This window comes from Streptomyces sp. NPDC002156, from assembly GCF_053593675.1.
In genome coordinates, this window is sequence record NZ_JBSFDA010000073.1 from 1 (window position 1) to 49,941 (window position 49,941).

Genomic DNA, 49,941 nt, shown 5'->3' on the forward strand with positions numbered 1-49,941 from the left:
GGGTTTTCGCCCCCGCCGCCCCTACCCGTCCCATCCTTCTGGGGGCTGTGCCCCCAGACCCCCCCTTTCGGCCTGAACGGCCTCGTCCTCAAACGCCGGACGGGCTGAAATGACTACTGCGCCGGGAGTTTGCGGAAGTCCCAGGAGACGATTTTTTCCGGGGTCAGGCGGATCCAGGCGTGTCTGCCGTCGTGGGGCATTTCGTCCAGGCGGAAGTTCTTGCGGGCGAACAGGGTCTCCGGGACGTCCAGTTCGGCGCGCAGTTCTCCCGTGCGGGGGGACTCGCCGACGAACTCGACGGCGCCGGACAGTTCGACGCCGCGCAGTTCGTCGTACTCCTCGCCCGTGTCGACGACGATCGCGACCCGTGGGTCGCGGCACAGGTCGGTCCAACGCTTGCTGCGGACCACCGAGTACAGCCACATCGAGGTGCCGTCCCAGGCGAACCACAGCGTGCTCACATGCGGAGCGCCCTCCGCCGAGATGGTGGCGACCCGGCAGGTGCGCTGGGTCGTCAGGAACTCGTCCAGCTCGCCCGGCGTCATCATGATCTTCCGGCCTCGGCGCTGAGTGACGGTCATGCGATCCCCCCTCTTGTTCTCCCACGTCGTGTCAGAGGTGATCCTCTGACATCACGTCAGAAAAGAAAATGGGTCGTCTTCCGCCCGGACGTGACGAGCGTTACTCTCCAGCGCCATGCCGTCGTTCGAACAGCTCAGCGAACTCCTCGACCCCGCCACCACGGTCCTGCTCACCGTCGAGTGCCAGCAGGGCGTCGTCGGTCCGGACAGCGCCCTGCCCGAACTCGCCGCGGAGGCGCGATCATCGGGGGCGCTGGGCCGGGTGGCCCGGCTGGTCGCCGCGGCGCACGACACCGGCGTCCAGGTCATCCACGCGATCGCCGAGCGTCGGCCGGACGGGCGCGGTGCGAACCGCAACGCCCGGCTGTTCCGCGCCGCCGAACGGCTTCCCGTCCAGCAGCTCTCCGGCACCACCGCGGTGCGTCTCGCGCCGCCGATCGAGGTCGCCGACGAGGACTTCGTCGTACGGCGGCTGCACGGCCTGTCGCCGATCCAGGGCACCGACGTCGACGCGCTGCTGCGCAACCTGGGCTGCCGCACGCTGATCGTGACCGGGGTCTCGGCCAACGTCGCGATTCCCAACGCCGTGTTCGACGCCGTGAACCGCGGATACACGGTCGTCGTGCCCAGGGACGCCATCGCGGGGGTGCCCTCCGACTACACCCCCGCGATGATCCGCAACACCCTCGCGCTGGTCGCCACGGTCGCTACCACCGACGAGGTGCTGGCCTGTCTCAGGGGGAGGGTCAGGCGAGTGTGATCGAGTCCCCGGAGACGGTGATTTCCTCGGCTGCCAGGGCCTCGGTCGCGGGGCCCTTCTTCACGCTGCCGTCCGTGACCGAGAACTCGCTGTTGTGGCACGGACAGGTGATGACGCCGTTGGCGACCCCCGTCACCGCACAGCCCGCGTGCGTGCACTTGGAGGAGAAGGCCTTGTAGGTGCCCGCCGTCGGCTGAGTGATCACCACACCCTGGTCCTTGAAGATTTTGCCACCGCCCTCCGGGATGTCGGTGGTTTTCGCGACGGCGGTGCCGGCGGCGGCTCCCTGTTCGGTGGCGGAGTCGGACGAGTCGTCCTCCGACCCGCACGCGGTCAGCGCGACGGCGAGCCCCGCCGCGCCGGCCGCCGCCATGACCGTACGACGGGCCGGTCCCGATAGGGGCTGAAGCGAGGCGCTGCTCATGCTGGCGTTTCCTTCCGAAGGCGTTTTCAGGATCTGTGCGGAGATACGAACCCCGTGTGCGCGCCGTTCAGGCGCGCGGACATCCGGCCGTGAACGCCCCAGTAACCTGGGGCGATGCTCAAGGAAGTCATCGCGACCCGCTACATCACGCCCCTGCGTGAGGGCGGTTCGCTGCCGGGACTCGTCGAGGCCGACGATCTCGGGACGTATGTGCTCAAGTTCAGGGGTGCGGGGCAGGGGCGTAAGACGCTCGTCGCCGAGGTTGTCTGTGGTGAGTTGGCCCGGCGGTTGGGGCTGCGGGTGCCGGGGCTGGTTGCCGTCGAGCTCGATCCGGTGCTGGGGCTCGGTGAACCCGACGAGCAGGTGCAGGGGCTGCTCCGGGGGAGCGGTGGCACCAATCTCGGCATGGACTTCCTGTCGGGGGCTCTCGGGTTCGATCCGCTCGCCTTCGGGGTGGGCGCCGAGGAGGCCGGGCGGGTGGTGTGGTTCGACGCGCTCGTCAACAACGTCGATCGGTCCTGGCGCAACCCGAACCTGCTGATGTGGCATGGCCAGTTGTGGCTCATCGACCATGGCGCCACGATGATCTGGCATCACCACTGGCCCGGCGCCCGGGTCTCCGCCGCCAAGCCGTACGACGTCTCCGAGCACGCCCTCGCCCGGTTCGGCCCGGACATCGCCTCGGCCGCCGCCGAACTGGCGCCGCTGGTCACCGAGGAACTGCTCGCCGAGGTGACCGCCGAGATCCCCGACGCCTGGCTCGCGGACGAACCCGGGTTCGAGTCGCCGGACGCGCTCCGAAGGGCCTACGCGGAGCCGCTCCTCGCGCGCGCGGCCGTCATCCACGAGCGGATCACCCATGGGGGGACCGCGTGAGCGAGCGGGACGTCTTCGAGTACGCGCTGCTGCGGGTCGTACCGCGGATCGAGCGCGGCGAGTGTTTCAACGCGGGTGTGCTGGTGTATTGCCGCGCCAAGTCCTTCGTCGCCGCGCGGACACATCTGGACGAGGGCAAGCTGCGGGCGCTGGACCCGGCGGCCGACGTCGACGGTGTGCGGGCCGCGCTGCGTGCCGTCGAAGGGGTCTGTACGGGCGGGGTGGCCGCCGGTCAGGCGGCGCAGGACGATGCCGGACGGCGCTTCCGCTGGCTGATCGCGCCGCGCTCCACGGTCGTACAGCCGGGGCCCGTGCACACAGGGCTCACCGCCGATCCACGGGCCGAGGCGGAGCGACTGCTCGACCTGCTGGTCAGGTGATGACGAGCAACGACAGGTAATGGCTCACACCGGCCTGACATGCCGTTGACACGGAGTGTCAGGACTTCTAGCGTCACATGCACCGAAGGTACTAAGCGGTCGCTCACCTGAGGGCGTACCGTGGGCCGCAGGCTTTTCAAGGGCGAGGAGAACCAGCAATGTCCACCACTGAGCAGCGGGTCGCCGTGGTCACGGGCGGTGCGCGTGGCATCGGCGCCGCGACCGCCGTACGACTGGCGGCGGAGGGCCGCGCCGTCGCGGTGATCGACCTCGACGAGGCCGCCTGCAAGGACACCGTGGAGAAGATCACCGCTGCCGGTAGCAGGGCGATCGCCGTCGGCTGCGACGTCTCCGACGAGGCCCAGGTCGCGGCCGCGGTCACGCGCATCGCCGAGGAACTGGGCGGACCCACGATCCTCGTCAACAACGCGGGCGTCCTGCGCGACAACCTGCTCTTCAAGATGAGCGTGTCCGACTGGGACACGGTCATGAACGTGCATCTGCGCGGCGCCTTCCTGATGTCGAGGGCATGTCAGAAGTACATGGTGGACGCCAAGTTCGGGCGGATCGTCAACCTGTCCTCGTCGTCCGCCCAGGGCAACCGCGGCCAGGTCAACTACGCCGCCGCCAAGGCCGGTCTCCAGGGCTTCACCAAGACCCTCGCCCTCGAACTCGGCAAGTTCGGCGTCACCGCGAACGCCGTCGCCCCCGGCTTCATCGCCACCGACATGACGGCCGCCACCGCCGAGCGCGTCGGCATGGGCTTCGAGGACTTCAAGGCCGCCGCCGCGACCCAGATCCCCGTCCAGCGCGTGGGCAACCCCGACGACATCTCCAACGCGATCGCCTTCTTCACGGGCGAGGCCGCCGGATTCGTCTCCGGCCAGGTGCTGTACGTCGCCGGCGGACCGCTCGACTAGGGCCGGGGGAAACGAACATGAGCACTGTGGAACTCTCGGGCAAGGTCGCCCTCATCACCGGCGCCAGCCGGGGCATCGGCTACGGCATCGCCGAGGCGCTCCTCGCGCGCGGTGACCGGGTCTGCATCACCGGACGCAACGAGGACGCCCTCAAGGAGGCCGTCGAGGCACTCGGTGCCGACCGGGTCATTGGCGTGGCCGGCAAGGCCCACGACGAGGCCCACCAGGCCGTCGCCGTCGAGCGCACCATCGAGGCGTTCGGGCGGATCGACCACCTCGTCAACAACGCCGGTACGAACCCGGTGTTCGGGCCGATCGCCGACCTCGACCTCAATGTGGCGCGCAAGGTCTTCGAGACCAACGTCGTCTCGGCGCTTGGCTTCGCTCAGAAGACCTGGCACGCCTGGCAGAAGGACAACGGCGGCGCGATCGTCAACATCACGTCCGTGGCCGGTCTCTCGGCCTCGCCGTTCATCGGCGCGTACGGCATCAGCAAGGCCGCGATGGACAACCTGACGCGGCAACTGGCGCACGAGTACGCGCCGCGGGTGCGGGTCAACTCGATCGCGCCGGCCGTCGTGAAGACGAAGTTCGCGCAGGCGCTGTACGAGGGCCGCGAGGAGGAGGCGGCCGCCGCCTACCCGCTCGGCCGGCTCGGCGTACCCTCGGACATCGGCGGCGCCGCCGCGTTCCTGACCTCGTCGCAGGCCGACTGGATCACCGGCCAGACCCTCGTGGTCGACGGCGGCATCTTCCTCAAGGCCGGAAACAGCTGACGTGAACGACTGACGTAACCGGATCGGTACGAAGTGGGGCGGGCGCTCGTCAGGAGACGGGCGCCCGCTCCGGTTCCCGGTTCATCCGGGCTCGGACGGGTGTTCGCCCCGCCGTCGATTTTTACGTCTGCTTTGCCATTTACCGGAAGATGAGCGGCCAAAAGTCCCTATGTCGACCGACGCAAACTTATGCGCCCCGGCTGACAGAAAAAGCTTCTGTGTCGACGTGCGAGGTCACGCGGTCCGAGGACGGCACTGTCCGATACGCGCTGATCAAGTGGCCTACCAGGAAGCTGGACCACCTACAGGGGCACTGCGGTATGGTCTGCCGACCGTTGGCTTGGTATGGCAGATCGAGGAGCGTGCACGTGTTCAACCGGAACCGGGGCCTGCGGCAGGTTGCGGCAGCCGCGTCCATATCCATGGTCGCCGGATGCGGAGTCTTCTCCTCCGACTCCTCCGGCGACGGGAAGCCCATCGTGGTGGGGACGACCAGTGAGCCCAGCACACTGGATCCGGCGGCGTCCTGGGACAACTCGTGGGAGCTGTTCCGCAACGTCCACCAGACGCTGCTCAACTTCGACACCGGCGGGTCCGAGCCCAAGCCCGACGCCGCCAAGAGCTGCGAGTTCACCGACAGTTCGAGCACGGTGTACAGCTGCGAGCTGCGCGAGGGCCTGACGTTCTCGGACGGGCACAAGCTGGACGCGAAGGCGGTCAAGTACTCGATCGACCGCATCAAGACGATCAACGTCAACGGTGGCCCGGCCGGTCTGCTGACCAGCCTCGACCGGATCGAGGTGAAGGGTGACCGCGGGCTCGTCTTCCATCTGAACCAGGCCGACGCGACCTTCCCCTTCGTGCTCTCCACGCCCGCCATGTCGATCGTGGACCCCGAGGACTACCCCGCGAAGTCGCTCCGCGAGGACGGCAAGGTCAGCGGCTCCGGGCCGTACACGCTGGAGTCCTACGACGAGGGCGACAAGGCCGTACTCGTCAGGAACGACAGCTACAAGGGCATCGCGGACCCCAAGAACGACGCCGTCACCATCCAGTACTTCCAGCAGTCGTCCGAGATAGCCGACGCGCTGCGGGAGAAGAAGATCGACGTCATCTACCGCGGTCTCGCCGCCGGGGACATCGTCGACATCCAGGACAACGAGAAGGAGGAGGGGCTCCAGCTCGTCGAGAACGCCACCACCGAGATCAGCTACCTGGTGTTCAACCCCAAGGACCCGTGGTCCAACAAGCTCTCGGTGCGCAGGGCCATCGCCCAGGTCGTCGACCGCCCGGCGCTCGCCCACAACATCTACAAGGACACCGTCGAGCCGCTGTACTCGATGATCCCCAAGGGTCTGGTCGGCCACACCACGGGCTTCTTCGACGACTTCGGCACGCCCAGTGCCGCCAAGGCCAAGCAGATCCTCGTCGACGACGGCATCACCGAGCGGGTCCCGCTCACCCTCTGGTACACGAGCGACCGCTACGGCTCCCAGACCAAGCCGGCCTTCGAGGAACTGAAGCGCCAGCTGGAGGCCTCCGGCCTGTTCACCGTGACGCTCCAGAGCCGCCCGTGGAAGACCTACGTGGACGGCTACCAGAAGGGCGAGTACCCGGTGTTCGGGCGCGGCTGGTTCCCCGACTTCCCCGACGCCGACAACTTCATCGCTCCCTTCGTGGGCGAGCAGAACGCGCTCGGTACGCCGTACACGTCACCCGAGATCACCGGCCAGCTGCTCCCGGCGTCCCGCAAGGAGAGCGACCGCGGGGCCGTGGGCGAGGAGTTCGAGGAAGCCCAGCAGATCCTCCTCGACGACGCCCGGCTGCTGCCGCTGTGGCAGGGCAAGCAGCATGTGGCGGCGAACGAGGAGATCGGCGGCGCCGAGGTGTCCATCGACCCGGCGACGATGATGGTGATGTGGGAGCTGTACTGGAAGACCAGCTGGTAGCGGAGCCGACGGTTCGAGTACGGCGGACTTCGGGGCCCGTTGTCAGTGGGCGCCGGTAGGTTCTTCGGTGAGTGGAACACACCGCACATCGGAGGAAGTTCACGTGACCGACATCGCCATGCTGCCCGAGTCCTGGCGCGGCGTCCTGGGTGACGAGCTGCAGCAGCCCTACTTCAAGGAGCTGACCGAGTTCGTCGAGGAGGAGCGGGCACGCGGTCCTGTCTTTCCTCCGCGCGACGAGGTGTTCGCCGCGCTCGAAGCGACGCCGTACGACAAGGTGAAGGTCCTGATCCTCGGTCAGGACCCCTACCACGGCGAGGGGCAGGGCCACGGCCTGTGCTTCTCCGTCCGGCCCGGTGTGAAGACCCCGCCCTCGCTCCGCAACATCTACAAGGAGATGAAGGAGGAGCTGGGCACGCCCGTCCCCGACAACGGCTATCTGATGCCGTGGGCCGAGCAGGGCGTGCTGCTGCTCAACGCGGTGCTCACGGTCCGCTCCGGCGAGGCCAACTCGCACAAGGGGAAGGGCTGGGAGAAGTTCACGGACGCGGTGATCCGGTCCGTGGCCGACCGTCCCGACCCGGCGGTCTTCGTCCTGTGGGGCAACTACGCGCAGAAGAAGCTCCCGCTGATCGACGAGGAGCGGCACGTGGTGGTGAAGGGGGCGCACCCGTCGCCGCTCTCGGCGAAGAAGTTCTTCGGCTCGCGTCCGTTCACCCAGATCAATGAGGCGGTCGCCGGCCAGGGGCACGAGCCGATCGACTGGACGATTCCCGACCTGGGCTGATCCGGAAGGGGTGCGGCGGGTCGCCGGGCCGGTGCCTACCGGCCCGCCTGACCGGGATTGTCAGTGCCTGCCGTTAGCGTCGCCAGGGACAGTGGGCAGCGGACAGGGTGGAGGGTGCGGTGACGGAGCGCCAGGAACAGGTGGTGCCGGACGCCATGATGACCCGGATCGGGCAGGCCGTCATGTTGCATCACGGCGGTGACCGCGAGGAGGCCAGGGGGCGCTTCCTGGGGCTGTGGGCGGAGATCGGCGAGGACGGCGACCCGCTGCACCGCTGCACCCTGGCGCACTACATGGCCGACACCCAGGACGACCCCTCGGACGAACTGGCGTGGGACCTACGGGCGTTGTCGGCGGCCGAGGAACTGTCGGACGAGCGGGTCGCGGAGGTCGTCCAGCACGAGGGGGCGCTCGCGGTGCGCGCCCTGTACCCCTCACTGCATCTGAACCTCGCCGCCGACTATGTGAAGCTGGACCGCCCCGAGGCCGCCCGCACCCACCTCCGCCGGGCCCGCGGCGCGGCCGACGCCCTGGGCGACGACAGCTACGGCGACGGGGTCAGGGCGGCCATCGGGCGGCTGGAGCTACGGCTGGGGGAGGGGGGCTCCTCCGGAGGGGCGGACGGGAGACCGGGGGGCGGTTCGGGCGGGGACTCGTGGGGGCCGCCGCGACAGCGGCCCTAGGCGCCCCGGCGCATCCCCGCCCTGAGGCGCCCTCAGTACATCCCCTGCCTGGGCGGACCCCGGCACCTTCCTGCCCTTGGGGCCCGGACGCCTCAACGCCCGTACGCGTCCTTGCAGATGACCGTCTGGGGGCTGTCCTTGCCCCAGCCGCCGTACTTCCTGCCGAGGGCGCACACGTCGGTGTTCTCGCGTACCGGGCGGGACACGTCGGGGAGTTCGACGCGGGGCTGCGTGTGGCGGCGCTCCGGCTTCGGTGGGCGCTGCTTCGGCTTGGTCCGGCGGGGCGGGGGTACCGGAGCGGCGGCCGGTGCGGGCGGAGGCGCCGCGGCGGCCGGACGGTGCGGCTCTTCCGGGGCCCGCGGCGCCTGTACAGCCTGCGTGGGCGTGCTGTCGGGGCCGATCAGTTCCAGTGCCTCCCGGGCGGGCGCCTGCACGATCTGCGGTTCGGCCAGGACGGCCGGGCGGGGCACCGACGGCTGGGACGGCGCCGGGGGCGGGCCGGGAGCGATCGGGTGCTGGACCGTGACGCAGCCGGAGAGAGCCGTGACAGCCACGGTGACAAGGAGCGTTGCGGTGGTCGTCGTTCGATGCACCCGCGCAACTCTGCTGTGTCCGGCCCGATTCGGAACCCGTGGACCAGCGGAGGATGCCCCACACGGGTGATCTCCGGCCCCGTACGGAGGGTGCGGAGCGGCCCCGGCTGACGTCCGTCACCATCCCGGGGCGCGCCCGCCGCAGGCCGGACTCAGTCGCCGGTCGCTCCGTCGAGCCGTTCGCGGATCAGGTCGGCGTGGCCGTTGTGGCGGGCGTACTCCTCGATCATGTGGGTGTAGAGCCAGCGCAGGTTGAACGGCTCGCCGGTGTGCCGGCTCTTGCCACGGGTCAGCTCGTCCAGGCCGAAGTCCGCGGCGTTGCGCCGGGCGATCTCGATCTCGGCCTGCCAGGTGTCGTACGCCTCCTGCCAGCTGTCCGCCTCGGTGAGATGGAACTCGCCGTCCCGATCTTCCTCGGTGTAGTAGATCGGCCCCGCGTCGTCGCTCACCAGCACCCTGCGGAACCAGCTCCGCTCCACCTCCGCCATGTGCCGCACCAGACCCATGAGGGACAGTTCGGAAGGCTCCACCGAGGCGGTTCTGAGCTGGGCGTCGGTCAGGCCCTCGCACTTCCATGCCAGCGTCTGCCGGTGGTAATCCAGCCAGCCCTCCAGCATGGTGCGTTCGTCGGCGGTCAGGGCGGGTTCGCTGCGCTGCGGCTGTTTCGTCATGCAGGCATGGTCGCCCACGGAGACCGCCCCCACCATGCGTTTTCCGGCGCCCGTATGCTTCCGGCAGGACCCCGGCAGGCAACCGCTGAAGGAGACCCCGTGAAGGTCGGCTGCATCGGACTCGGCGACATCGCGCAGAAGGCGTATCTGCCGGTGCTCGGCAGCCGCCCCGACGTCGAACTGCACCTCCAGACCCGCACACCGGAAACGCTCACCCGGGTCGCCGACAGCCTCCACCTCCCCCAGGAGCGGCGCCACACCGACCTGGACGCCCTCCTCGCCCAGGGCCTCGACGCCGCCTTCGTGCACGCGCCCACCGTCGTGCACCCGGAGATCGTGACCAGGCTGCTGGAGGCGGGCGTACCGACGTACGTCGACAAGCCGCTCGCGTACGAACTCGCCGAGTCGGAGCGGCTGGTGGGGCTGGCGGAGGAACGCGGGGTCTCGCTCGCCGTCGGGTTCAACCGGCGCTTCGCGCCCGGGTACACGCAGTGCGCCGACCATCCGCGCGAGCTGATCCTGATGCAGAAGAACCGCATCGGGCTGCCCGAGGAACCCCGCGCGATGATCCTCGACGACTTCATCCATGTCGTGGACACACTGCGGTTCCTGGTGCCGGGCCCGGTCGACGACGTCACCGTGCGCGCCCGCACCGAGGGCGGACTGCTGCACCACGTGGTGCTCCAGCTCGCCGGGGACGGGTTCACCGCGCTCGGGGTGATGAACCGGCTCAGCGGCTCGGCCGAGGAGATCCTCGAGGTGTCCGGGCAGGACACCAAGCGTCAGGTGGTCAACCTCGCCGAGGTGATCGACCACAAGGGCCAGCCGACGGTACGGCGGCGCGGCGACTGGGTGCCGGTGGCGCGACAGCGCGGCATCGAACAGGCGGTGCTCGCCTTCCTCGACGCCGTGCGCGCGGGCAAGGTGCTCAGCGCCCGGGACGCACTGGCGACCCATGAACTGTGCGAGCGGGTGGTACGAGCGGTGCGGGAACGGATCGACGCCGCCTGACCCCGCGTCCGCCCTCGACACAGCCCAGGACCAGCAGGACGAGCACGGCCCCGTACACCGGCCACGCGCCGAAGCGGACGTACGGCGTGACACCCCGGGCCAGCGGTACGTCGTACACCGCCGCGGTGCTCTCGTCGGTGCCGAGCCAGGAGCCGACGCGCTCGCCGCTCGGCCCGTAGACGGCGGAGACGCCGGTCAGCGTGGCGTGCACCATGGGCCGGCCGGTCTCGGCGGCGCGCAGGGCCGCGATCGAGGCGTGCTGCTCGGGGGCCCAGCTGGACTGGAACGAGGAGGTCGACGACTGGGCGATCAGTACGTCGGCGCCGTCCCTGGCGAGGTTGCGGCTCATGTCCGGGAACGCGGACTCGAAGCAGACCATGGGCCCGACGCGCAGCCCGTCCCCGACGTCCATCACGACCTGCTCCGTGCCGCGCCTGCGGTCCTCGCCCGCCGCCTTGCCGACGGAGGTGGCCCAGCCCAGCAGCGAACGCGCCGGAATGTACTCACCGAAGGGCACGAGCCGCATCTTGTCGTACCGGTCACCGGTGGGGCCGTCGGGACCGACGAGCACCGAACTCTTGTAGATGCCGGGCTGGTCGGAGCGCCTGGCATCCACGTTGACGAGGATGTCGGTGCCGGTCGTGCGCGAGAGGGAGGCAAGCCGTCTCGCCAGGTCGGGCCGGTCGGCGAGGTCGTAGCCGACGCTGCTCTCGCCCCAGACGATCAGATCCACGTCCTGACCGGCCAGTCGGCGGGTGAGCGCCTCCTCACGTGCGAACCGCTTCTCGGCGCTGCCGGACCCGTCGACGATCCCCGGCTGGACGACGGCGATCCGCACCCCGCCGTCCGCTTCCGGACGCGGTGACCACACCCAGGCGGCGGAGGTCACGGCGGCGGTGGCGACGAGCCCGGCCACCGCCGGAACCCGGGACTCGCGCACCGCGACCAGGACGGCGACCGCGATGTTCACGGCGACCACGAGGAAGCTGAGCAGCCATACCCCGCCGACCGAGGCCAGCCGCAGCGCGGGCGCGACCTGCCACTGGCTGGATCCGATCATGCCCCAGGGCCCGCCCAGCCCCTGCCACGAGCGGACCAGCTCGACCATGAGCCACCCCGAGGGCAGCACGACGAGCGCGGCGGCGATCCGCCCGGCCGGGGGCCGGCCCGCCAGGAACCGGCGTACGAGGACACCCCAGGGCGCCCACAGCGCGCCCAGCAGCGCCGCGATGACGAGCGTGAACACATGCAGGCTCGGCAGCAGCCAGTGATGCACGGCCAGCATGAACCCGAGTCCGCCGAACCAGCCGTCGTAGGCGGCCCGTTTGCCGGTCGGCGCGGACCGGACGAGCAGGATCCAGGGCACGAGCGCGACGTACGCGAACCACCACAGGGCCGGCGCGGGGAAGGCGAACATCGGCAGCGCACCGGCCAGCGCGGCGGCGACGGAACGGCGCCACGGGGAGGCGATCCAGTGGCCGGGCAGTTTCATACGGCGCCTCCTACCAGTCGGTTCCCCGGACAACTACCCAGTCGGTTACCCAGCCGGTGGGTCCAGTGTGCGCGGTGGAGACGATCTCGGGCCAGCAGGACTCCGGCCAGGGACGGCGGATTCCTCGTATTGGCGTACGGGAGGTCGCCCGGGGGAGGCGAACGAGGCCGGTCGGTCAGCGCTTCGGCGTGCGACGCCACTTCTCCTGGACGACCACCTCGCGCAGCCGCCAGCCGTCCCGCGTACGGACCAGCCCGAAGGCGTACCGGCCGCCGCAGACGAAGTCGGGGGCGGTGGAGCCGTTCTCGCCGTCGCGGTCGGCGAGGCGCATGGGGTTGATGTAGTCGGCCTGGACGCGGGCGGTGTCGCCGGTGTCCTGCTCCAGGAGGTCGAAGCCGACCCGGCGGTTGACGATCAGATGCTGCCGCATCGGAAACAGTTCCATGCTCTGCGCGAGCCACCCGGCGACCTGCCGGGCCTCGCCCTCGATACCGCCGGCCGAGCGGTAGTCCGCCCGCCCGTCCGGCGCGAACAGTCCCACGTACGCCTCCCAGTCGCCGTCGTCCACCGCCACCGCGTACTCGGTGACGAGTCCGTCCAGGGAGAGCCGGTCCATCACGGTCGCTAGCTCCACACGCTGCGTCATCGGCTCAGTGTTGGGCACGGGGAGGGCGGAGCCAAGACCATCGCGGATATTCGGTGGCCGACGGGCGTGTCCGCCTCCGAAGCTGGTCACGTGAATGATCAGACAGTCGAACTTTCCGATGAGTGGGGATCCGCCGCCTCCGACGAACAGGAACCCAGGTTCCGTGTACGCGCCCGTCATACGGCGTCCACGGTGACCGTCTATCAGGCCTACCGCCCGGAGATCGGGCTCGCGGCGGCGCGGGACGGCCGGTTTCCGGCGGCGTGGAAGCGGGACCGGATGACGTGGATCAAGCCGTCCTTCACCTGGACGATGTATCGCTGCGGCTGGGGCTCGAAGGAAGGTCAGGAGACCGTGCTGGCCGTCGAGATCAGTCGGGAGGGGTTTGTCTGGGCGTTGCGGAACGCGTGCCTTTCGCATTACGTCCCCGGTCTGCACGGGGACCAGGCCGCCTGGAAGCGGCAGCTGAGGCGGGCCTCGGCGCGGGTGCAGTGGGACCCTGAGCGGGATCTCCGGCTCAACCCGCTGCCGTACCGGTCCTTGCAGCTGGGGCTTTCGGGGGAGGCGGCGGCGCGGTACGCCGACGAGTGGATCGTCGGGATCGAGGATGTGACGGCACTCGCCGCCGAAATCCATGGGCTCGTGCGAGCGGGGCAACTGGACCTCGCGGCCGGGCTGTTGCCGGTGGAGCGGCCCTACCCCCTCGACGAGGACGTGCTCGTGCATCTGCGACCGTAGATCCATCGCTCATTGCGGAAGAAGGAGGTACGTCCTTGAGTGGGGCGCTGGTCACCGTGGTCACCGGTGGGAGTCGGGGGATTGGTGCCGCCACCTGTCTGCGGCTCGCGGCGGACGGGCATGATGTCGCCGTGGGGTACGTGCGGGACGCCCGGGCCGCCGAGTCGGTTGCCGAGGGGGTGCGGGCGGCGGGTGTGCGCTGTGTGACCGTCGCGGTGGACACCTCCGTCGAGGCTGATGTGGAGCGGCTGTTCGACACGGTGGAGGAGCGGCTCGGACCGGTCTCGGGGCTTGTGAACAACGCCGGTGTGACCGGCCCGCTCGGCAGGCTCGCCGACGCTGATTCCGCCGATCTTCGGCGCGTGGTGGAGGTCAACCTGCTTGGCACGCTGCTGTGTTCGCGGCGGGCCGCGCGGTCCATGACGGCGCGGGGGACCGGCGTCATCGTGAATGTGTCCTCGGCGGCGGCCACCCTCGGTGCCCCCGGCGAGTACGTCCACTACGCGGCGACCAAGGCGGCCGTCGACGCGCTGACCGTGGGTCTGGCCAAGGAACTCGGTCCGGACGGCATCCGTGTCAACGCGGTGGCCCCGGGCGTCATCGACACCGAGATCCACGCGGCGATGGGCGACCCGGACCGGGCCAAACGCGCGGCCGCGGCGATTCCGCTCCGCCGGGCGGGGCTGGCCGAGGAAGTCGCGGCCGCCATCGCCTGGTTGATGTCGCCGGATGCCTCGTACGCGACGGGTGCGGTGCTGCGGGTGTCGGGCGGGCGGTGACGCCGCGTGAGGAGAGCGGGTGATGACTCAGCGTCACCGCCGGGCGGTGTGCGAGCTTGTCGTGCAGGGCGTCGACGGGCGTCCCGCCCTGCAGGCGTACGTCCCGGCGGTCATGCCGCCTCGATGACCTCGCCGCGTATCGCCGCGGCCCACCTGACCACCAACAGCTCGTACTCCTCCCGCTCTTGGGCCGAGAGGGAACCGCCCGCGCGGAGCCAGAGCGCACGGATCTGCTCGTTCAACGCGGCAGCGGACCGCACGGAACCAGGGGTCAGGGAGTCGGGGGACATGCGCACCAGCGTAGGGGCAAGGACTGACACTGCGCTACCGGGTGGCTACTGGATCGGTATGTGGTTGGTCACGGTCTCCGGAGTCGTACGGATCGTACGGACTCAGCCCGACGACTCCGCCGCGTGCGGGCTCAGCGCGCCCGTCGCCACCAGGGCGATGATCACGATGCCGAGCGCGATGCGGTAGTACACGAACGGCATGAACGACTTCGTTGAAATAAACTTCATAAACCATGCAATTACGGCATATCCGACCGCGAACGCGATCACCGTCGCGAACGCCGTCGGGCCCCAGGAGACATGGCCGCCCTCCGACGCGTCCTTGAGCTCGAAGACGCCCGAGGCGAGCACGGCCGGCATGGCCAGCAGGAAGGAGTAACGGGCCGCCGCCTCACGGGAGTAGCCCATGAACAGGCCGCCACTGATGGTCGCGCCGGACCGGGAGACACCGGGGACCAGGGCCATCGCCTGGCACAGGCCGTAGATCAGGCCGTCCCGGACGTTCAGGTCCTGGAGCCCCTTGCGCTCCTTGGCCGCCCGGTGCTTTCCGCCGGTCTCGTCGCGTGCCGCGAGCCGGTCGGCGACGCCGATGACGATGCCCATCACGATCAGCATCGTCGCCGTGATCCGCAGGTCGCGGAAGGGGCCCTCGATCTGGTCCTTGAGGGTCACCCCGAGGACGCCGATCGGAATCGAGCCGACGATCACCAGCCAGCCCATCTGCGCGTCGTGGTCGCTGCGCATCGCCTTGTTGGTGAGCGAGCGGAACCACGCCGAAAGGATCCGCCCCACGTCCTTGCGGAAGTAGATCAGCACCGCCGCTTCCGTGCCCAGCTGGGTGATCGCGGTGAAGGCGGCACCCGGGTCCTCCCAGCCGGAGAACGCGGCCGTCAGGCGCAGATGCGCGCTGGAGGAGACGGGGAGGAACTCGGTCAGCCCCTGGACGAGTCCGAGGATGAGGGATTCAAACCAAGACATGAAGTTACGTGGTCCAAGCGCTGATCGTGGAAGGGCCGACGGACACACCGGGCCGCCGTGCGCCAAGCGAAGGCGGGCGGAGATCAAGTGTGTTGGGGGCAGCCTAGCGGCCCCCGGTGACAGGCCGAGCACAGGGGGCGGGGTCAAGGGTCGGTAAAGGGTGCGGTTCGCCCGGTCGACCGCTCCGCACCATCCACCCCGTGGACACCCCCGTCGTGGTGTTGACCGACCGCTCGGACGGAACATACGTTGCCAACGATGGGAAAGCGCTTGCTGCCCCCGGCGGGTCCGGAGTCGTCACGCGTTGGCCCGCGTCAGTCACCGCGTCCGATGGAGTGCTGAACACGACCATGGCCACACCCGCAACCAGCCCCGACACCACACCCACCCCACATGGGTCCCCCGCTCCGCTCCCGCCCCTCACCGGCCGTCGTATCTGGGCCGCGATCGTCGGGGTGGGTGCCATCGGTCGCGGGTCGCATCTGACGGCGCTCGCCGAGCTGGCCGGCGAGGGCGAGACCGAGGTCGTCGCGGCGGTCGACATCAACGCCGACGCGGTGAAGGCGTTCTGCGCGGAGAGCGGGATTCCGCACGCCTACACCGACCTGGAGCAGATGCTCCGGGAACAGCGCCCCGACCTGGTGACCATCTGTACGCCGCCCACCCTGCACCGCGAGCAGACGGTGGCCGCGCTGCGCGCCGGGGCCTGGGTGTGGTGCGAGAAGCCGCCGGTGCCGACGCTCGCCGACTTCGACGCCATCGAGGCGGAGGAGGGGCTCGGGGGCGGCCCGTACGCCTCGATCGTCTTCCAGCACCGCTTCGGGTCCGCCTCCACCCATGTACGGCGGCTGCTCGCCGAGGGGGCCCTGGGCCGGCCACTCGTGGCGCACTGCCAGACCACCTGGTACCGCGACACCGCCTACTACGCCGTGCCCTGGCGCGGGCGCTGGGCGACGGAGGGCGGCGGGCCCGCCATGGGCCATGGCATTCATCAGATGGATCTGCTGCTTGATCTGCTCGGGCCCTGGAGCGAGGTGCGCGGGATGGCCGGGCGGCTCGTGCACGACGTCGAGACCGAGGACGTCTCCACCGCGCTCGTCCGGTTCGCGAACGGCGCGCTGGCGACCGTCGTCAACAGCGTGCTCAGCCCCGACGAGGTCAGCCGTATCCGGATCGACTGCGAGCGCGCCACCGTCGAACTCACTCATCTGTACGGGCACTCCAACGCCAACTGGACCATCACCCCGGCGCCGGACGTGCCGGAGGCGGAGGTGGCCGCCTGGCGCGACTTCGGGCCGGACGTGCCGAGTTCGCACACCGCGCAGCTGCGTGAACTGGTCGCGAGCATGCGCGCCGGTGAACGGCCGCGCAGCAGCGGCACGGACGGGCGGACCAGCCTGGAACTGATCACCGCGCTCTACAAGTCCGCGTTCACGGACACGACCGTCAAGGCCGGGGACATCGGCCCGGGCGACCCCTACTACTCAGCGCTGCACGGCGGGGCACCCGGCTGGGCGCCCGCCGAATCCGTCAAGGTGTCCGGATCCGCTACCGAGGAGGCGTCCGCGTGACCACGTCCACCGACCTGCGCATCGTCCACGCGCACGGCGACCGCATCACCGTGACCGAGCCCGTCACCGGGGTCGAGCTGTTCAGCTATGTGTACGGAGCCGAGGCGGCCTGGGAGGCGCCGAAGCCGTATCTGCACCCGGTGCGGACGCTCGCCGGAAACGTTGTCACCGACTACCGGCCCAACGACCACCGCTGGCACAAAGGCCTCCAGCTGACGGCCTCGCACCTCTCGGGGTCGAACCTGTGGGGCGGCAACTCCTATGTGCACGGCGAGGGTTATCTCGCGCTTCCCGAGCGCGTCGGCTCGATGGCGCACGTCGCCTTCGACGAGATCGCCTCGGACGCGGGCCGGGTCGTCATCGCGGAGCGGCTCACCTGGCACCCGTACAGCGGGGAGCTGTGGGCGGAGGAGGAGCGGCGGGTCGAGGTGCACGACGTCGATCCGGCCGCCGGTTCCTGGGCGCTGACCTGGACGAGCGCGATCACCAACCGGCGCGACGAATCGCTGCTCTTCGGCAGCCCCACCACCGCCGGGCGCGAGGCCGCGGGCTACACCGGCCTGTTCTGGCGCGGCCCGCGCGCCTTCCGGGACGGGCATATCCTCGGCCCCGACTCCGAGGGGCCCGAGCTGATGGGCGAGCAGGCGCCGTGGCTGGCGTACTCCGGCGAGTTCGACGGCGCCGACGGACACGCCACGCTGGTCTTCGCACACGCGCCCGAGAACGACCACCTGGGAGCCGAGGGCGCCCACCCCGCCCACTGGTTCGTGCGGAACGAGCCGTTCGCCGCAGTCGCCCCCTCCTGGGCCTTCTACGACGAACTGGAACTGGCGCCCGGCGACACCCTCACCCGCCGCTACCGGGTCGTCGTCGCCGACGGGGAGTGGGAACGGGAGGGCGTCGCCAAGTACCTGGAGGAGCACCCGTGGTGAGCCCGGGGCCGGACGGAACCGGTGGAACGGCCTTCGCCGGGCTGCCGGGCGGCGTCGCCGTCTCGCATCTCTCCGTCTACGACTGGCCGGCCGTCGACGGTGTCTGCGGCGGAACTCCCCATATGCATCTGACCTGTTCGGAGGCGTACGTCGTCACGGGCGGGCGGGGCGCGGTGCAGACGCTCACGACGTCCGGGTACGAGGTGACGCCGCTCGCGCCCGGTACGGTCGCCTGGTTCACGCCGGGCACCATCCACCGGCTGGTCAACGAGGACGAACTGCGCATCACCGTCCTCATGCAGAACAGCGGGCTGCCCGAGGCGGGCGACGCGGTGCTCACGCTGCCGCCGAAGTACCTCACCGACCCGGAGACCTACGCCGCCGCGACCGTGATCCCGGCCGACGCGCCCGTCGCCGAGCAGGAGCGGGTCGCCCGGGCCCGGCGCGACCTCGCCCTTGAGGGATACCGGGCGCTGAGGGACGCGAAGGGGCCGGAAGCGCTGGCCGCCTTCCACGAGGCCGCCGCCGCTCTCGTACGCCCTCGGCTCGCCGACTGGCGCGAACGCTGGCGGCGCGGTGCGGAGGCGGCGGCCGGTGCGACCGGAGATCAGCTGGACCGTCTGGAACGGGGCGACACGTCCCACCTGACCGATGCCGTCGTACGGGCCGAACAGCCTTCGGCGCACGGCAAGTTCGGGATGTGCGGGCGCCTGGACGTGTACGACGTGTACGACGTGTACAAGGGCGCCTCTTAGCGGCGGCTTGTGGAGGGGTGCTCAGTGCCCGCGCAGATGATGCCGCTTGCGCCAGGCCACCACGGTGCCCAACACGGCCGGTACGGCGATGAAGGCCATCGCGATCAGGAAGGCGGGGGAGGTCGGCGACGAGGCACGGGCGCCCGCGACGACGTACGCGGCGGTGTTCGGGATCGACCCGAGGGCCGTCGCGATCAGGAACGGCAGCCAGCCCATGCGGGAGACGGCCGCGCAGTAGTTGGCGGCCCAGAAGGGCACCCCGGGGAACAGTCGCGCCGCCATCATCGAGCGGAAGCCGTGCCGGCTGAGCTGGCCGTCCGCCGCCCGGAGCCAGCGGGCGCGCAGCAGCGGGCGCAGCGCGTCCTGGCCGAGGAGGCGGCCCAGACCGAAGGCGGCACCGGCGCCCAGCACCGTGCCCGCGAGCGCGGTGGCGAGGCCCACCTGGGAACCGAACAGCGCGCCCGCCGCGAGATTCAGCAGCGGGCGTGGCACGAACGCCACGGTGCACAGTCCGTACGCCGCTCCGAAGACGACCGCCGCCGCGGCACCGCCGACCTGGGGCGGCCAGCCGTCGGCGAGCAGCCGCTGCGGCTCGAAGAGCAGGACGCACGACGCCGCGGCGCCGAGCAGCGCCACCAGGAGCGACAGCCGTGACCACGGCGAGAGCAGTGCTCTCGTGCAGCGCGCGGCGAGACCACTCGGTGGGGTGACGATGATGACGGCCGGGGAGAGCTCCGTGGCGATGGCCGGGGGAGTGGCCGTGGCGGTGCCCCCAGAGCGGGTGGTGGCATCGAGCATTCGGCGACACTAACCGACGTGTATGTGTGATCGCCGTATGGTTCGTCTCAACGGGGGAACAACGAGGGGAACTCCCGGCGCGCCGAGTGACACGTGCGCCCACACCCTGCGGGAACGCCACTCCGGTGACATGCGCCACTGGTTCGCGGAGAACCGGCAGAAAACCATTCGACGTGCGGTGACGCGTCGGCGATGATCGGTCTCATGTTCCGGTACGCCTTCCTCCTCGCAGCATCCGCGGTCGCGGATGCCCCGAAGGCTGCCGTCCCGATCATCGTGGCCACCGTCGACGGCGCCCGAAGCTGACCCTTCCCGGATCGTCCGGCGGACCCCGCAGGGGGAGGGTCGGCGAACCTCCCCGGGGTCCCCGTTCCGGCCGCGTTCTCCGCGCCCGGGGCCATCACTGAAGTACCGCAGGCAAAGGCTTCGAGGTACCGCCATGTCCAAGACGGCATACGTCCGCACGAAACCGCATCTCAACATCGGCACGATGGGCCACGTCGACCACGGCAAGACCACCCTGACCGCCGCCATCACCAAGGTGCTCGCCGAGCGCGGCTCCGGCACGTTCGTCCCGTTCGACCGGATCGACCGCGCTCCGGAGGAGGCCGCGCGGGGCATCACCATCAACATCGCGCACGTCGAGTACGAGACCGACACCCGCCACTACGCGCACGTCGACATGCCGGGTCACGCCGACTACGTCAAGAACATGGTCACCGGGGCCGCGCAGCTCGACGGGGCGATCCTCGTCGTCTCCGCGCTCGACGGGATCATGCCGCAGACCGCCGAGCACGTCCTGCTGGCCCGGCAGGTGGGCGTCGACCACATCGTCGTCGCCCTCAACAAGGCCGACGCGGGCGACGAGGAGCTGACCGACCTGGTCGAGCTGGAGGTACGTGACCTGCTCACCGCGCAGGGGTACGGCGGCGACGCGGTACCCGTCGTACGGGTGTCGGGGCTGAAGGCCCTTGAGGGGGACCCTCGTTGGACTGCCTCGATCGACGCGCTGCTCGACGCGGTGGACACGTATGTGCCCATTCCCGAGCGGTATCTGGACGCGCCGTTCCTGTTGCCCGTCGAGAACGTGCTCACCATCACGGGTCGGGGGACGGTGGTCACGGGTGCGGTCGAGCGGGGCACGGTTCGGGTGGGCGACCGGGTCGAAGTGCTCGGCGCGGGGCTGGAGAGCGTGGTGACGGGGCTGGAGACGTTCGGCAAGCCCATGGAGGAGGCGCAGGCCGGGGACAGTGTGGCGCTGCTGTTGCGTGGGGTGCCGCGCGACGCGGTTCGTCGGGGGCATGTGGTTGCGGCGCCCGGCAGTGTGGTGCCTCGACGGCGGTTCTCCGCGCAGGTGTATGTGCTGTCCACGCGGGAGGGTGGGCGTTCTACGCCCGTCTCGACCGGGTATCGGCCGCAGTTCTATATCCGTACGGCGGATGTCGTGGGGGATGTGGACCTTGGTTCTGTGGGTGTCGCTCGGCCTGGGGAGACGGTTGCTGTGACCGTTGAGCTGGGGCGGGAGGTGCCTTTGGAGGCGGGGCTCGGGTTTGCCATTCGTGAGGGTGGGCGGACTGTGGGGGCGGGGACTGTGACTGCCGTCGAGTGAGGGTGGTTGTTTGGGTGCGTGGGGGACTGCGGGTCCGCTGTGGCTGGTCGCGCAGTTCCCCGCGCCCCTTTGGGGCGCGCTTCAGCCAGGCACAATGATGATGTGACCGAGTCCATTCCTGTTGCCCGTGCCGTCGATCATGGGTTCGCCAAGCTCATGCCCGACGTCGATCGCGCGCGGGCCTGGTTGCTCACCGTCGATGGGGCTCCTCAGTCGTATGTCGATCTTGATGAGCCGACGTATTTGGAGTTCGAGTACGCGCGGCGGCTCGGGCATGTGCTGGACACCCTCGCGGAGGCGGGGCGGGCGTTGGACGTGGTGCATCTCGGTGGGGGTGCGTTGACGTTGCCCCGGTATGTGGCCGCCTCTCGGCCGGGGTCCCGGCAGGATGTCGTCGAGGCCGATCGGGGGCTGCTCGATCTGGTTGTGGAGCATCTGCCGCTGCCTGTCGGCTCGGGGATCGTCCTGCACGCGGACGATGCCCGGGCCTGGCTCGAAAGTGCCCCCGACGACTCCGCCGATGTGCTTGTCGCCGATGTGTTCGGCGGTTCGCGGGTTCCGGCGCATCTGACCTCCCTCGCGTACGCCGACCAGGCCGAGCGGGTGCTGCGCGGGGATGGTGTCTATCTTGCCAATCTGGCCGATGGTGCGCCCTTCGCCTTTCTGCGGTCCCAACTTGCCACGTTTTCGGTGGTGTTCGAGGAGTTGGCGCTGATCGCCGAGCCGGGTGTCCTGCGGGGGCGGCGGTTCGGGAACGCGGTGCTCGTCGCCGCGCATCGGCCTCTCGACGCGGCTGCCCTGGCCCGGCGCGTCGCCTCCGACGCCTTTCCGGCCCGGCTCGAACACGGGCCCGCGCTGAGGGAGTTCATCGGGGGCGCCGCGCCCGTGCGGGACGAGGACGCGGTGCCGTCGCCGGAGCCGCCGGAGGGGGCCTTCGGTATCGGCTGACGGTCGGTGGGCGGGGGCGGTGGGCGGATCAGCCGCCGGTGTTCTCCAACTCGCCCTTCACCGGGGCCTCTTGGGTCGTGTCCCGGGTGGCCTTCGACGTACGCCGGGTGAGGTTCCGTACGTCCGGTACGCACAGGGCTGCCGCCGTCACCACCACGACCAGGACCGCGCAGCCCCACAGGGACGCCGTACGGCCGAAGGTGTGTTCCGCCGGGCCAGCCAGGGCCATGGCGAGGGGGAGCATCGCGACCGAGCCGAACCAGTCGTACGCGGCGACACGGGAGAGTTTGTCCTCGGGGATCTCCTGGTGCAGCGCGGTCATCCAGCTCACGCCGAACACCTCCTCCGTCAGGCCGGTCACGAACATCACCGCGCAGAGCACGGCCACCGGGACCGGGATGGCCAGCGCGGCTGCGGGCAGGGCCAGAGGGAACACGCAGAGCGTGCCGGCGAGGAGCAGACGGCGTGGTTTCCAGCGCATCATCAGTACGGCGCCGGCGACCGTGCCCGCCCCGAACATGGACAGCGCCAGCCCCCATGGCCCCGCCCCGCCGAGGCTGTCGCGGGCCACGAGCGGGCCGTAGACCGACTGGGCGGCACCGATCACCGCGTTGGCGACGGCGAACTGGACGACGATCGCCCACAGCCACGTCCGTCCGGAGAACTCCTGCCAGCCCTCGCGCAGATCGGAGAGCATCCCGCCGCCCGGTTCGCGCGCCGGGATGTGGCTCACGTCGAGGAAGGAGCGCAGCCCTCCGGCGACCGCGAACGCCGCCGCGTCCACCGCGAGGACCCAGCCGGGCCCCAGTACGGCGACCATCGCGCCGCCGAGGGCCGCGCCGCCCATCGCCGCGCTCTGCATCGCCATCCGGAACACCGCGAAGGCACGGGCGGCCTGCTCGCCCTCGACCGAGGACAGCAGCATGCCCTCGGACGCCGGGCCGAAGAACGCGTGCGCGGTGCCGCCGAGGCCGGTCAGGAGCATCATCTGCCACAGCTGCGGCTCGCCCGCCAGGACGAGCACCGCGAACGCCGCCTGCGAGAGGCAGTTGACGGCGTTGGCGGCGACCATCACATGATGCCGGGGGAGCCGGTCGGCGACCGCACCGCCGATCAGCAGGAACAGGACCAGCGGCAGTGTCCGTGCCGCCGCCACCAGCCCCACGTCACCGGCGTCGCCGCCCGCCTCCAGTACGGCGAACGCGGCGGCGACCAGTGCCCCGTTGTTGCCGAGGTTCGTCACACCCGCCGAGGCCGTCAGCAGGATGTAGTTGCGGCCGGCCCAGGAGGGGCGCCGCGGGCGTATGGCGGGGGAGTCGGCGGAGGTCACCGGGCGACTATCGCGGCCCGCCGCCGACTTGCCAATCCGTTTTCCGACCCTTCGCGACCGGGACCGGCCGGTTTCAGCCGGTCGCCGGTGGCCGCTCCGCCCTCAGGCCCCCGTCGGGTCCCCGTGCAGCCGTACCGTGCTCAGGATCTGCATGATCGTCTCTTCGGGGACCTCGCCGGTGACGCCCGTGGCGCCGTACAGGCTCCACGCCACGTAGTCGCCGGCCGAGTTCTTGAAGCCGAAGGTGATGGCCTTGCCGTCGCTGGCGCACTTGCCGGTCTGCGGTGTGTTCTTCGAGTGGGCCCGCGCGAGGCTGCCCGTGATGCCGGACTTCGTCGTGTACGGCGTCGCCTTCTCGTCGAAGACCAGGCTCTTCCTGTCCGGCTGCGTGTAGCCGCCGTAGACCCACCAGGGCACCTGGTTCAGCGCGACCTCGTCGGCGTTCTTCGCGCCGCTCGCGCCCTTGGTGCCCACGGCCGCCAGCGCGGTGTCCGACGTACGGCCGTCCTTGTCGTCGTCCGACACGCACCACTTCGACTTGTAGTACGCGGGCGCCGACATGGTGATGAGGGGCTTGGCGTCGGTGTCCTCGAAGCCGATCAGCGTGCCCGGCGACTTCACCTCCCACTCCGCCGGTACGTCGAAGGCCGTGCCCCACTTCGGATTCACGACCACCTTCCAGCCGGCGACGGTCGGCTGCTCGGCCTGCGAGTCCCGCGGGTTGTCGTCCGAGGCCGGGGCGGAGGCGGACGCGGAGGCGGACGCCGAATCGGCGGGGTCCGTGGATGGCGAGGCGGGGGCCGACTGGCTCGACTGTCTGCCCTTGTCGCCCGAACTCGCCGTCTCCTCTTTGTCCTTGTCGCCGCCCAGGACGAGGAACCCGGTCACCCCGGCCGTGATCACGACCGCGGTGGCCGCGACGATCGCGGTGATCTTCGTCCGGTTCCCGCCCCCGTCCCCGCCCGACGGCGGCTGCGGAGTGCCCATCGGCGCCGGAGCGCCCCATCCGGGCTGGGACTGGGGATAGGGGTTGGGCTGCGGATACCCGGTCTGCTGGTATCCGGGCTGCTGGTACGGGTTCGGCTGCTGATAGCCCGCCTGCTGGTAGGGATTGTGCGGCGGGACCTGCGCGTGCTGCGGACTGTGCGGGTCCTGCGGGTTCTGCTCGCCCCCGGGCGGCTGCTGTTCTGGCCACATGGCCGGTAACGATACGGGGATCGACCCGCCGTATCTGGTCAGAATTGGCTACTCATGGGTAACATGCGGGCATGAGCGCAGACCAGATGTCGATCGGCGAACTTCTCACCGCCACGGTGCCGATGGTTCGTACGCTGAACCTCGAGTACCTGGAGACCACCCCGGAGAAGGCCGTCCTGGCTCTGCCGGACCAGGGCGAGTACCGCAACCATGTCGGCGGACCGCATGCCGGAGCCATGTTCACGCTCGGCGAGTCGGCCAGTGGCGCGATCGTGCTCGCGGCGTTCGGTGATCAGCTGTCCCGGGCCGTGCCGCTGCCCGTCACCGCCGAGATCGCGTTCAAGAAGATCGCGCTCGGCCCGGTCAAGGCCACCGCGACCCTCGGCCGCCCCGCCGCCGAGGTCGTCGCCGAACTCGACGAGGGCAAGCGCCCCGAGTTCCCGGTGACCGTCGCCATCCAGCGCGAGGACGGCGCCGTCACGGGCGAGATGACCGTCATCTGGACGCTGCGCCCGAACAGCTGACGGCTGATCAGAAGCCGTTCGTGGGGCGGTCGTTGATACGATCGGCCGCTCATGGACGTCAGCCCGGAAGCCGAGATGATCGCCGTCCCGCCGGGACGCGTGACGCTGTCCGACCGGCGCACACAGCGCAGTTGGCCGGTGGACCTGCCCCCTTACCGCCTCGCGGCCTGTCCGGTCACCCGGAGCCGGTACGAGCGGATCGCCGGCCGCCCGCCGAGCACCGCGCCGGGCGACGGACTGCCCGTCGAGAGCGTCTCCTGGCTGGACGCGGTCCGGTTCTGCAACGCGCTCTCCGAGAGTGAGGGACTGGCCCCCGCGTATCGGCTGGACGCCGACGACGTCGCATGGGACACCTCGGCCGACGGATACCGGCTGCCCACCGAGGCCGAGTGGGAACACGCCTGCCGGGCCGGTACGGACGGCGCCCGCTACGGCCCGCTCGACGACATCGCCTGGCATCGCGGCAACTCGGACGGGCGCCTGCGCGCGGTGGGCGGCAGGCAGGCCAACGCGTGGGGCCTGTACGACATGCTGGGCAATGTCTGGGAGTGGTGCTGGGACCTCTACGACCCCGAGGTCTACGGCACCTACCGGGTGCTGCGCGGTGGCGGGTGGTTCGACGAGCACTGGAGCTGCCGGGCCTCGGTGCGCCGCCGAAGCCACCCGACCTTCCGTGTCGACGACGTCGGCTTCCGCGTCGCACGGTCCGGCTGAGCCGGTCCCCGGCCTCTCAGGCCGCGATCCGGTTCCTGCCGTCGTCGTCGGCCACCCGCTCGTTCCCGCCGTCGAGCCCCGCCACGAACTCCTTGAGCCAGGACACGAATTCGGGGCCCAGGTCCGGGCGGTCGCAGGCCAGGCGGACGACAGTGCGCAGATAGTCCGCCTTGTCGCCGGTGTCGTAGCGGAGGCCGTCGAAGACGACACCGTGGACCGTGTCGCCGGTGGCCAACTCCTGGAGGGCGTCGGTCAGTTGGATCTCGCCGCCCCGGCCGGGCGGGGTGCGCTCCAGGACTCCGAAGACGGCCGGGTCCAGGACATAGCGGCCGATGACGGCGTACCGGCTCGGCGCGTTCTCGGGCGACGGCTTCTCCACCAGGCCCGTGACGCGTACGACCCCGTCCTCGTCGGTCGGCTCCACGGCCGCGCAGCCGTAGAGGTGGATCTGCGCCGGGTCGACCTCCATCAGCGCGACCACGCTGCCGCCGTACCGGGCCTGTACGTCCAGCATCGAGGCGAGCAGGGTCTCGCGCGGGTCGATCAGGTCGTCGCCGAGGAGGACGGCGAAGGGCTGGTCGCCCACGTGGTTGCGGGCGCAGAGCACCGCGTGGCCGAGGCCCAGCGGGTCGCCCTGCCGTATGTGGTGGATGTTCGCCAGGCGGGCCGGATCGCGCACCGCGTCAAGCCGTACGGTGTCGCCCTTCGCGGCCAGTGCCTGTTCGAGTTCCGCCGCGTTGTCGAAGTGGTCCTCGATGGCCCGCTTGTGGCGTCCGGTGACCATCAGGATGTCGTCCAGTCCGGCCGCGGCGGCCTCCTCGACGACGTACTGGATGGCGGGCTTGTCGACTACCGGCAGCATCTCCTTCGGCGTCGCCTTCGTCGCGGGGAGGAAGCGGGTGCCGAGACCGGCGGCCGGGACGACCGCCTTGCGGACGGTCCTGGGTGAGGTGTGGGGGACGATCATGCGGCTCATGCTGGCGCACGGGGATGAGAAACCCCCGAAAGAACGGTGGGAGCATCCTGTGGGCCTGCCCTGAGTCGTTCACAGGTCGGCTTCGGCGGCCTACACCCCTGACCGGGCCCGAAGTTGAAGATTGTGTGTGCCATCGGGGCGCTCATGCACACAACTTGGTGCTCATCCGGGTTCGATTTCGAAAGCCGGTGCGGATACCGGTGGTAACACATCTGAATTCTCTTCGTTTTGAACTTCGGTCACTCGAACTCCTTGTTTCCTGTGAGACGGGTGTGCGAGTGTGAGCCTCCTCGCGCGGGGGCGGAGGTCAGACCCCCTTTTCCCCGCTCGGGATTACGTGCCGGTCGACCCCAGTCCCACAGGTGACGAGTCGTAGGTACGAACCAATCAGGCACCTGCTTTCCGGTGGATGTGCAATTCGCTCGCGCCGTCCTGCGGCTTGGAAGGAATTGGTTCTGTGCAATCCCCTCACCCACCGCGCCCGCCCTACCCGCCTCGTCCTGGCGCGAGCCCCGGGGAATCCGACATGAACCTCGCCGCGCGACTGCGCGGGCGGGCGGAGGGCGAGAGCGCGTACGCCGTCGCGCTGCTCCTGGCACGGCACTGGCAGGCGACGTACGACTACGCGGCCATCTGCCTCGCGGCCGAGGGGGACCTCGCCACCATGGCGGCCACCTCGGCCTTTCACCGGGTGCTCGGGCGGCTGGAGCGCAGCGAGTCGAATCAGGCCGTGCGGCCCCAACTCCTCGTGGCGGTACGGGAAACGGTCCGCGAGTGGTCCGCCGAGGACGGAATTTCGGTGCTGCTCCCGGAACTCCGCAAAACCACCGGCGCGCGTGGTCTACGCGCGGCGAGAGCCCGGACATCCGAAAAGCGGCAACTCACCGAGCGGTCATTCGGTGTCCTGCCGAGAGCGGCCCAGTGCCTCCTCTGGCACACCGAGGTCGAGGCCGAGCCCATTTCCGTACCGGCCGGTCTGCTGGGGGTCGACTCCGGAAGCGCTTCGACAGCGCTGGAGCAGGCACGCGAGCAATTCAGGACCGCTCTTGTACACGCGCATCGCGAACTCGCGCCGACGAAGGAATGCCGCTTCTACAACCGTCTCCTCGACGTCCCGATCCGACGCGGCGGCGGCCTGCTGCCCGATGTCGAACAGCATCTGGTGGCGTGCCGTCACTGCCGGCACGCGGCCGAGCAACTCAGCCATTTCGAGGGCGAACTCGGCACCCTGCTCGCCGAAGCCGTGCTCGGCTGGGGAGCCCGCCGCTATCTCGACTCCCGGCCGGGCCGCGGTGGCCCGGGCGCCTTCCCCCGCAAGCGGTCCGGCCGGGGCAGCGGGCGTCCCGGCGGCGGTGGCCGCCATCGCCTCATGGCCCATCTCCCGCTGCCCGACGAGCGGTTCGGCCTCCCGAGGCGGCGCACGCGGGCCGTGGCCGTCGGGGTCGGTGCCCTGTCCCTCGCGCTGCTCGCGACCGTGCTCACCGCCCGGAACTGGTCGGACGAGAACACGGTGCCGATGGCCACCTGGGGCGCGGCGAGCGGCTACTCGGCCGACCCGGGCTCTGCCTCCCCGGACCCCACCGCCCGGGAGCGGGACTCCCAGTCGCCGAGCGGTGACACACCCTCGGCCACCGCCGCCGCCTACCCCGGCATGGCCGAACGCGGCAGGCTGCGCCATGTCGCCACGGGCCTGTGCCTGGACATCCGGGGCGGCCGGGTCGTGGCCGGCGCCGGCACCCGGCTGGCCGTGTGCTCGTCCGCCGCGACCCAGCAGTGGTCGTACGAGTACGACGGCCTCCTGCGCAGCCTCGCCGACCCCAGCCTGTGCCTCGACTCGCACGCCGCCGACGGGGACGTAGCTCTCAAGGGCTGCGTCGGCTCCGACGCGGCGGACGCGGACGAGGTCCGCTACGACCTCACCGTCCAGGGCGAACTGCTGCCCCGCTGGCGCGAGGAACTGGTCGTCGCGCCCGTCTCGCTCCGCGCCGGCGCGGACGTCGTCGTCAGGACGAGGACCGGGGCGGCGGGGGAGACCTGGACGCTCGACTCCGAGTCGTCCGTGTCCGACGACTCCAGCAAGAAGAGCGACGGGGCGAAGGACGGCAAGGACAGCAAGGACGACAAGGGTTCGAAGGGCGGGGGGTCCGGGCAGCAGGGGCCGGAGTCCGATGCCGGGAACGGGAGTTCGGGACCGGCCGGGTCGCCCGCACCAACCCCCACCCCCACACCTTCGCCCGAGGCCACCTCCGGCGAGCAGTTCGAGACCCGCTACGTCGTGGACGACTGCTGCGACGAGCCCGCCCCGGACCCCGCCCCGGCGACGGCCGCACAGCCGCAGCCGCTGGACGCGGTGGAGCCGGTCGTCGTCGCGGTCGTGCAGACGGTCGGCTCGATCACGGGGGCTGTCGGGTCACTCCTGGGCCCAAGTGATTGACACGAGTCACTGTCGGTCCTAGGTTCCCCGGCGCGATCACCTTCCCCCACAGAAGGAGCGACGGCCCATGACCGACATCGATCACCGGGGCGAACGGGAACGGGAACGGGGCGGAGGTGGTCGCGGGCTGCGCCGGCTGGCGGTCGGGCTTCTGGCCGTCGCCGCCCTGCTTGTGGCCCCCGTTCCGGCGGCGCAGGCCGCGCAGGGCGGCACCCTCGTGCGTACCGACGCGGGCTGGGTACGAGGTGAAGTCACCGCCGAGGGGCGGCAGTTCCTCGGCATCCCCTACGCCGAGCCGCCGGTCGGCGCGCTCCGCTGGCGGGCCCCGCGGGCGGTCGAACCGTGGCAAGGGGTGCGTACGGCCGGGGAGTTCGGCAACAGGTGCGTACAGACGTCGAGTTGGGACCCCGGCTACGAGCAGCCGAGCCACACCGAGGACTGCCTCGACCTCAATGTGTACGTCCCACCAGGCGCCGTACGTACTCCCGTGCTGGTCTGGCTGCACGGCGGCGGGCTCACCGCGGGCGCCGGTGAGGACGTCGTGCCGGACACCTTCGCCCGGCGTACCGGCGCGGTCGTCGTGACCGTCAACTACCGCCTCGGAGCGATGGGGTTCCTGGCCACGGACGCCCTCGACGGCGAGGCCCGCGACGGGGTCTCCGGCAACTTCGGCATGCTCGACCAGCAGGCGGCCCTGCGCTGGGTACGGGCCAACATCGGCCGTTTCGGGGGCGATCCGGGCCGGGTGACCATCGCCGGCGAGTCCGCCGGCGGCCGTTCGGTGTGCACGCAGCTGGCCTCGCCGACCTCAACGGGCCTGTACCGGGCGGGGATCGTGCAGAGCGGCGCGTACAACGACTGCTCGGCACGTCCGCACACGTCGGCGACCGCACAGGGCGCGGCCTTCGCCGAGAGGCTCGGCTGCACCGGCGCCGACGCTCTCGGCTGCCTCCGTTCCAAGTCCGCCGCCGAGATCCTGGCCGCGCAGGGCGGTTTCGACTGGGCCCCGGTGACCGGCGGGGCCTTCCTGCCGACGCAGCCCTTCGAGGCGTTCGCGAACGGGGCTGCCGCACGGGTGCCGGTGCTCAACGGTGCCAACCGGGACGAGGGCAGGATGTTCGCCTTCGCCGCCTTCGACGCGAACGGCACCCCGCTCACCGCCGAGCGGTACCCCACGGTCATGCGGGCCGCCTTCGGCGACCGTGCCCTGGAGCGCTACCCGCTGTCGGCCCACCCCTCGCCGAGCATCGCCTACGGCACCGCACAGGGCGACGGACTGTTCGCCTGCCCCGCGCTGCGGCTCGACAGGGTGCTCGCAAAGCGCGGCCCGGTCTACACGTACGAGTTCGCCGACCGGACCTCGCCGCCGTTCGCCTCGCTGCGGAACCTGGGTACGGACTTCGACTTCGGGGCGACCCATGTGAACGAGGTGCAGTACCTCTTCAAGCACTTCGGTCTGGAGTCGCCGCTGGACGCCGAGCAGCGGGTGCTGTCGCGGCAGATGGTCCAGTACTGGGGGTCTTTCCTGAGGGGTGGTGTTCCGCGTGCGGAGGGGCAGCCGGCGATGCCGGGTCACCCCGGCGTGGTGCTCTCGCTGCGGACGGGTTCGGCGGGCGGGAACGTCCTGAGTGGCGATGTCGGGCGGGAACACCAGTGCGATCTGTGGGACGCGGAGACGTCTTCGGTGTCACCGTGACCCGGTAGGCTTCGGGCCTACCAGACGTACGGCGAGATCGGAAGGACACCGGCGTTGCACGTGCAGGAGTGGCTGGAGACGATCCCGGCGGTCAGTATCTACGCGCTGGTGGGAGTGGTCATCGGGCTGGAGAGTCTGGGCATTCCGCTGCCGGGCGAGATCATTCTGGTCTCCGCCGCGCTGCTCGCCTCCCAGCATGGTGAGATCGATCCGTTCGTTCTCGGAGCGTGCGCCAGCGCCGGTGCGATCATCGGTGACTCGATCGGCTATGCGATCGGTCGCAAGGGTGGTCGGCCGTTGCTGGCGTGGCTGGGTGGGAAGTTCCCCCGGCACTTCGGGGAGGGGCACATCGCCACGGCTGAACGGTCCTTTGAGAAGTGGGGTATGTGGGCCGTCTTCTTCGGGCGGTTCGTTGCCTTGCTGCGGATCTTCGCGGGGCCCCTCGCGGGGGTGCTGCGGATGCCGTACTGGAAGTTCCTGATCGCCAATGTGCTGGGTGGGATCGTTTGGGCGGGTGGGACTACCGCCGTCATCTACTACGTCGGGGTTGTCGCCGAGTCGTGGTTGAAGCGGTTCTCTTGGCTGGGGTTGGTCCTGGCTGTGGTCTTTGGGCTTACGTCGATGCTGGTGCTGAAGCGCAAGGCGAAGAAGATGGGTGCTCCGCGGGAAGCCGAAGTGGAGAGCGCCGTGGGGGCTTCTGAGTGAGTTTGGGCGCGGGCCGTTCGTGGCTTGTCGCGCAGTTCCCCGCGCCCCTGGGTGGGTGCTCTACTCGTGGGTTTTTTTGTGGGCCTTGGCGAGGTGGGCGTAGTGGGTGCCGTTCAGGGTGACTCCCTGTTGCTCCTCCTCCGTCAGTTGCCTGCGTACCTTTGCTGGTACGCCTGCCACCAGTGAACCCGGTGGGATCTGCATGCCCTGGGGGACCAGGGCCTGGGCTGCCACCAGGGAGCCTGTGCCGATCACCGCGCCGTTCAGGACTGTTGCGCCCATGCCGATGAGGCAGTCGTCCTCGACCGTCGCGCCGTGGACGACCGCGTTGTGGCCCACGGAGACGCGTTCGCCGATGGTGACCGGGAAGCCCGGGTCGGCGTGCAGGGTGCAGTTGTCCTGGATGTTGCTGTCGGCGCCGACCGAGATTCGCTCGACGTCGCCGCGCAGCACCGCGCCGTACCAGACGCTCGCGCCCGCCTCCAGGGTCACGTCCCCGATCACCGTGGACGTGGGTGCCACGAAGGCACCCTCGTCCACTTTCGGTTCCCTGTCGCCGATGCCGGTGATCAACGCCCTGTGCGTCATCTCGCCTCCTGGTCCTGGATTACCCCAGACCGTACGCCACCCTCCGTGGGGTGAAGATCACAGGTCCCGCGCATGCTGGGCCCGGCCGGCCGTGAGTACGGTGAGCGGGTGCCCAAGCCCAAGAACACGTTCTCGTCATGGCGGCGTCGGCTGGCGCAGCGCGCGGTGCACGCCGGCTGGGCCTGGGTGCAGCGCACGGGTTCCGTGACCGCCGAGAACCCCGGGCGGCTGGCCTTCCGGTCGATGGGGACAGGTACCAGGCTCGCCTTCCCGCTGGGCACGGTCTTCGGTGAACCCTGGATCGAGCTGGGATCGCATTGCATCGTCGGGGAGCAGGTGACCCTGACGGCCGGACTGATGCCCGACCTCGACATGGGGCCGGACGCGATACTCCGCATCGGCGACGGGGTCGTCCTCGGCCGGGGCAGCCATGTCATCGCCGACACGACGGTCACCATCGGCAGCGACTGCTACTTCGGGCCGTATGTGTATGTGACGTCCACCAATCATTCGTACGACGATCCGCACGAGCCCATCGGCAAGCAGTGGCCGCGCATGGAGCCGGTGGAGATCGGCCCGGGCTGCTGGATCGGCACCGGTGCGGTGATCCTGCCGGGGGCGCGGATCGGGCGGAACGTGGTGGTGGCGGCCGGTGCGGTGGTGCGCGGTACGGTGCCGGATCACTCCGTGGTGGCGGGGGCTCCGGCCAAGGTCGTACGCAGGTGGACGGCGGACGGTGGCTGGCGGCCGCCGTTGCGGACGCCGGCGCCGATTCCGATTCCCGATGGCATCACTCCGGAGCAGTTGCGGGCGTTGGCGGAGTTGGATGCGGGGGCGGCGGCGCGGCTCGCCGAGCTGGATGCCGAGGAGTATGGACGCGGTCCGGTGTGAAGCCGCGGGTTCGGTGTGAAGCTGCGGGTTCGGTGGGGGCTTGTCGCGCAGTTCCCCGCGCCCCTAGAAGAGGCGCCCCTTCGGGGCTGCCTCTTCTAGGGGCGCCCCTATCAGCCCGTTGCCAGCATGAGTGTGCCCACCAGGGCCAGGCCCGCGCCCGTTGCCTGGATCGTGCGTAGGCGTTCGCTGAGGAAGCCGCGTGCTGCCAGGGCTGTGACCACCGGGTAGAGGGATGCGAGTACGGCGGCCACCGTGACCGGGCCGTGCTGGGCGGCGATCGAGTAGGTGCCGTTGGCGGCGACATCGGCGAGGCCGACGAAGGCGAGTGCGGGGAGTGTGCGCCAGGGGAAGCCGCCCGGCGGGAGGGCCGCGCCGCCTCGGCGGACCGAGACGTACAGGGCGGCGCCGCCGACGGCCACGTTCGTCACGCGTTGGACGAAGAGCGCGAGGAACAGGCCGGTGAGGGTGGTCGACGCCTCCGCGATCAGGGCGAACACCGTGCCGAAGCCGAACGCCGCGAGCAGGGTGAGCAGGATCGCCTGCCGTTGCACGGGCGCGCCCCTGAGCTGGGGTCCGCCCGCGAGGACGACCCCGACGACGGCGACCGCGATCCCCGCGAACTGGATCAGCCCGGGACGCTCGCCGAGGAAGAGCCCGACGCTGATGGGGACGGCGACACCGAGGGAGCCGAGCGGGGAGACGACCCCCATCGGGCCGAGGGCGAGCGCCTTGTAGAAGGAGAGCAGGGCCACCGGTCCGACGAGGCCCGCGGCGAGCGCGAACCACAGCCGTGGACCGGCCTCGCCCCAGCCGCCGGTGAGGACCACGATCGTGCCGAGCACCACCGCCGCGATCGACTGCGAGACCACGACCACCGTCAACGCGGACATGCGCCTGGTCAGGAGGCCGCCACCGAAGTCGGCCAGCCCCCAGAGGAGGCTGGTGGCCAGGGCGAAGAATGCGGTCATCGGGACGCCTCGCAGTACAGTGGAGTGAACGATTCGGTTCACCACACCGTAGTGCAGTGAAGTGAACTCTGTCATTCAGAATTTTGTACCAGTAGTCTCGTGTATCAGTCTTGTGCTCGGAATCTTGTCCTCAGGGTGGAACGTTGTCGGATCTCGACCTGCTGACCCAGTCGCTGGCGCGCAGCGTGAAGCGCTGGCGCGCCGAGCGCGGTTTCACCCTGGAGACGCTCGCCGCGCGGGCCGGGGTCAGTCGCGGGATGCTCATCCAGATCGAGCAGGCCCGCACGAACCCCAGCCTCGGTACGGTCGTGAAGATCGGCGACGCGCTCGGCGTCAGCATCACCACTCTGCTCGACTACGAACAGGGGCCGAAGGTCCGGATCGTCCCCGCCGACCAGGCCGTACGGCTGTGGCACACCGACGCCGGCAGCTACAACCGGCTGCTCGCCGGCGCCGAGGCACCGGGCCCGCTGGAGCTGTGGGACTGGCGGCTCATGCCCGGCGAGAGCAGCCCGTCCGACCCGCACCCCGCGGGCACGGTCGAGCTGCTCCATGTCACGGCGGGCGAACTGACGCTCACGGTCGACGGGGTCGAGCACCGCGTCCCGGCGGGCGCGAGCGCCACCTTCGAGGCCAACGTCCCGCATACGTACGGCAATGACGGCGCCGTACCGATGGAGATGATGATGTCGGTGTCGGTCCCGCCGGTGAGCTGAGCCACCCGGCAGGGGGTCACTCAGGGGCTGTTAGCGTGCCGTCATGCGTGCACCCATCGGAGACTTCGACACCGCGACCCCGGCCCCCGACTGCCTCGACGAACTCGTCGGTCCGGTCGCCGACGCCGTACGCCGGTGGACCGGCAGCACTCCCGCCGACCAGATCCTTTACGTCGACACCGACCCGGAGTGGGCCGACACCGCCGTCTTCGTGCAGCACTACGGGCGGGAGCTGCTCGAACAGTCGGCGAACTGCGTGGTCGTGGCCGGCAAGCGCGGCGGCGAGACCACCCTCGCCGCGTGTCTCGTCCTCTCCACCACCCGGGTCGATGTGAACGGGGTGGTGCGTCGCCAACTCGGCGCCCGCAAGGCCTCGTTCGCGCCGATGGACACGGCCGTCGGGGAGAGCGGGATGGAGTACGGGGGCATCACACCGATCGGACTCCCGGAACCCTGGCCCCTGTTGGTCGACTCGGCCGTCGTCGACCTTCCCTGGGTGCTGGTGGGGAGTGGTCGTCGGCGCGGCAAGCTGCTGGTGCCGGGGAAGGCGTTCGCCGAGCTGGCGGGTGCGGTGGTGGTGGAGGGGCTCGGGCTGGGCGTCAACTGACCTCAGTGGCCTGCCTGGTGAGCAGGTGTCAGTGGTCGGCGTCCCTGCCGATGTACACGTCGGCGAACGCGGCTGCCGCCGCAGGGGAGTTGAGGATCCGGCGGAGGCGGGCGAGGGTCGTGCCGGAGCGGAACGGGTCGCCCGACGACGCCCCGTGGTAGATGTCCGACAGCCACAGGGAGAACTCCTGGTACTGCCAGACGCGGCGTAGGCACGCCTCCGAGTAGCCGTTCAGGGCGTCCGGGTCGCCCTTCGTGAGGTAGTCGACGAGTCCGTCGCCGAGCAGGAAGGCGTCGTGCAGGGCGAGGTTCATGCCCTTGGCGGCGATGGGCGCGGTGAGATGGGCCGCGTCGCCGGCCAGGAACAGCCGACCGAACTGCATGGGTTCCACCACGTAGTTGTGCATGTCGAGCACGCGTTTCTCGATCAGGCGGCCCTCGTTGAGCGGGGGCGCTCCCAACGCGCCCAGTCTTTCGTGGAGTTCGGCCCAGACGCGGTCGTCCGGCCAGTTCTCCGGGTCGTCGCCGGGCGGGCATTCGAGGTAGTAGCGGGTGACCTCGGGACCCCGGGCCATGTGCCCGGCGAAGCCGCGCGGATGGATGCCGAACATCACGCAGTCGTTGGACGGCGGCGCCTCGGCGAGCAGGGCCAGCCAGCCGATGCCGTAGTCGTGCCGCGCGACGCGGGCGTGCGCCGCCGGGATCGCCGTACGGGTCACCCCACGCGCGCCGTCGCAGCCCGCGATGAACTCGCCCTGTACGTACTCCCGTTGGCCTGTCTCGGCCGAGATGTACGAGACCGAGGGCTGGTCGGTGTCGAGGTCGTGCACGAGGACGTCCTTGACGCTGAAGCGGATGTCGCCGCCGCGTACGTCCGCGTACTCGCGCACCAGGTCCGTCACCAACAGCGGCTGGGGATAGGCGAAGTGGCGGTGGCCCGACAGTTCGGCGTACTCGAAGCGATGGCGTCGGCCGCCGAACCGGAACTCGCACTTCGTGTGCGTACCGGCCCGCTCCAGCAACGTGTCGGCCAGGCCCCGCTGTTGGAGGGCGTGGACCGCCCACTCCTCGATGAACCCGGCCCGGGGGTGCTGCTCGATGAACGCCCGGCTCTCCGTCTCCAGCACCACACAGTCGATGCCGGCGGCCCGCAGGATGTTCCCGACGGTGAGCCCGGCGGGTCCGGCGCCCACGATCACGACCGGAAAGCGTTGCGTGGACGAGGAGTTGGGCGTCGTGGCTGGGGGAGGTGAGGCGAAGGTCACTCCTGCATTATGTCGACCGCTCGCCCTGGTTGGGTAACCCGCACTTTTCGTTATCGGCGGTCCTGAGGCGCGTCTCCTCTCCGTACGCGCCTCACCCCCCCTCCAAATCAAGGACCGCAGCTTTGAACACACAGATCAGCCGTCGCGGCATGCTGAAGTTCACCGGCGTGACGGCGGGCGCCGTCGCCATCGGTACGACCGTCGCCGCTCCGCAGGCCACGGCGGCCGGCGCGAGCCTCGTACACCCGGGCCTGCTGCACACCCGTACGGATCTGGACCGGATGGCGAAGAAGGTGAAGGCCGGGGCGGCGCCGTACACGGCGGGCTTCGCACGGCTGACCGCCAACCGGCACGCGCAGAGCGGCTGGACGGCCAATCCGCAGGCCACGGTCTACCGGGGCTCGGGCTCGCCGCAGAACTACGTGATCCTCTACAACGACATCCACGCCGCCTACCAGAACGCCCTGCGCTGGCACATAACCGGCGAGAGCGCGTACGGGGACACCGCCGTCGCGATCCTGAACGCCTGGTCGGCGAAGCTGACCTCGCTGCAGGGCTCCGCCGACCGGTTCCTCGCGGCGGGTCTGTACGGCTACCAGTTCGCCAACGCGGCCGAACTCGTCCGCGACCACGCCGACTTCGACCTCGCCCGCTTCCAGAAGATGATGCTCGACGTCTTCTACCCGCTCAGCGAGGACTTCCTGGCGGACCACAACGACGCCGTCGTCACCAACTACTGGGCCAACTGGGACCTCACGGCCATCGCCTGCGTCCTGGCCGTCGGCATCCTCTGCGACGACCGCGCCAAGATCGACCGGGCCGTCGAGTACTTCAAGCACGGCGCCGGCATGGGCTCGGTCAAGAACGCCATGCCGGTCGTGTACGAGGACGAGGGCCTCGCCGAGTGGGTCGAGGCCGGCCGCGACCAGGGCCACGCGCTGCTCGGCGTCGGTCTGATGGGCACGGTCTGCGAGATGGCCTGGAACCAGGGCATCGACCTGTACGGCTACGACGACAGCCGGTTCCTCAAGGGCGCCCAGTACGTGGCCAAGTGGAGCATGGGCGGCGAGGTGCCGTACACGGCGAACACCCGTAGGAAGGGTGCGGTCAACGGCTGGTCGGGCAGCGAGACCGCGACCGCGGCCGCCGCCGTGGACCCGGCGATGACCCGCCCGATCTGGGCCATGATCGCCAACCACTACACCAAGCGGCGGGGCCTGTCGGCGACCTATCTGACCCGTATCGCCGCCCAGGCGGCACCCGAGGGCGGTGGCGGTGACTACGGGCCCAACAGCGGCGGTTTCGACCAACTGGGCTTCGGGACACTCGCGTTCAGCCGGGACCGGGCGAGTGCGAGTGCGGGTGCGACTGCGGGGGCTGGCGCAAGTCCGAGTCCTGCTGCCAGTGCCAGTGCCAGTGCCAGTGCGAACGCGAATTCGGGTGCGGGTGCCAGTGCGAGTGTGAGCCCGAGTGCCAGTCCGGTCGGGGGCGCGAATCCTCAGGGCGGAACGGGCGACGACCTGGCCGCGACGGGTACGACGGATGTCGTCGCCTGGACCGCCGCGACCGGTATCACCGCGCTCGCGGGCGGACTTCTGCTGCTGCGCAGGCGCAATCGATCCGGCGGTGCTGCACAGTAAGGGCGCCGAAAAGTCGAACTTTGGTCAACTCGTAGAGGAATTTGGAGTGATTGAGAGGGATTTCGGCTCTGTCCCTCGGTATCCGCATGATCGCTGTCCGTTATTTGGAACTTCCTTGTCCATTTAGAGGACATGTGATGGCCCGGCCTTTACCGCCGCTCCGTGAAAGTGACAACCATTCCTGCCCCCAACAGGAGTCCCTCGAACAGGAGTTGTGATGAAGCATCACCTGCGCGGCCGTGCCGCGATAGCCACCGCCGCAGCGCTCGTTGCCGCGGGTACCATCACGGCCGGCGTCAGCGCCGCGTCGCCCGAGCACCAGACGTCCAAGCCGAAGAACACGCTGCCGAGCAAGGCGGAGATCGCGGGTCTCTTCGACCACTGGAACGCCACGCTCCAGACCGGTGACCCGGAGAAGGTCACCGCCCTCTATGCGCCGAACGCCGTGCTCCTGCCGACGCTCTCGCCGAAGATCCGCACCACGCACGCCGAGATCGCGGACTACTTCGTGACCTTCCTGAAGAAGAAGCCGGTGGGCGAGAAGCTCCAGACGATCATCAACATCCTCGACGACAACTCGGCGATCGACACCGGGCTGTACGAGTTCCACGTCACCGACCCGACGACCGGTGTGAAGTCGACGGTCGAGGCGCGCTACACGTACGAGTACGAGAAGATCGGCGGCAAGTGGCTCATCCAGAACCACCACTCGTCGGTCCTGCCCGCGGAGTGAACCCCGTGGGGTGAACCGGCCCCTGTGTCACCTGAGCCCGGCCCACCGGTTCTTACCGGTGGGCCGGGCTCGTTCGCGTCAGCCGAGGTGGCAGATCTCCGGGTCTATGCGGGGCAGGTCGCGTCGCGGCCTTCGGCGCTCCACTGGGTCTTGGCGCCTCTCACGGTGGCCGTGATGATCACCTCCACCGATACGACGTCCGGGTCTTCGGCGTGGCGGGCGCCGGCGGCCGTACAGACCACCTGAGCGAGGGCATCGCCGACCAGCGGCTTGACGGTGGCCGGGAAATCCGCCGGGTCGTCGAAGCGCAGCTCGATCGACACCTTGGCGCCATCGGCCCAGACCGTCGGATCCTTCTTCAGCTTCCGCAGCAGGCTGCCCACACCTCTGCTCAGTTCGGATCTGGTCGGGCCCTGGAACAACAGCCGAACGGCCGCCGCGACGCCGGGCCGCTGGGGGAGCCTGCGGGGGACCGCGACCAGGCCGTCCTCGCCCGTGAAGTAGAGCGTGGTGGTCGACCGGATACCGGTGGCGGGCTCCCCCGAGCCCACGACACCGGTCGTGGGGATGCCGCAGGCGCCGAGCAGGAGCGCACCCGCGAGCAGAAGCAGCGCGGGCCGGGCGGCCCGGTGGACAGGGCTCACGGCTGGCTCCCCTCGGCCGGATCGGCCGGTTCCGGTGGTGGCTCGTTCTGTCGCAGCGGGAGTTCCACGGTGAAGACGGCACCGCCGTGCGGACCGTTCGCCGCCTGGATGGTGCCGCCGTGCAGGTGGACATTTTCCGCGGTGATGGCGAGTCCGAGGCCGCTGCCCTCGGTCCTGGTACGGGCCGTGTCCGATTTGTAGAAGCGGTCGAAGACATGGGGCAGGACGCTTTCGGGGATGCCCGGTCCGCTGTCCAGCACTTCGATGACCGCCCGCCGCCCGTCGTCCGGGTGTTCCCACTCGTAGAGGTCCAGCCGTACGGGGCGTCCGCCGTGGCGGAGGGCGTTCCCGACCAGGTTGGCGACGATCACGTCGAGGCGGCGCGGGTCGAGGCTGCCGCGGAGTGTGCCCGGCGGTGGCAGCCGGGTCTCGACCGTGTCCAGCCAGGCGCGGGAGGCGAGGGTGCGCCGGACGGAGTCCGCGAGGTCGATCTCGTCCAGGTGCAGACCGGCCGCGCCCGCGTCGAAGCGGGAGATCTCCATCAGGTCCTCGACCAGGCGGGCCAGCTTGACGGTTTCCTCGCTGATGAGCCGTACGGCGGTGGCGGTGTCCGGGGCGAGATGTGCCGCGTCCTCGTCGAGGATGTCGGTGACCGCAGACATGGCGGCCAGCGGGGTGCGCAGTTCGTGCGACACGTCGGCGGCGAAGCGGCGGGCGCGTGCCTCCATGCGGCGCAGTTCGGTCACCGACTCCTCCAGGGCGGCGGCGGTCTCGTTGAAGGTGTGGGAGAGGGCGGCGAGTTCGTCGGAGCCGTTGACGGCGAGCCGGGTGTCGAGGTGGCCCTCGGCGATGCTGCGGGTGGCCCGGCGCAGCTCTCGTACCGGCCGCAGTACGCCACGGGCGGCCAGCAGCGCGAGCAGGACGGCCAGGACCAGCGCGGGAACGGTGGCTCGCTCGATGGCGGGGACCAGGGCCTGGACGTAGGCCTGTTCGGTGGTCTGCGGCACCGTCAGGAAGACGGCGAGCCCGGACGGGTCGGACGTGGGCCGCTCCGCGGTGCCGAAGGTGACCGGCAGGCCGACGACGAGTGCGGGGCTGCCGTGCCGTGTCACCCGCTGGAAGACGGTGCTCCCGTCGGAGGCCACGGCGGCGCGCAGGTCGGACGTCAGCTGTTCGAACGGGTCCTGTGGTGTGGAGGTGGCGCTCAGGCCGCCGTAGGTGGCCAGTACGCGCCAGTCCTTCGACGGTTCGGAGCGTGCCAACTGCTGTGCGAACATGTTCAGTTGCTTCTGGTCCGGGGGAAAGTCGAGGTCAGCGGCGAGGGTGCTGACATGGTCGCGGAACTGCGCGATCACTCCGTCCTGGCTCTGCTGGAGCACCCCCGTGCGCGCCTCCCGGAACGTCAGGGCGCCGGTGGTCAGGGTGGCGACGCCGGCGACCAGCAGGAAGGCCACCAGCAGTCGGACGCGCAGGCCGCGCAGCGGCGTGGGCGCCTTCACCGGGTTCTGAACTGGTAGCCGAAGCCGCGCACGGTCTGTATGTAGCGCGGCTGTCCCGGAGGCTCGCCCATCTTGGTGCGCAGCCGCTTGACGCAGGCGTCCACCAGCCGTGAGTCACCGTGGTAGCTGTGTTCCCAGACGGCTTCCAGGAGCTGCTGCCGGCTGAACACCTGACCGGGCGAGGCGGAGAGGGTCAGCAGGAGCCGTAGTTCGGAGGGGGCGAGGGCGACCGGCGCGCCCTGGTGGGTGACGGTCAGCGCGGCCCGGTCGATGGCCAGTTCCCCGTGCGTCTCGGTCTTCGGCGCGGCTCCGTCGGCGGATGTGCCGCCGACCCGGCGCAGGACGGCACGGATACGGGCTTCGAGCACGCGGGCCTGGACGGGCTTGACGACATAGTCGTCGGCTCCCGCTTCGAGTCCGACCACGATGTCCACGTCGTCGCCCCGGGCCGTCGCCATGATGATCGGAACCTGGTCGTCGGCCCCGCGGATCCGGCGGCACACGTCGAGCCCGGACATGCCGGGCAGCATCAGATCGAGGACGACGACGTCCGGCCGGAACGACCGCAGCCGTTCCAGCCCGCCCTCACCCGTCCCGGCGGCGGCCACGTCGTGCCCCTGGCGGCGCAGCGCGAGTTGGACACCCTCACGAACGGCGCGGTCGTCTTCGATGAGCAGGACACGTGGCATGTGCTCAGTATCCGTACAACACCAGGCCGGGCCGGTGCTGTTACCGGACGATCACATACTCGCGGGCGGGAGTGCGGACCCGGCGTCCTGTCGCCGGCGCATCGGCTGTTGCCGTTTGATCACACTCCGGGCCAGTTCCCATCACACCGCGGGGCCAGCCTGATCCACCATGAACACACACCCGAACATGCCCAAGAGGCTCCGTGTCTCCGTGGCCACCGTCCTGGCGATCGGCCTGCTGCCGCTCCTGGCCGCCTGCGGCGGTTCGGACGACAAGACCGGCGCGAGCTCCGGTTCGTCGGGCGGCAGCGAAGCGAACGCGGCGAACGACAGTACGACGAACGCCGACGGGGCGGTGCAGCTCACCGTCCCGTCCGGCGCGGACGACGACACCAAGAAGCTGTACATCACGGAGAACACCATCGCGGCCTGTATGAAGAAGCAGGGCTTCACCTACACACCGCACGTGGTGACGGCGAGCGGCGACGACTCCTTCGCCGGGCTGGACGCGGAGGACTACGCGGCGGCGAAGAAGTCCCGGGAGAAGTACGGGTTCGGCAACTACGCCGCCGCCGTCTACCCCGACGACCCCAATGCCCCCTTCAGCAACCCCGGAGGGAAGGCGGGACAAAAGCGGACCGACGCCGTCGCCGACGACGACGAGAAGGGGCTCACCCCCGCCCAGCAGAAGGCGTACCAGGAGGCGCTGGCGGGCCCCCAGGCCGAGTCCAAGGCGGACGAGAAGATCGGCGGCTGCGAACTCAAGGCGTCGATAGCAGTGAACGGACACGCGCTGAGCGCCGCCGAGCAGAAAAAGGCGGAGAACGCCAAGGCGGAGGCGAACCGCGCGAACGGTCTCGAGCTCAACGGCGACGCCCAACTGGTGCAGCTCGCACAGGACTTCGCCGCCTGTCTGAAGGCGCAGGGCATCCCGGTCAGCACCACCCAGCCGACCGGCATGTCCGACATGGTGCGGCTGGAGCAGAACGTTCCGGACAACCACTTCAGCATGAGCAAGGAAGAGGCGCTGCCGCTGCTCACCAAGGAGATCGACATCTCCCTGAAGGACCTGGAGTGCGGCAAGAAGTTCCGGGCCGCGTACTTCCCCAAGCTGAAGGCCCACCCGTACTGGGGTGACAACGCATGAGCCGACTCAGCAGCCGTAAGCAACTGGGCGCGCTGGTCGGCGCGGTGGTCCTGGTCGGCGCGGGCGGATGGATCGCCGGTACGCAGGTGCGCTCGCCCGCCGACGCGGCCGCCGCGCACACCGCGCCGAAGGCCGGCCCGGTGACCGTGGCCGTCCAGCGGCAGTCCCTCACCGCGACCGTGGTGGCGTCGGGGTCCGTCGAGTTCGCCTCGCCGCGTCCGCTCGCGCTGGCCGGCGCCGTCGGCACCGGGGCGGCCGCGTCCGCGGGCGGCGAGGGCGCGGAGCAGCGGATCACCAAGGCACCGGTCGCCGGTACCAAGGTCAAGGAGGGCGACGTACTGATGACGGTCAACGGCCGTCCGGTGTTCGCGTTGAGCGGATCCGTGCCGATGTACCGTGCGTTGGGCCCCGGTGCCTCCGGCGACGATGTGAAGCAGCTCCAGAGAGCCTTGCGGCGGCTCGGCTTCGATCCCGGGTCGATCAGCGGCACCTACCGCCAGGGCACCGCGGCGGCGGTCACCAGCTGGTACACGAGCAAGGGGTACGAGGCGCAGAAGCCCAGCGCGGACGACGAGCAGCAACTGGGCCAGTTGCAGCAGGCGGTGTCCGCCGCCCAGCAGACACTGCTCACGACCAACAGCGCGAGCGGCGGCAGCGGCGGCACGGAGACAGGGACGGGGACGGAGGCGGGGGCGAACGCCAGTACGGGCTCGCCGAACCCGCAGTCCAGCACCGACGCACAGATCCACCGACTGCAGCTCGAATCCGCGAGGAAGTCGCTGGACATGGCGAACGCCGCGCTCAGCACCTTCCAGGCCTCCTACGGGACGAAGGTCCCGGCCGGTGAGGTCGTCTTCTTCCCGAAGCTGCCCGTACGGCTGAACAAGGTGACCGTGAAGACGGGGGACACCGCGTCCGGTCCGATCGGCACCGTGACCAGCTCCGACCTGGAGGTGCAGGCGGTCGTCCCCGGCGCGGACGCCGAACTGCTGAGGAAGGGCATGGCCGTCGAGCTGACGACGACGGACGGCAAGAAGGCGGCGGGTACGGTGTCGGCCCTCGGCGCCGACGCCGCGTCCTCGACGACGGCGGCGACGGGCTCGGGCGAGGACGGCGAGGGATCCGCTGGGACGACCTCGGGGGACACCGGGGACGAAGCCGCCGGCACCTCCGCCACCGGCTCCTCGGCCCCGGTCCAGCTGCGGATCTCCGTGCCCGACTCCGGCGAACTGGCCGACGAGGCCGAGGCCGCGGTGAAGGTGACCATCAAGATCGGGGCCTCGGACGGCAAGGTGCTGGTCGTGCCGCTCGCCGCGATCCGTACCTCGTCCGACGGAAAGGTCCGGGTGCAGGTCGAGCGTGGCGGCAGGCTGAGCGATGTCCATGTCACCGTCGGGCTCTCCGCGGCCGGTCTCGTCGAGGTGAAGGCGACCAGTGGCACGCTGGAGCAGGGCGACAAGGTGGTGGTGGGCGAGTGACCTCGGCCCCCGGTCCCGGGCTCGCTCCCGCCGTCCCCGGCCCTGCCGATGCCAATGCCGACGCCGTCCCTGGCCCCGCCGATGTCGACGCCGTCATCGAACTCACCGGTGTGGAGCGGACCTTCGACTCCGAGCCCCCGGTGCACGCGCTGCGCGGCGTGAACCTGACCGTGCGGCGCGGCGAGCACCTCTCGATCGTCGGCCCTTCCGGCTCGGGGAAGTCGACGCTGCTCAACACGCTGGGCCTGCTCGACCGGCCCACCTCCGGTACCTACCGGCTCGACGGCGTCGAGACGACCGGGCTCGGCGACCTCGAACGCACCGCGCTGCGCGGCAGCCGCATCGGCTTCGTGTTCCAGTCCTTCCACCTCCTCCCGTACCGCACCGTCGACGAGAACGTCATGCTGGCCGAGGCGTACCGCAGGCCACGCCCGGGACTCGGGCGCGGTACCCGGCTCGCCCGCGCCCGGGAGGCGCTGGAGCGGGTCGGGCTCGGGCACCGGTCGGGCTTCAGGCCCGACCGGCTCTCCGGCGGCGAACGCCAACGCGTCGCCATCGCACGGGCGTTGATCAGCGATCCCGCGCTGCTGCTCTGCGACGAACCGACCGGCAACCTGGACAGCGAGAACACCCTCTCCGTACTGGAACTCTTCGACGACCTGTGCGCCCAGGGCATGACCCTGGTGCTCATCACCCACGACGAGACGGTCAGTCGCCGCGCGGGCCAGCGGGTCCGCATCACCGACGGCCGCCTCACCCTGGAGACCGAGTGAAACCCGCATCGGCCGGGGCCGGGGCACGTATCGAACGCCCCTGGATGGACCCCCGTGACCTGTGGACGGAAGCCCTCGCGGGCGTCATGGCCCGCCCCGTACGGTCCGCCCTGACCACACTCGGCACCGTGCTCGGCATCACCACGCTGGTCATCACCATCGGTGTGGCCTCCACGGCCGGCAACCAGATCGTCGGCCGGTTCGACGCGCTCACCGCGACCTCGGTGACCGTGACCGTCCCACCCGCGCCGACCGGTTCGGAAGACGAGCCGCTGGTGGACTGGTCGGGGATCGACGCGGTCCGGCGGCTGGCCGGTGTGGACTCGGCCGCCGCCCTCGCCGACTCCCCGCTGACCAACAGCGTCCAGGTGCGGTCCAACGACGTGAAGGCGCCCGGCGACGTCTCCGGCCAGACCCTGGCCGTGGTGGCCGCCTCGGCAGGCCTGCCCGCCGGGGTACGCGGCGCGATGACCTCGGGACGGTTCTACGACGCCGGCGACATCGCCCGGCACGCCCAGGTGGCGGTCCTCGGCGACCAGGCGGCACGGCTGCTCGGCATCAGCCGGGTGCAGGACTCCCCGGCGATCTTCTTCCAGGGCCAGTCGTACACCGTCATCGGCATCCTCGGCGGCGTGAAGCGCGAGCAGCGCCTGTCCACCGCGGTGATACTCCCGCCCACCACCGCCGCGGACCGCCTCGGCCTGGAGGACGTCACCCGGGTGCTCATCAACACCGCGCTCGGCGCGGCCCGGCAGGTGGCTCGCCAGGCGCCGATCGCCCTGGCCCCCGGACAGCAGAACTCCCTCGCCGTGGCGGCGCCGGCGGACCTGTCCAAGGCCCGCGACGGTGTCCAGAACGACGTCAACGGTCTCTTCCTCGTCCTCGGCCTGGTCTCGCTGGTGGTGGGCGCGATCGGCATCGCCAACGTCACCCTGGTGACGGTGATGGAAAGGGTCGGCGAAATCGGGCTGCGGCGGGCGCTGGGCGCCTCGCGACGGCAGGTAGCCGGCCAGTTCCTCCTAGAGTCGACGACGATCGGCCTCCTCGGCGGCATCGTCGGCGCGGCCCTGGGCATCGCCGTCGTGGTGGGTGTCGCCGTCTTCAAGGAATGGACCCCGGTCCTGGACCTGAACCTCGCCCTCGGCGCCCCGCTCGCCGGAGCCCTCGTCGGCCTGCTCGCAGGTCTCTATCCGTCGCTGCGCGCCGCCCGGCTGGAACCGGTGGACGCGCTCCGGGCACCTTCCTGAAAGCGCAGGCCGTGCGTCGTCCGGTGAGCGGTCACGACTGTGATCGCGGCCCAGGTGACAGCAGGCCGTCGGGGCTGTTCTCGGCGGCGGTGCAGACGATGAGCACGGGGCCGGGGTTGCCCGGTATCGGGTAGGCGTCCCAGTCGAGGTTGAGTTCGCCGACCAGGGGGTGGTTGATGCGCATGTGGCCGCGGATGGCTTCCTCGACGTCATGGCGGGCCCACAGGGCGGCGAACTCGTCGCTGTGGATGGCGAGTTCACCCACCAGCTCGACGGCGCGCGGGTTCCCGGGATCGGCGGCGACCTGCGTCCGCAGCATTACCGGAGCCGGTTGGCCAAGGGGGGCCGGATGGTCACCGTCGGACTGTCGGCCGGGGCCCTGGCCGCGATCGCCGCGTCCAGCGTGCACGGCTCCCGCCGCATCCGCACCTTCAGCGCCAACTCCGACACCGCCGTGCTGCGTGACGTGGCCGACCATGTCACGTCGGGTGCGCTGCGCCCGGTGGTCGACAGCGTGTACCCGTTCGCGGACATCGCCGCGGCGCACCAGGCGTTCGAGCGCGGCGGCGTCGTCGGCAAGCACGTGGTCGCGGTGTCCGCGTAGCTCGCAGCAGGAGCGACGCCCTGGCTGTGGGTGAGGGCGACCGCTTCGCGCGGCCGGGACCGGTGACGACGCCGGCGACCATGGCGACGGCGAGCATCAGGTCGTCCGCCGCTTCCAGTCGAGGACCGCCGCCGAAGGGGATCTCGCCGTACTGCGGTACACCGACCCGGCTGATCGCGCCGCCGGGGCGGACCAAGCCCGGGCCCATCTCCAGGGCCGACCGCACGCCGACGCGCACGTCCGGCAACACCTCGAGATTTACTCGGCGGTTGGGACAAATGACCCTGGCCCCGGAAGCGCTCCGTCTCCGAGTATGTGGCCTGTGGGGTTGCTGTGATTCAAGGGGCTGGTGCGGCGAGGCCCGTACGCATCCCCTGCCTTTGCACGGCGTCGTCCGCCCTCTTCTCACCCCCGATGTGATGCCTCGCGGAGATCACGGAAGTGCCGCCCGCCGGATGGCCGGGCGGCCGTCAAGCCCACGGTCAACAAGATCGCGATCCAGGGAGCAGGCAATGGACATGACCTCACCGCCCGGCGCCGGACGGGCGTCCGGCGTACGTGCGCACAAGCGACGATCCCGGTTGCTCAGCGGGAGGTTCCTGGCGATCTTCCTCGCCGTGGCGACACTGCTGGGCGGCGGAACGTGGTTCGTCACGTCGCAGGGACAGCAGGCGAGCGCCGCCGTCGACGACGGCAAGGTCTTCCAGTTCCCGACGGAGAAACTGGACACCGCGATCGCCTACTGGATGAGCCGGGGCTTCCCCTTCGGCAGGCGGACCGACCGGATCGACATGTCCGACCCCAACGACCCCACGAACTCGGCGACGAACCGGGTCGGCTTCATCATGCGCGGAGGCTTCTTCCTCGACGCCGCGTCCGGGGATCTCACCGAGTTCATCCGGAACATCCCCGGGACGCAGGAGCCGCAGCTGCTCGAGTACGACATCGACATCCGGCCGACCCGGGGCACGAATCGCGGTGACGAACGGATCGTCCGGGACAACGTCAACGGTTTCATCTTCTACACCCCCAACCACTACACGGACTTCCACCTCTATCAGTACCTGGAGGGCCCCAACGCATCGGACGTGACCATGCCCGTGCCCGCCCCCGTGTGCCGGGAGAGCGGGGGCGCCATCACCTGCCCCAACCCCACGGCGGGCGCCGCCGATCTGCAGGTCACGGAGGAGACGCCCACCGCCGAGGAGCTGGCCGACCAGCCCGCCGAAGGGCCGACGACCCCCGGCCCCGACAGCAACGACGCCCCCGTCAACAACCCGGAGTTCGAATCGAGCAACAGTGACCTCCTGGGGATAGCGCAGCAGAGGGGCGACAACCAGGCGTCGGAGTGGGCCGTCCTCATCACCGCCCTCTGGAAACTGTTCCTGGACCCCAGCAACAGCAGCCCCAAGACCGAGCTGTGAGAACCGGGCCGAACGGCTCACCCCGGTCCCTTGCCCGGACCATGAGGAGGGGCAGCGCCGGCCCGATGGCCTCGCTGTCCTGCGGATATGCATACGCATCCGCTTGCGCACGGACAGGAATCAACGTGCGGAGTTGAGTTCAATCGCCGGGCAGCGGTCCATGACCATGTCGAGCCCGGCGGCGCGGGTGCGGTCGTACGCCGACTCGTCGATCACACCGAGCTGGAACCAGACGGCCTTGGCGCCGATGGCGGCGGCCTCGTCGGCGACCGGACCGGCGAGGTCGCTGTTCACGAACACGTCGACGACATCGACGCCGATGTCGGAGGGGATGTCGGCCAGCGAGGCGTAGCCCCGCTCGCCGTGGACCGTCTCGGCCTTCGGGTGGATGGGGATGATCCGCTTGCCGTAGCGCTGGAGGACCTTGGCCACGCCGTACGCGGCTCGCTGCTCGTTCGACGACAGGCCCACGATCGCCCAGGTGTCGCCCGCCTCGGTCAGGATCTTGCGGATGGTCTCTGGGTCGCCGTACACGCCCGGCCTCCTTGGGATTCGTCCAACGGGATTCGTACAGCCGCTGCTGTGCGCGACAACAGTGGTCGGCCTGCGATGATTCCCCGATTCCCCGCGTTGCCGCCGGGGCGGGGTGTCCGAGGGCGCGTCCGATGCATGATGTGCGGTGTGGTTGCTGACACGGGACGGCGGGAGAGCGTGGCGGGTGGAGCGGCGGGGGTGAGCCGTACGGGGCGGCCCAGGGTGACCTCGCGGGCCGCGCTCGAACAGCTGGGGTTCGAGCTGTTCGCCCGGCAGGGCTTCGACGCCACGACCGTCGATGACATCGCGGCGGCCGCCGGCATTGGCCGACGTACCTTCTTCCGCTATTTCGCGTCCAAGAACGACCTTGTGTGGGGCGACTTCGAGGATCAGCTGCTGAGGTTCGAGCAGTTGCTGGCGGGGACCGATCCGGGTGCTCCGCTGATGGACGCGTTGCGGGGTGCGGTGGTCGAGTTCAATCGCTTCGATCCGGCGGTGGTGCCGTGGCATCGGCAGCGGATGACGCTCATCTTGAGGGTGCCGACGCTTCAGGCCGACTCGACGGTGCGGTACACGACGTGGCGGGCACACGTTACGGAGTTCGCTGCGCGGCGGATGGGGCGGCCGGCGTCCGATCTGCTGCCTCGGTTGTTGGGGCATGCGGCGTTGGCTGCGTGTATTGCCGCGTATGAGCACTGGCTGAGTGATGAGGAGGCCAGTCTCGGGGAGCTGTTGGATCAGGCGATGCGGCAGCTTGCGGTGGGGTTTGATGGGGTTTGATGTCGTCTGCGGGCCGGTGGGGGCTGGTCGCGCAGTTCCCCGCGCCCCTCAAAGACCCGTCCGTCCCGATTCCTTTGGCTGCGGGCCGGTGGGGGTTGCTCGCGCAGTTCCCCGCGCCCCTAAAGGACCCGGCCCTCCGGGCCGAAAAGCACGGGGCGCAGCCCCTGCTTTTCAGGGGCGCGGGGAACTGCG

Annotated in this window: 53 protein-coding genes; 33 read left to right on the top strand and 20 right to left on the bottom strand. The window is 70.2% G+C overall.

Annotated features, from left to right (window positions below; genetic code table 11):
• Window positions 1–113 precede the first annotated feature (113 nt).
• The gene (locus tag ACWCRB_RS26875) at window positions 114–581 is read right to left on the bottom strand and encodes a pyridoxamine 5'-phosphate oxidase family protein (RefSeq protein WP_450998482.1); all 468 of its coding nucleotides are present in this window, start codon (window positions 579–581) and stop codon (window positions 114–116) included.
• A gap of 115 nt (window positions 582–696) precedes the next feature.
• On the opposite strand from ACWCRB_RS26875, the gene ACWCRB_RS26880 reads away from it, so the two are divergent.
• Entirely contained in the window at window positions 697–1,341 is a 645-nt protein-coding gene (locus tag ACWCRB_RS26880; RefSeq protein WP_450998483.1) for a cysteine hydrolase, read from the top strand.
• Here the strand turns inward: ACWCRB_RS26880 and ACWCRB_RS26885 are convergent.
• On the bottom strand, window positions 1,328–1,765 hold the full coding sequence (locus ACWCRB_RS26885) for a Rieske (2Fe-2S) protein (protein WP_450998484.1): 438 nt from the start codon (window positions 1,763–1,765) through the stop codon (window positions 1,328–1,330). The two genes, ACWCRB_RS26880 and ACWCRB_RS26885, sit on opposite strands and share 14 nt — an antisense overlap.
• A 114-nt stretch (window positions 1,766–1,879) precedes the next feature.
• On the opposite strand from ACWCRB_RS26885, the gene ACWCRB_RS26890 reads away from it, so the two are divergent.
• The 7 genes from ACWCRB_RS26890 (at window position 1,880) to ACWCRB_RS26920 (ending at window position 8,136) form a co-directional block, all read left to right on the top strand.
• The gene (locus ACWCRB_RS26890) at window positions 1,880–2,641 is read left to right on the top strand and encodes a HipA family kinase (RefSeq protein WP_450998485.1); all 762 of its coding nucleotides are present in this window, start codon (window positions 1,880–1,882) and stop codon (window positions 2,639–2,641) included.
• Window positions 2,638–3,021, top strand: a complete 384-nt coding sequence (locus tag ACWCRB_RS26895; protein ID WP_369032615.1) for a DUF3037 domain-containing protein — start codon at window positions 2,638–2,640, stop codon at window positions 3,019–3,021. Before ACWCRB_RS26890 ends, ACWCRB_RS26895 begins: the two co-directional genes overlap by 4 nt.
• A 158-nt stretch (window positions 3,022–3,179) precedes the next feature.
• Window positions 3,180–3,941 carry a 3-oxoacyl-ACP reductase FabG gene (fabG, locus tag ACWCRB_RS26900; protein WP_450998486.1) on the top strand — a complete coding sequence of 254 codons (762 nt, stop codon included), beginning with the start codon at window positions 3,180–3,182 and terminating at the stop codon, window positions 3,939–3,941.
• 17 nt (window positions 3,942–3,958) lie between these two features.
• Window positions 3,959–4,717 (top strand): SDR family oxidoreductase, encoded by a 759-nt coding sequence (locus ACWCRB_RS26905; protein ID WP_450998487.1) that lies wholly within the window; start codon window positions 3,959–3,961, stop codon window positions 4,715–4,717.
• Window positions 4,718–5,085: 368 nt separating this feature from the next.
• Window positions 5,086–6,666, top strand: a complete 1,581-nt coding sequence (locus ACWCRB_RS26910; protein WP_450998488.1) for an ABC transporter substrate-binding protein — start codon at window positions 5,086–5,088, stop codon at window positions 6,664–6,666.
• Window positions 6,667–6,769: 103 nt separating this feature from the next.
• Window positions 6,770–7,453, top strand: a complete 684-nt coding sequence (locus tag ACWCRB_RS26915) for a uracil-DNA glycosylase (protein ID WP_450998489.1) — start codon at window positions 6,770–6,772, stop codon at window positions 7,451–7,453.
• 119 nt (window positions 7,454–7,572) lie between these two features.
• Complete coding sequence (locus tag ACWCRB_RS26920; protein WP_450998490.1) at window positions 7,573–8,136, top strand: hypothetical protein; 564 nt, start codon at window positions 7,573–7,575, stop codon at window positions 8,134–8,136.
• A gap of 92 nt (window positions 8,137–8,228) precedes the next feature.
• Here the strand turns inward: ACWCRB_RS26920 and ACWCRB_RS26925 are convergent, their stop codons facing one another.
• Together ACWCRB_RS26925 and ACWCRB_RS26930 are read right to left on the bottom strand one after the other, a co-directional pair.
• Window positions 8,229–8,729 (bottom strand): hypothetical protein, encoded by a 501-nt coding sequence (locus ACWCRB_RS26925; RefSeq protein WP_450998491.1) that lies wholly within the window; start codon window positions 8,727–8,729, stop codon window positions 8,229–8,231.
• Window positions 8,730–8,881: 152 nt separating this feature from the next.
• A complete protein-coding gene (locus ACWCRB_RS26930) occupies window positions 8,882–9,400 on the bottom strand; it encodes a DinB family protein (RefSeq protein ID WP_450998492.1) in 519 nt (172 codons plus the stop codon).
• A gap of 99 nt (window positions 9,401–9,499) precedes the next feature.
• Here ACWCRB_RS26930 and ACWCRB_RS26935 point away from each other — a divergent pair, with 99 nt between their 5' ends.
• Window positions 9,500–10,411 carry a Gfo/Idh/MocA family protein gene (locus ACWCRB_RS26935; protein ID WP_450998493.1) on the top strand — a complete coding sequence of 304 codons (912 nt, stop codon included), beginning with the start codon at window positions 9,500–9,502 and terminating at the stop codon, window positions 10,409–10,411.
• Here the strand turns inward: ACWCRB_RS26935 and lnt are convergent.
• Both lnt and ACWCRB_RS26945 read right to left on the bottom strand, forming a co-directional pair.
• The gene (lnt, locus tag ACWCRB_RS26940) at window positions 10,329–11,903 is read right to left on the bottom strand and encodes an apolipoprotein N-acyltransferase (protein ID WP_450998494.1); all 1,575 of its coding nucleotides are present in this window, start codon (window positions 11,901–11,903) and stop codon (window positions 10,329–10,331) included. The genes ACWCRB_RS26935 and lnt overlap by 83 nt on opposite strands.
• Window positions 11,904–12,078: 175 nt before the next feature.
• Entirely contained in the window at window positions 12,079–12,549 is a 471-nt protein-coding gene (locus tag ACWCRB_RS26945) for a nuclear transport factor 2 family protein (RefSeq protein WP_450998495.1), read from the bottom strand.
• Between the two features lie 90 nt (window positions 12,550–12,639).
• On the opposite strand from ACWCRB_RS26945, the gene ACWCRB_RS26950 reads away from it, so the two are divergent.
• Both ACWCRB_RS26950 and ACWCRB_RS26955 read left to right on the top strand, forming a co-directional pair.
• The gene (locus ACWCRB_RS26950) at window positions 12,640–13,287 is read left to right on the top strand and encodes a DUF4291 domain-containing protein (RefSeq protein WP_450998496.1); all 648 of its coding nucleotides are present in this window, start codon (window positions 12,640–12,642) and stop codon (window positions 13,285–13,287) included.
• A gap of 35 nt (window positions 13,288–13,322) precedes the next feature.
• Window positions 13,323–14,066, top strand: coding sequence for an SDR family NAD(P)-dependent oxidoreductase (locus tag ACWCRB_RS26955; protein ID WP_450998497.1), 744 nt, complete (start codon window positions 13,323–13,325; stop codon window positions 14,064–14,066).
• Window positions 14,067–14,176: 110 nt separating this feature from the next.
• Here the strand turns inward: ACWCRB_RS26955 and ACWCRB_RS26960 are convergent, their stop codons facing one another.
• Both ACWCRB_RS26960 and ACWCRB_RS26965 read right to left on the bottom strand, forming a co-directional pair.
• Entirely contained in the window at window positions 14,177–14,356 is a 180-nt protein-coding gene (locus ACWCRB_RS26960) for a hypothetical protein (protein WP_369032603.1), read from the bottom strand.
• 102 nt (window positions 14,357–14,458) lie between these two features.
• Window positions 14,459–15,334, bottom strand: coding sequence for an undecaprenyl-diphosphate phosphatase (locus tag ACWCRB_RS26965; protein WP_450998498.1), 876 nt, complete (start codon window positions 15,332–15,334; stop codon window positions 14,459–14,461).
• A 350-nt stretch (window positions 15,335–15,684) separates the two neighbouring features.
• On the opposite strand from ACWCRB_RS26965, the gene ACWCRB_RS26970 reads away from it, so the two are divergent.
• From ACWCRB_RS26970 to ACWCRB_RS26980, 3 genes are all read left to right on the top strand, one after another.
• On the top strand, window positions 15,685–16,905 hold the full coding sequence (locus ACWCRB_RS26970; RefSeq protein WP_450998499.1) for a Gfo/Idh/MocA family protein: 1,221 nt from the start codon (window positions 15,685–15,687) through the stop codon (window positions 16,903–16,905).
• Entirely contained in the window at window positions 16,902–17,837 is a 936-nt protein-coding gene (locus ACWCRB_RS26975; protein ID WP_450998500.1) for a DUF6807 domain-containing protein, read from the top strand. Before ACWCRB_RS26970 ends, ACWCRB_RS26975 begins: the two co-directional genes overlap by 4 nt.
• A 122-nt stretch (window positions 17,838–17,959) precedes the next feature.
• Window positions 17,960–18,592: a cupin domain-containing protein gene (locus ACWCRB_RS26980; RefSeq protein WP_450998528.1), complete on the top strand. Its 633-nt coding sequence runs from the start codon at window positions 17,960–17,962 to the stop codon at window positions 18,590–18,592.
• A gap of 21 nt (window positions 18,593–18,613) precedes the next feature.
• Here ACWCRB_RS26980 and ACWCRB_RS26985 read toward each other — a convergent pair whose 3' ends face one another.
• Complete coding sequence (locus ACWCRB_RS26985) at window positions 18,614–19,390, bottom strand: TVP38/TMEM64 family protein (RefSeq protein WP_450998501.1); 777 nt, start codon at window positions 19,388–19,390, stop codon at window positions 18,614–18,616.
• A 439-nt stretch (window positions 19,391–19,829) separates the two neighbouring features.
• Here ACWCRB_RS26985 and tuf point away from each other — a divergent pair, with 439 nt between their 5' ends.
• The gene (gene tuf, locus ACWCRB_RS26990) at window positions 19,830–20,999 is read left to right on the top strand and encodes an elongation factor Tu (RefSeq protein ID WP_450998502.1); all 1,170 of its coding nucleotides are present in this window, start codon (window positions 19,830–19,832) and stop codon (window positions 20,997–20,999) included.
• A 102-nt stretch (window positions 21,000–21,101) separates the two neighbouring features.
• A complete protein-coding gene (locus ACWCRB_RS26995) occupies window positions 21,102–21,947 on the top strand; it encodes a spermidine synthase (protein ID WP_450998503.1) in 846 nt (281 codons plus the stop codon).
• Between the two features lie 28 nt (window positions 21,948–21,975).
• On the opposite strand, the gene ACWCRB_RS27000 is transcribed toward ACWCRB_RS26995, so the two are convergent.
• Window positions 21,976–23,277, bottom strand: coding sequence for an MFS transporter (locus ACWCRB_RS27000; protein ID WP_450998504.1), 1,302 nt, complete (start codon window positions 23,275–23,277; stop codon window positions 21,976–21,978).
• 102 nt (window positions 23,278–23,379) lie between these two features.
• Window positions 23,380–24,474 (bottom strand): hypothetical protein, encoded by a 1,095-nt coding sequence (locus ACWCRB_RS27005; protein ID WP_450998505.1) that lies wholly within the window; start codon window positions 24,472–24,474, stop codon window positions 23,380–23,382.
• Window positions 24,475–24,560: 86 nt separating this feature from the next.
• On the opposite strand from ACWCRB_RS27005, the gene ACWCRB_RS27010 reads away from it, so the two are divergent.
• Entirely contained in the window at window positions 24,561–24,998 is a 438-nt protein-coding gene (locus tag ACWCRB_RS27010) for a DUF4442 domain-containing protein (RefSeq protein WP_369032640.1), read from the top strand.
• A 51-nt stretch (window positions 24,999–25,049) separates the two neighbouring features.
• A complete protein-coding gene (locus tag ACWCRB_RS27015) occupies window positions 25,050–25,712 on the top strand; it encodes a formylglycine-generating enzyme family protein (protein ID WP_450998506.1) in 663 nt (220 codons plus the stop codon).
• 16 nt (window positions 25,713–25,728) lie between these two features.
• Here the strand turns inward: ACWCRB_RS27015 and galU are convergent, their stop codons facing one another.
• Window positions 25,729–26,679: a UTP--glucose-1-phosphate uridylyltransferase GalU gene (gene galU, locus ACWCRB_RS27020; protein WP_450998507.1), complete on the bottom strand. Its 951-nt coding sequence runs from the start codon at window positions 26,677–26,679 to the stop codon at window positions 25,729–25,731.
• A gap of 535 nt (window positions 26,680–27,214) precedes the next feature.
• On the opposite strand from galU, the gene ACWCRB_RS27025 reads away from it, so the two are divergent.
• The 3 genes from ACWCRB_RS27025 (at window position 27,215) to ACWCRB_RS27035 (ending at window position 31,523) form a co-directional block, all read left to right on the top strand.
• On the top strand, window positions 27,215–29,122 hold the full coding sequence (locus tag ACWCRB_RS27025) for an RICIN domain-containing protein (protein ID WP_450998508.1): 1,908 nt from the start codon (window positions 27,215–27,217) through the stop codon (window positions 29,120–29,122).
• A gap of 67 nt (window positions 29,123–29,189) precedes the next feature.
• Entirely contained in the window at window positions 29,190–30,818 is a 1,629-nt protein-coding gene (locus ACWCRB_RS27030) for a carboxylesterase/lipase family protein (protein WP_450998509.1), read from the top strand.
• A gap of 54 nt (window positions 30,819–30,872) precedes the next feature.
• Window positions 30,873–31,523 (top strand): DedA family protein, encoded by a 651-nt coding sequence (locus ACWCRB_RS27035; RefSeq protein WP_450998510.1) that lies wholly within the window; start codon window positions 30,873–30,875, stop codon window positions 31,521–31,523.
• 60 nt (window positions 31,524–31,583) lie between these two features.
• Here ACWCRB_RS27035 and ACWCRB_RS27040 read toward each other — a convergent pair whose 3' ends face one another.
• A complete protein-coding gene (locus ACWCRB_RS27040; protein ID WP_450998511.1) occupies window positions 31,584–32,111 on the bottom strand; it encodes a gamma carbonic anhydrase family protein in 528 nt (175 codons plus the stop codon).
• Between the two features lie 108 nt (window positions 32,112–32,219).
• On the opposite strand from ACWCRB_RS27040, the gene ACWCRB_RS27045 reads away from it, so the two are divergent.
• Window positions 32,220–33,002 carry an acyltransferase gene (locus ACWCRB_RS27045; RefSeq protein ID WP_450998512.1) on the top strand — a complete coding sequence of 261 codons (783 nt, stop codon included), beginning with the start codon at window positions 32,220–32,222 and terminating at the stop codon, window positions 33,000–33,002.
• Window positions 33,003–33,112: 110 nt separating this feature from the next.
• On the opposite strand, the gene ACWCRB_RS27050 is transcribed toward ACWCRB_RS27045, so the two are convergent.
• On the bottom strand, window positions 33,113–33,970 hold the full coding sequence (locus ACWCRB_RS27050) for an EamA family transporter (RefSeq protein WP_450998513.1): 858 nt from the start codon (window positions 33,968–33,970) through the stop codon (window positions 33,113–33,115).
• 143 nt (window positions 33,971–34,113) lie between these two features.
• On the opposite strand from ACWCRB_RS27050, the gene ACWCRB_RS27055 reads away from it, so the two are divergent.
• Window positions 34,114–34,686 (top strand): XRE family transcriptional regulator, encoded by a 573-nt coding sequence (locus ACWCRB_RS27055; RefSeq protein WP_450998514.1) that lies wholly within the window; start codon window positions 34,114–34,116, stop codon window positions 34,684–34,686.
• A gap of 43 nt (window positions 34,687–34,729) precedes the next feature.
• Complete coding sequence (locus ACWCRB_RS27060) at window positions 34,730–35,293, top strand: YbaK/EbsC family protein (protein ID WP_450998515.1); 564 nt, start codon at window positions 34,730–34,732, stop codon at window positions 35,291–35,293.
• A 28-nt stretch (window positions 35,294–35,321) separates the two neighbouring features.
• Here the strand turns inward: ACWCRB_RS27060 and ACWCRB_RS27065 are convergent, their stop codons facing one another.
• Window positions 35,322–36,557, bottom strand: coding sequence for a 4-hydroxybenzoate 3-monooxygenase (locus ACWCRB_RS27065; protein ID WP_450998516.1), 1,236 nt, complete (start codon window positions 36,555–36,557; stop codon window positions 35,322–35,324).
• A 149-nt stretch (window positions 36,558–36,706) separates the two neighbouring features.
• On the opposite strand from ACWCRB_RS27065, the gene ACWCRB_RS27070 reads away from it, so the two are divergent.
• Window positions 36,707–38,197, top strand: a complete 1,491-nt coding sequence (locus ACWCRB_RS27070) for an alginate lyase family protein (RefSeq protein WP_450998529.1) — start codon at window positions 36,707–36,709, stop codon at window positions 38,195–38,197.
• A 217-nt stretch (window positions 38,198–38,414) separates the two neighbouring features.
• Window positions 38,415–38,930, top strand: a complete 516-nt coding sequence (locus ACWCRB_RS27075; protein WP_450998517.1) for an SgcJ/EcaC family oxidoreductase — start codon at window positions 38,415–38,417, stop codon at window positions 38,928–38,930.
• A gap of 104 nt (window positions 38,931–39,034) precedes the next feature.
• On the opposite strand, the gene ACWCRB_RS27080 is transcribed toward ACWCRB_RS27075, so the two are convergent.
• The 3 genes from ACWCRB_RS27080 to ACWCRB_RS27090 are packed head-to-tail and all read right to left on the bottom strand — an operon-like array spanning window position 39,035 to window position 41,762.
• On the bottom strand, window positions 39,035–39,574 hold the full coding sequence (locus ACWCRB_RS27080; protein ID WP_450998518.1) for a hypothetical protein: 540 nt from the start codon (window positions 39,572–39,574) through the stop codon (window positions 39,035–39,037).
• Window positions 39,571–41,073: an ATP-binding protein gene (locus ACWCRB_RS27085; RefSeq protein ID WP_450998519.1), complete on the bottom strand. Its 1,503-nt coding sequence runs from the start codon at window positions 41,071–41,073 to the stop codon at window positions 39,571–39,573. Before ACWCRB_RS27085 ends, ACWCRB_RS27080 begins: the two co-directional genes overlap by 4 nt.
• Window positions 41,070–41,762 carry a response regulator gene (locus tag ACWCRB_RS27090; RefSeq protein ID WP_389353976.1) on the bottom strand — a complete coding sequence of 231 codons (693 nt, stop codon included), beginning with the start codon at window positions 41,760–41,762 and terminating at the stop codon, window positions 41,070–41,072. The genes ACWCRB_RS27085 and ACWCRB_RS27090 overlap by 4 nt, the downstream gene beginning before the upstream one ends.
• A 187-nt stretch (window positions 41,763–41,949) precedes the next feature.
• On the opposite strand from ACWCRB_RS27090, the gene ACWCRB_RS27095 reads away from it, so the two are divergent.
• From ACWCRB_RS27095 to ACWCRB_RS27110, 4 genes are read left to right on the top strand one after another with little or no spacing between them, the layout of a single operon-like run.
• Complete coding sequence (locus tag ACWCRB_RS27095) at window positions 41,950–42,909, top strand: hypothetical protein (RefSeq protein ID WP_450998520.1); 960 nt, start codon at window positions 41,950–41,952, stop codon at window positions 42,907–42,909.
• A complete protein-coding gene (locus ACWCRB_RS27100) occupies window positions 42,906–44,387 on the top strand; it encodes a peptidoglycan-binding protein (protein ID WP_450998521.1) in 1,482 nt (493 codons plus the stop codon). The genes ACWCRB_RS27095 and ACWCRB_RS27100 overlap by 4 nt, the downstream gene beginning before the upstream one ends.
• A complete protein-coding gene (locus ACWCRB_RS27105; RefSeq protein WP_450998522.1) occupies window positions 44,384–45,160 on the top strand; it encodes an ABC transporter ATP-binding protein in 777 nt (258 codons plus the stop codon). The genes ACWCRB_RS27100 and ACWCRB_RS27105 overlap by 4 nt, the downstream gene beginning before the upstream one ends.
• 44 nt (window positions 45,161–45,204) lie before the next feature.
• Window positions 45,205–46,407, top strand: a complete 1,203-nt coding sequence (locus ACWCRB_RS27110; protein ID WP_450998523.1) for an ABC transporter permease — start codon at window positions 45,205–45,207, stop codon at window positions 46,405–46,407.
• A gap of 31 nt (window positions 46,408–46,438) precedes the next feature.
• Here the strand turns inward: ACWCRB_RS27110 and ACWCRB_RS27115 are convergent, their stop codons facing one another.
• Window positions 46,439–46,726 carry an MmyB family transcriptional regulator gene (locus tag ACWCRB_RS27115; RefSeq protein WP_450998524.1) on the bottom strand — a complete coding sequence of 96 codons (288 nt, stop codon included), beginning with the start codon at window positions 46,724–46,726 and terminating at the stop codon, window positions 46,439–46,441.
• 30 nt (window positions 46,727–46,756) lie between these two features.
• Between ACWCRB_RS27115 and ACWCRB_RS27120 the strand changes: the two genes are divergently transcribed.
• Window positions 46,757–47,011, top strand: a complete 255-nt coding sequence (locus ACWCRB_RS27120) for a zinc-binding dehydrogenase (RefSeq protein ID WP_450998525.1) — start codon at window positions 46,757–46,759, stop codon at window positions 47,009–47,011.
• Between the two features lie 512 nt (window positions 47,012–47,523).
• Complete coding sequence (locus tag ACWCRB_RS27125; protein WP_450998526.1) at window positions 47,524–48,435, top strand: hypothetical protein; 912 nt, start codon at window positions 47,524–47,526, stop codon at window positions 48,433–48,435.
• Between the two features lie 120 nt (window positions 48,436–48,555).
• Here ACWCRB_RS27125 and ACWCRB_RS27130 read toward each other — a convergent pair whose 3' ends face one another.
• Complete coding sequence (locus tag ACWCRB_RS27130; RefSeq protein ID WP_450998527.1) at window positions 48,556–48,969, bottom strand: CoA-binding protein; 414 nt, start codon at window positions 48,967–48,969, stop codon at window positions 48,556–48,558.
• Window positions 48,970–49,107: 138 nt separating this feature from the next.
• Between ACWCRB_RS27130 and mftR the strand changes: the two genes are divergently transcribed.
• Window positions 49,108–49,749, top strand: a complete 642-nt coding sequence (gene mftR / locus ACWCRB_RS27135) for a mycofactocin system transcriptional regulator (RefSeq protein WP_450998530.1) — start codon at window positions 49,108–49,110, stop codon at window positions 49,747–49,749.
• Window positions 49,750–49,941: the final 192 nt, after the last annotated feature.

Excerpts from the sequence above, each read along its gene's own strand:
- ACWCRB_RS27030 (WP_450998509.1), top strand. The coding sequence starts at position 29,190 with ATGACCGACATCGATCACCGGGGCGAACGGGAACGGGAACGGGGCGGA.
- ACWCRB_RS27005 (WP_450998505.1), bottom strand. The coding sequence starts at position 24,474 with ATGTGGCCAGAACAGCAGCCGCCCGGGGGCGAGCAGAACCCGCAGGAC.
- lnt (WP_450998494.1), bottom strand. The coding sequence starts at position 11,903 with ATGAAACTGCCCGGCCACTGGATCGCCTCCCCGTGGCGCCGTTCCGTC.
- ACWCRB_RS26885 (WP_450998484.1), bottom strand. The coding sequence starts at position 1,765 with ATGAGCAGCGCCTCGCTTCAGCCCCTATCGGGACCGGCCCGTCGTACG.
- ACWCRB_RS26880 (WP_450998483.1), top strand. The coding sequence starts at position 697 with ATGCCGTCGTTCGAACAGCTCAGCGAACTCCTCGACCCCGCCACCACG.
- ACWCRB_RS27110 (WP_450998523.1), top strand. The coding sequence starts at position 45,205 with ATGGACCCCCGTGACCTGTGGACGGAAGCCCTCGCGGGCGTCATGGCC.
- ACWCRB_RS26890 (WP_450998485.1), top strand. The coding sequence starts at position 1,880 with ATGCTCAAGGAAGTCATCGCGACCCGCTACATCACGCCCCTGCGTGAG.
- ACWCRB_RS26875 (WP_450998482.1), bottom strand. The coding sequence starts at position 581 with ATGACCGTCACTCAGCGCCGAGGCCGGAAGATCATGATGACGCCGGGC.
- ACWCRB_RS27115 (WP_450998524.1), bottom strand. The coding sequence starts at position 46,726 with ATGCTGCGGACGCAGGTCGCCGCCGATCCCGGGAACCCGCGCGCCGTC.
- ACWCRB_RS27120 (WP_450998525.1), top strand. The coding sequence starts at position 46,757 with ATGGTCACCGTCGGACTGTCGGCCGGGGCCCTGGCCGCGATCGCCGCG.
- tuf (WP_450998502.1), top strand. The coding sequence starts at position 19,830 with ATGTCCAAGACGGCATACGTCCGCACGAAACCGCATCTCAACATCGGC.
- ACWCRB_RS27025 (WP_450998508.1), top strand. The coding sequence starts at position 27,215 with ATGAACCTCGCCGCGCGACTGCGCGGGCGGGCGGAGGGCGAGAGCGCG.
- ACWCRB_RS27015 (WP_450998506.1), top strand. The coding sequence starts at position 25,050 with ATGGACGTCAGCCCGGAAGCCGAGATGATCGCCGTCCCGCCGGGACGC.
- ACWCRB_RS27100 (WP_450998521.1), top strand. The coding sequence starts at position 42,906 with ATGAGCCGACTCAGCAGCCGTAAGCAACTGGGCGCGCTGGTCGGCGCG.
- fabG (WP_450998486.1), top strand. The coding sequence starts at position 3,180 with ATGTCCACCACTGAGCAGCGGGTCGCCGTGGTCACGGGCGGTGCGCGT.
- ACWCRB_RS27050 (WP_450998513.1), bottom strand. The coding sequence starts at position 33,970 with ATGACCGCATTCTTCGCCCTGGCCACCAGCCTCCTCTGGGGGCTGGCC.
- ACWCRB_RS26905 (WP_450998487.1), top strand. The coding sequence starts at position 3,959 with ATGAGCACTGTGGAACTCTCGGGCAAGGTCGCCCTCATCACCGGCGCC.
- ACWCRB_RS27010 (WP_369032640.1), top strand. The coding sequence starts at position 24,561 with ATGTCGATCGGCGAACTTCTCACCGCCACGGTGCCGATGGTTCGTACG.
- galU (WP_450998507.1), bottom strand. The coding sequence starts at position 26,679 with ATGATCGTCCCCCACACCTCACCCAGGACCGTCCGCAAGGCGGTCGTC.
- mftR (WP_450998530.1), top strand. The coding sequence starts at position 49,108 with ATGTGCGGTGTGGTTGCTGACACGGGACGGCGGGAGAGCGTGGCGGGT.
- ACWCRB_RS27075 (WP_450998517.1), top strand. The coding sequence starts at position 38,415 with ATGAAGCATCACCTGCGCGGCCGTGCCGCGATAGCCACCGCCGCAGCG.
- ACWCRB_RS27070 (WP_450998529.1), top strand. The coding sequence starts at position 36,707 with ATGCTGAAGTTCACCGGCGTGACGGCGGGCGCCGTCGCCATCGGTACG.
- ACWCRB_RS26960 (WP_369032603.1), bottom strand. The coding sequence starts at position 14,356 with ATGTCCCCCGACTCCCTGACCCCTGGTTCCGTGCGGTCCGCTGCCGCG.
- ACWCRB_RS27090 (WP_389353976.1), bottom strand. The coding sequence starts at position 41,762 with ATGCCACGTGTCCTGCTCATCGAAGACGACCGCGCCGTTCGTGAGGGT.
- ACWCRB_RS26965 (WP_450998498.1), bottom strand. The coding sequence starts at position 15,334 with ATGTCTTGGTTTGAATCCCTCATCCTCGGACTCGTCCAGGGGCTGACC.
- ACWCRB_RS27060 (WP_450998515.1), top strand. The coding sequence starts at position 34,730 with ATGCGTGCACCCATCGGAGACTTCGACACCGCGACCCCGGCCCCCGAC.
- ACWCRB_RS27125 (WP_450998526.1), top strand. The coding sequence starts at position 47,524 with ATGGACATGACCTCACCGCCCGGCGCCGGACGGGCGTCCGGCGTACGT.
- ACWCRB_RS27040 (WP_450998511.1), bottom strand. The coding sequence starts at position 32,111 with ATGACGCACAGGGCGTTGATCACCGGCATCGGCGACAGGGAACCGAAA.
- ACWCRB_RS27095 (WP_450998520.1), top strand. The coding sequence starts at position 41,950 with ATGCCCAAGAGGCTCCGTGTCTCCGTGGCCACCGTCCTGGCGATCGGC.
- ACWCRB_RS26970 (WP_450998499.1), top strand. The coding sequence starts at position 15,685 with ATGGCCACACCCGCAACCAGCCCCGACACCACACCCACCCCACATGGG.
- ACWCRB_RS26985 (WP_450998501.1), bottom strand. The coding sequence starts at position 19,390 with ATGCTCGATGCCACCACCCGCTCTGGGGGCACCGCCACGGCCACTCCC.
- ACWCRB_RS26945 (WP_450998495.1), bottom strand. The coding sequence starts at position 12,549 with ATGACGCAGCGTGTGGAGCTAGCGACCGTGATGGACCGGCTCTCCCTG.
- ACWCRB_RS26980 (WP_450998528.1), top strand. The coding sequence starts at position 17,960 with ATGCATCTGACCTGTTCGGAGGCGTACGTCGTCACGGGCGGGCGGGGC.
- ACWCRB_RS26930 (WP_450998492.1), bottom strand. The coding sequence starts at position 9,400 with ATGACGAAACAGCCGCAGCGCAGCGAACCCGCCCTGACCGCCGACGAA.